This window comes from Polaribacter glomeratus (assembly GCF_002954665.1).
GTDB classification, from domain to species: domain Bacteria; phylum Bacteroidota; class Bacteroidia; order Flavobacteriales; family Flavobacteriaceae; genus Polaribacter; species Polaribacter glomeratus.
The window spans coordinates 1,068,376-1,118,480 of record NZ_MSCM01000001.1 but is presented as its reverse complement, the minus strand read 5'-3'; the positions used below and the strand labels follow the sequence as shown (position 1 = coordinate 1,118,480).

Here is a 50,105-nt window from a genome sequence, read left to right as displayed (position 1 = left end):
AAGATTCCTTTAGAGTCAGAAAAGACTTCTAAAGCAGAAGAAGAATCAGGTCCATTAGTACCTATACCAACTTGTGCAAATTGGCTCTTTGAAAGCAAGAGCATAAACAGGGTAATAAAAAATTTTAAAATAATTTTCATAGCTAAAGTTTTGAGACAATTTTTTTTGAATTGTTGTTGTTAAATAATATAGTAATAAAAATATTTGATTAAAAATAATCATAGAGATTAGCAGTATCCAATTAGTTTTAATTGCTTGCTTTAAAAAGTGTTTTAAAAGTCTAAAAATAAACTAAATAGAAACAAGTAACTAGTACAGCAAAGATAGTATTACTATATCAATATCAAACTATCCTTTTTGCTTTATGTTTAGTATAAATTAACTCGATGTGACAGCGTTGTTAGTAATTACGTTTGTTGTCAGTTCAAGTGATTTTGATTTATTATTGAAATTATATCGGCATCTCGATACAATCCCGTCCAAAAACGGGATTACTCGATGTGACAATGTTGTTAATAATTACGTTTGTTCTCAGTTCGAGTGATTTTGATTTATTATTGAAATTGTATCGGCATCTCGATACAATCCCGTCCAAAAACGGGATTACTCGATGTGACAATGTTGTTTGTAATTACGTTTGTTCTCAGTTCGAGTGATTTTGATTTATTATTGAAATTGTATCGGCATCTCGATACAATCCCGCCCAAAAACGGTATTACTCGATGTGACATCGTTGTTAATAATTACGTTTGTTGTCAGTTCGAGTGATTTCGATTTTTCATCGAAATTGTATCGGCATCTCGATACAATCCCGCACAAAAACGGGATCACCCAATGAGACATTGTTACTATTCTCTAAAAGTTGTTGGTTTAGATAAGTACCCTTTTTATTAAAATGATTTTTTTTCTATTGCTGAAGTAATTGCAGCATATCATCAAAAACTTGTTTCTGCATGTCGCGATCTTTTTGCGTTACAGTATCTCGGCCATCCAAGCGCGTAAAAACATGTAAATTAGAATCAATCATTTCGACTTCAATAGCAGAACCATCCTGTTTTTTTAATCCTTTGTAAATTAAAACGGCACTCACTGCATCAGCAGTATCATCCTTTATAGATTTGTACACTTTCATTTGCGTACCTAAAGGCAATCGATATCCGTTCTGAAGATTTTTACGAACTTTATCAATTAAATCCATTAACTCGTTTAACGTTTCTTGAGGTCTAAAATGGTAATAATAATTTTCTTCTGTCGCTGTGTTTGTAGATTCAAAATAACCTAACATGGGTCCAACAAAGCCAATAAGTGTTAATAATTTATCTGCAGGAATCACAATAGGATCAATTAAAAAAATGTTTTTCATTCCATTGTCTGTGATTGCACCTTTTTGAATTAAATCTAATACCAATGGACAAGCCGTGGACGAACCAGCAAAGTTGATATTTGTATATCCTTTTGCAATAAGCGCATTGTACTCTGTCATAATTGGTTCTTGCCAGTCTCGCCATGTAGATTTTTTAAATTCTTCATACGTACGACCATGACCACCTAAAAGTACTTGAGAAATTAAAATATCGGCATTTGCATTGCTGTAAGTTCTAAATTCATCCCATTCGAAAGTAGCGGCAGAATACCCGTGAACGGCAATAATAACTGGCATATTTTTTTGAATTGCACTTGGATTGTCGATAGCTTTTGAAACCAAGTATTGCGCTGGATTGTATAAAGATGCATCAAAAATTTGATCGCCGTCTAACATCGTTGCATTGTCAATTTCTGGATTACTAGAACAACAAGTAAACAGTAGAGAACAAATTAAAATGAATTTAAAATTTAGATATGTAGTGCTCATGTTATTTTTTATTTAGAATAGTATAGAAAATACTCATTTGATAATATATTGGATATAAAGTGCCAGGTCCTTGATCGCCAGAGCCTGATGTAAAATTATAACCAGCACTTAAATGAAACGTAATAGGTGCTTTTAGTCTATAAGAGATACCTGCATCTAACGAAAAAAGCAACGCTGTGTTTGGCAATTCATCAAAAATATCAGATTCATAATCTGCATAAAAAAAACCGGTATTGATGCGCGTAAAAGGTTGTAATTTTTTTTGATCACGAAAAAAGTATCCAAAATTGACTACATAATTGTCTTGCTTTATGGCATTTGTACCCATTGCACTTCCTAATCTCGAGGTTACATAGCTAAAACCCAAATGAAGTTTGTTATTAATAATTTTTGGACTGGTAAAGTCTGCCGCAAATCCATTTTCCCAATACAATTTTTGAGTTTTTTGAACTCGAATACCTACTTTTAACTCTCCAAGCCAATCATTAGCAGTGTCTGTAGTTTGTGCCTGTGAGCAGAGCGAAGCATACATTAAAAAGAATGCGAATAGAAGTTTTTTAGTCATTTAGGTAGTAAGGTTTGTTGGATTCTTTGTTTGTGTTTGTCTTTTAATTTGTTAAATATAAGCTATGTACTTAGTTGCTTAAAATAAATTCTATGAAAATAAAAGTTTTTTAAAACATTGATAGCTCGTTTTAAAGGTTTAGTTTTTGGCGTAATTACTAAGAAACCATTTTTATAAGCACACATCCTCAGTAACTTTACTTTCTAAAGTATCGAAATCATACAGCTTTTTATCTAATAAATGCGACGGAAAAACATTCTGCAAAGCATTCATCATAATTGCATTTCTGTTCGGGAATTCAGTTTCCCAATCAGTAATCATTTGCTTTACATTGTTGCGTTGTAAATTTTCTTGAGAACCACATAAATTACAAGGAATAATAGGGAAGTCCATAAAATCTGCATAAGTCTCAATATCACTTTCTTTGCAAAAAGCCAAAGGTCTTAACACCACTAAATCGCCTGCATCATTTTTAAATTTAGGCGGCATGGTTTCTAGTTTGCCAGAAAAAAAGAAGTTTAAGAAGAAAGTTTCTAAAATATCGTTTCTATGATGTCCCAAAGCCAACTTGTTACAGCCTAAATCTTTGGCAGCTTCATACAAAGTGCCTCTTCGTAAACGCGAACACAAACTACAAGTAGTTTTGCCTTCGGGCGTTTTTTCCATAACAATTTTGTAGGTATTCTTTTCTATGATTTTATAATCTACACCAAGTTTTGTTAAGTAGGTAGGCAAGACTTCCACAGGAAAACCAGGTTGTTTTTGATCTAAATTTACAGCAATAATATCAAACGAAATAGGCGCTACTTTTTTGAAATACAGCAGCATATCTAGCATTGCATAACTATCTTTTCCGCCAGATAGGCAGACCATAATTTTATCACCATCTGCAATCATACTATATTGCTGAATGGCTTCCGCCACAGAACGCTGTAATTTCTTTGTAACTTGTTTTAGGTCTTCCATGGTTGCAAAAATAATATTTCATTTGTCAAGTTTGGTATTTATAATTGTAAAAAATAACAAGATGAAATTTTGTTTTCTACTAATTTTAAACAAATGTTAAGAAATTGATAAATATTCTAATTTCTACTAATTTTTATAAAGTTGAATTGGTTATTCTTAAATAAAATTCAGATATTTGCAACAAGAAATAAAAACATGAGCTTTATTCAATTTCATCATCATCATTTTTACAATTGCACACAAGCGATTTAAAGATGTATTGAATAAATTCAACATATTAATAAACCCGTTTGAGCAAATCAAGCGGGTTTTTTAATTTTAAACCCTATTTGTTCAGGCACCAAACAAAACAAAAATGACTAATTTAAGAATTGCAGTACAAAAATCAGGAAGATTAAATGAAGATTCGATGAATCTTTTAAAAGACATCGGAATTTCTATAGACAACGGAATAGATCAATTAAAAGCATCCGCAAGAAACTTTCCTGTAGAAGTTTTTTATTTAAGAAATGGCGATATTCCTCAATATTTAAGAGACGGAGTAGTAGATGCAGCTATTATTGGTGAAAATGTTTTAATTGAAAAAGGAGGCGATTTAGAGTTTGTAGAGCGTTTGGGGTTTTCTAAATGTAAAGTTTCAATTGCAGTGCCTAAAGAATCTAACGCAAGTTGTTTAAAAGATTTAAACGGAATGCGAATTGCCACTTCATATCCCGAAACGGTTAAGAAATTTTTAAAAGAGCAAAATATAACAGCAGACTTACATATTATAAATGGTTCTGTAGAAATTGCACCAAATATTGGTTTGGCAGATGGTATTTGTGATATCGTTTCTAGCGGAAGTACTTTATTTAAAAATGGTTTAAAAGAGATTGAAGTTTTATTAAAATCAGAAGCAGTTTTAGCAATGTCTTCTAAGATTTCTGATGAAAGAAGAGCTATTTTGAAGACGATACAATTTAGAATTCAAGCTGTTTTAAAAGGTAGAGAATCTAAATATGTGCTATTAAATGCGCCAAATGATAAATTAGAAAGTATCTTAAAATTGTTGCCAGGTATGAGAAGTCCTACGGTTTTGCCATTGGCAGAAGAAGGTTGGAGCTCTGTGCACACTGTAATTACTAAAAATGCTTTTTGGGAAATTATAGACGAATTAAAAGCAAAAGGAGCAGAAGGTATTTTAGTATGTCCTATCGAAAAAATGGTGCTTTAAATAGGTTTTGATAAAATCTATTTAAAGCATACTGAACCTGTTTCAGTATATAAAAATTAAAATATTTATTTGGGCGTTTTAACGGGCTTTTCGCACTCGCTTTTTTTCTGAAAAAGAAAAAAGAGCTCAAACAAATGCTACAATCCCTAACGCGAATGTAAGTTTATAAAGAATAACTAGTATGAAAACAATTATAAATCCACTTAAAAAAGACTGGAAAACAATATTACAAAGACCTACAAAAACGGTCGATGATATTGAAAATACCGTTAATCAAATCTTTGACGACGTTAAAAGAAATGGTGACGTAGCGATCAATAAATACACACAACTATTTGATGGTGTTTCTTTAGAAAGCAACTTGGTTTCTTCGGATGAAATAGATGAAGCCGTTTTGTTAGTTTCTGAGGAACTGAAAGCGGCAATTAAATTAGCAAAAGAGAATGTTACGAACTTTCATGTAGCACAAAAAACAGAAAAAGTAAGTATAGAAACTACTAAAGGTGTTTTTTGTTGGCAAGAAAAAAGACCAATTCAGAAAGTTGGTTTGTACATTCCTGGCGGAACAGCACCTTTATTTTCAACAGTTTTAATGTTGGCAGTTCCTGCGCAAATTGCAGGTTGTAAAGAAATAGTTTTGTGCTCACCACCAAATAAAGAAGGCAAAATACACCCAGCAATTTTATACACTGCGCAATTATGTGGTGTTACAAAAATTATTAAAGTAGGCGGTATTCAGGCTATTGCTGGTTTCACCTTTGGTACAGAAAGTATTCCGCAAGTATATAAAATATTTGGCCCTGGAAACCAGTTTGTAACCGTTGCAAAACAATTGGCAACTAAATATGGTGTTGCCATTGATATGCCAGCAGGCCCAAGTGAATTGTTGGTAGTTGCAGACGATTCTGCAAACGCAAGTTATGTAGCATCCGATTTATTAAGTCAGGCAGAACATGGAGCAGACAGTCAAGTTATTTTGGTATCAACATCCAAAGAATTAATTCAAAAAGTATCCGAAGAAATAGAAAAACAAATTTTAGTTCTGCCAAGAGTAGAAATTGCGCAAAAAGCAATTCACAATTCGAAATCTATTTTTGTAGAAACGGATGCAATTGCGTTGGAATTAATTAACGAATACGGTCCTGAACACTTTATTGTGTGTACAAATGACAATGATTTTTATATTGACAATATAGAAAATGCAGGCTCTGTTTTTATTGGCAATTATACGCCAGAAAGTGCAGGCGATTATGCATCAGGAACCAATCATACGTTACCAACAAACGGATTTAGCAAAGCGTATTCTGGTGTTAATTTAGATAGTTTTACCAAAAGTATTACATTTCAAAAGATAACAAAAGAAGGGATAAAAACAATCGGAAATGCAATTGAATTAATGGCAGCAGCAGAAGGTTTGCAAGCGCATAAAAATGCAGTTTCTATTCGTTTAAAAGATTTGGATTAATCACTATAAATTGTCAGTTCGAGTGATTCCGATTTTTCATCGGAATTGTATCGAGAACAAATGAAAACAATGAAAACAAATTTTAACATCAACAACCTAATTAGAGAAAATATTAAATCTCTAAAACCCTATTCGTCTGCAAGAGATGAATACAAAGACGCAACTACGGCCGAAATGATTTTCTTAGATGCGAATGAAAATCCGTTTGAAAATGGTGTAAACAGGTATCCAGATCCGCAACAAAACGATGTAAAAGATGTTTTATCAAAAATTAAAAATATTGATAAAAAGAACATCCTTTTAGGAAATGGAAGTGACGAAGTTTTAGATTTAATTTTTAGAGCTTTTTGCGAACCAAAAGAAGACAATGTACTTACGTTGCCACCAACGTACGGAATGTACTCTGTTTTGGCGAATTTGAATAATATCGAAAACAGAAAAGTTTTATTAAATACTGATTTTCAGCCAGAAGTAGCTGCTATTTTAAATGAGGTCGATGCAAATTCGAAAATTTTATTTTTATGCTCGCCAAACAATCCTTCGGGAAATAGTTTTACAACAGAAAAAGTAGAATATTTATTGACTAATTTTAAAGGCTTAGTAGTTATTGATGAAGCGTATATCGATTTTTCTGAACAAGAAAGTTGGTTAAAAAGAATGGAAGAATTCCCGAATTTAGTCATCACTCAAACGCTTTCAAAAGCTTATGGACTAGCAGGAATTCGTTTAGGAGTTTGCTATGCATCCGCAGAAATAATTCAAGTTTTAAACAATATTAAACCGCCTTATAACATAAATCAATTAACGCAATTAAGAGCAATTAACAGACTTCAAAATTTAGAGGAAGTTAAAAATGAAATTTCGCAATTGATTAGTGAAAGAAATTATCTTAAAAAGGAACTAGAAAAAGGGTTCTATTTTATTGAAAAAGTGTACCCAACAGATAGTAATTTTTTACTGATTAAAGTGGATGATGCGGCAAAACGTTACAAGCAATTAATTGAATATGGTGTTGTAATTAGAAACCGTACAAATGAACCTTTGTGCGAAAATTGTCTGAGAATTAGTGTGGGTATTTCCGAGGAAAATCAAAAGTTAATTAGAACATTAAAGGCGATTCAATAACACAATATAAAGATCTCACAGGTTTTTAAAACCTGTGAGGTCTAGAAAAAACAGGAATCATGAAAAAAGTATTATTTATAGACAGAGATGGCACTTTAGTCTTAGAGCCGCCAGTAGATTATCAATTAGATAGTTTAGAAAAGTTAGAATTTTATCCGAAAGTATTTCAATACATGGCAAAAATTGCCTCAGAATTGGACTACGAATTGGTGATGGTTACGAATCAAGATGGATTAGGAACCGCTTCTTTTCCTGAAGATACTTTTTGGCCAGCACAACATAAAGTAATGACTGCTTTTGAAAAAGAAGGTGTTGTTTTTACGGATGTTTATATTGATAAAACATTTCCGCATGAAAATGCTGAAACTAGAAAACCAAGAACAGGCTTGTTAACCAAGTATTTTTCTGAAGAATATGATTTAGAAAATTCTTTTGTTTTAGGCGATCGAATCACAGATATGGAGTTGGCTAAGAATCTAGGAGCAAAAGGTATTTATTTATCCGAAGATCCAGAATTAGGAGCTGATGAAATAGAAACTTCAAAACAAGAAATTTTAGATTGTATTGCTTTAACAAGTACCGATTGGGCTCAAATTTATGAGTTTTTAAAGTTAAAAGATCGAGTTGCAGAAATTACAAGAAACACGAATGAAACAAAGATTTACATCAAAGTAAATTTAGACGGTTCTGGTAAAAATGATATTCATACAGGATTATCTTTTTTCGACCATATGTTAGATCAAATTGGCAGACACGGAAATATGGATTTAACCATAAAAGTAGATGGTGATTTAGAAGTTGATGAGCACCATACGATCGAAGATACCATGATTGCTTTTGGCGAGTTGTTTAACAAAGCGCTCGGAAATAAATTAGGCATTGAACGTTACGGTTTTTGTTTGCCAATGGATGATTGTTTAGCGCAAGTTGCCGTAGATTTTGGCGGTAGAAATTGGCTAGAATGGGACGCTGACTTTAAACGAGAAAAAATAGGCGATATGCCAACAGAAATGTTTTATCATTTGTTTAAATCGTTTACAGACGGTGCAAAATGCAATTTAAATATTAAAGCAGAAGGAACAAACGAGCATCATAAAATAGAAGGTATTTTTAAAGCTTTTGCAAAAGCAATGAAAATGGCAGTGAAAAGAGATGCAAATAAGATGTTTTTACCAAGCACAAAAGGAGTGTTATAGAGTAAAAAGTTAGATAGTAGAAGTAAAATGATAGTTAGAATTTAACTTTTACTATTTTATATCTAATATTATAAAGTAAAAAGTTAAATAGTAGAAGTACAAAGTAAATAGATAGTTTAAATTTAACTTCTACTATTATATATCGAATATTTAATATGAAATTAGTAATTATAAATTACGGAGCAGGAAACATTAAAAGCATTCAATTTGCCTTTAAACGTTTGGGTGTTGATGCTATTTTATCAAATAATATTGATGAAATTAGAGCTGCGGATAAAGTGATTTTTCCGGGAGTTGGAGAAGCAAGCACAGCCATGAAGATGTTGCAAGAAAGCGGATTGGATAAAGTAATTCCGACACTAAAACAGCCTGTTTTGGGTATTTGTTTAGGAATGCAATTAATGTGCAATTCATCCGAAGAAGGCAACACAAAAGGATTAGGGATATTTAATGTGGAGGTAAAGAAGTTTACAAAAGCAGTAAAAGTGCCGCAAATGGGTTGGAATGTTATTTATGATTTAAAATCAGACTTATTTACCGGAATTAAAGAAAAAGAATTTATGTATTTAGTACATAGTTTTTATGCAGAAAATTGTGAGGAAGCAATTGCAACCACAGATTATGAAATTGAATACGCTTCTGCTTTGCAAAAAGATAATTTTTATGGAGTGCAATTTCATCCAGAGAAGAGCGGCGTTGAAGGAAGTAAGATTTTGGAGAATTTTTTGAAGTTATAAGTTTGATATTAAATATTAAAAGTAAAATGATATAAAATATTACAAGTTAGATAAAAAAAGTTAAAAGTTGTGAAGAATCAAATAATATTTAGAACTAAAACATTTGCTTTAGATTGTTGGAGATTCTGTTTTAAAGTTCCCAAATCTAGAGAATATAATGCTTTTGTAAATCAATTAATTAGAAGTTCTAGTTCAGTTGGTGCAAATTATAGAGCTTCTCAAAGAGCTAAATCTACTGCCGATTTTATTAATAAATTAAAAATTGTTGAAGAGGAAGCTGATGAAAGTGTCTATTGGTTAGAAATTTTTGAAGAAGTGATTCCCGAACATAATGAAGAAATTTTAAAATTGAAAAAAGAAGGTTCTGAACTTTTGGCAATAATTGTAGCTTCAATTAATACAGCAAAAAGAAATCAAAAAAAATAATGTTAAAAGTTAGATATTCAATATAGGAGTTAGAAAGTTTTTAAGTTAAGAACTTCCTTTTTTTTACTTTTAATATATTAACTTCTTATATTTAATATTTAGAAAATGAGAATAATACCAGCCATAGACATTATAGACGGAAAATGTGTTCGTTTAACAAAAGGCGATTACAGTACCAAGAAAATCTATAATGAAAATCCGTTAGAAGTTGCCAAAGAATTTGAAGCTGCAGGTATCGAATACTTGCATGTGGTAGATTTAGATGGAGCGAAAGCAAGTGAGATTATCAATTATAAAGTATTAGAACAAATTGCTTCTAAAACGAATTTAAAAATCGATTTTGGTGGTGGTTTAAAATCTGATAAGGATTTAGAAATAGCATTTAATTCGGGCGCAAATCAGGTTACTGGTGGAAGTATAGCGGTTAAAAACAGTGCCATTTTTGAAAGTTGGATTGAAAAATACGGTTCAGACAAAATTATTTTAGGAGCTGATTTTTATCCGGATACATCAGGAGGAAAGATTGCAACAAATGGCTGGCAAGAAGAAAGCATTTTAGAGTTAATTCCGTTTATTTCTGAGTATCAGCAAAAAGGAATTCAGTATGTAATTTGCACAGATATTTCTAAAGACGGAATGTTACAAGGACCAAGTTTTGAGATGTATAAACAAATTTTATCCGAAGTAAATAACCTAAAATTAATCGCTTCGGGAGGAATTTCTACCTTTGATGAAATCCCTAAACTAGCAGCGTTAGGTTGCGAAGGTGTTATTATAGGAAAAGCGATTTATGAAAATAGAATTAGCTTAAAACAATTAGAAAAATTTATTATAAATAACTAAATGTCAATGCGATGAAAGAAGCAATCTGTTAATTAAAATAGAGATTGCTTCTTTCATCGCAATGACAAAGACATAAAAAATGTTAACAAAAAGAATAATACCTTGTTTAGATATTAAAAACGGAAGAACTGTAAAAGGTATTAATTTCGTTAATTTAATTGATGCTGGCGATCCTGTGGTTTTAGCAAAACAATATGCAGATTTAGGTGCAGACGAATTGGTTTTTTTAGATATTTCTGCCACTTTAGAGGGTAGAAAAACCATGTTAGATATGGTTTTAAAAGTTGCCGAACAGGTAAATATACCTTTTACGGTTGGTGGCGGAATCTCTTCTGTTGAAGATGTTGATGCGCTTTTAAAATGTGGTGCTGATAAAGTTTCGATAAATTCATCCGCAGTAAAAAGACCCGATTTGGTAAACGAATTAGCAGATAAATTTGGGAGCCAATGTGTGGTGGTTGCGATCGATGCAAAACAAATTAACGGCGAATGGTTTGTGCATTTAGCAGGAGGAACGATTCCTACCGAATTAAATTTATTTGATTGGGCAAAAGAAGTAGAAAAACGTGGCGCAGGAGAAATTTTGTTTACTTCTATGAATAATGACGGAACAAAAGCTGGTTTTGCAAATGAAGCGTTGGCTAAATTATCATCAGAATTAAATATACCCATTATTGCTTCTGGTGGCGCGGGAACGGTGCAGCATTTTATAGACACTTTTACAATAGGAAAATCGGATGCAGCGCTGGCAGCAAGTGTTTTTCACTTTGGGGAAATTCCGATTTTAGAGTTAAAGCAAGAATTAAAAGCGAATAATATTCCGGTTCGTATTTAAAAAATAGCTTTTGGTTTATGGTTGTTGGAACTAAGAGCCAAAATCATTAATTAAATAGCTATAATATCACTTTGAGTGATTTTTAGCAACAAAAAATTAATAAATTAGTAGTGTAAAGTTCTAGATGCAATTGCGCAAAAAAAAACGGAACAACTCGAACTAACATAAAATATAGCAAACTTTATTATTGTTTGACTTTAGTGATAAATAAGTAAGACATGAACGTGTTAGAAATTAAAAAGTACGAAGATAAATACCACGAACAATTTAAGAAGATATCTTTAGATTGGTTGCATCAGCATCATTTATACGAAAAAGGAGATGACGATTTGTTAGACAATCCTCAAAAGTATTTAGATCAAGGAAGTTTTATTTTCTTAGCACATTTTAATACTGAAGTTGTTGGAACGATAAGTTTAGTTCCCGTTGATACTGAAACGTTTGAAATATTAAAATTAGGCGTTGTAGACGGATTTAAAGGTTTAGGAATCGGAAGAAAATTGATGCAGATTTGTATTGATATTAGCATTGAAAAAGGCATAAAAAGAATAACATTAGAATCTAGCAGTAAATTAGAAAGTGCTTTAAAATTGTACGAAAAACTAGGTTTTAATCATATAGAAGTAGTAGATACTCATTTTGAATCTGCTGACGTAAAAATGGAGTTAAAATTAAGATAATGAATATAGATTTCAGTAAAAATAGAGACGGATTAGTGCCTGCTGTAATTCAGGATGCCACAACAAAAAATGTATTGATGTTGGGGTATATGAATCAAGAAGCATTCACAAAAACAGAAGAATCAAAATTAGTTACTTTTTTTTCAAGAACTAAAAATAGACTTTGGACCAAAGGTGAAGAAAGCGGAAATGTGTTGCATTTAGTAAGCATGAAGCTAGACTGTGACAACGATACGTTATTGATTCAAGTAAACCCAAATGGACCAACATGTCATAAAGGAACTGATACTTGTTGGGAAGAAGAAAATAAACAGAATTATGGTTTCTTTTCAACCTTAGAAAGTGTTATTACAGAAAGAGTTGCTAATAAAGACACTCAAAAATCGTATGTGGCGAGTCTTTTTGAAAAGGGAATTAATAAAATTGCTCAGAAAGTAGGCGAGGAGGCTGTTGAAACCGTTATTGAAGCAATGGATAATAATGACGAATTATTTTTATATGAATCAGCAGATTTGTTATTTCATTATTTAATGTTACTACAGGCAAAAGGCTTTACGTTAAAAGATATTGAGGCTGAATTAAAAGGCAGACATAAATAAAAAAGCTGCAACATAATGCGTTACAGCTTTACTCTAATTTTAAAATAGAAAGTTTAATCGTGTATTAGAGAAGCACGTTCACTTTTAAACTTTTTTAAATATTTTTTGAGGCAATAATTGCCAAAGTTTGCGCAATCCAATCAGTATCAAAAGCTAGTTTTTTTTCTGGAGAAACACCTTTGCTTTCGTATTTTAAGTATTTATTAAAATTCATATCTGTGGGTGTTATCGTAAAATTACCAGAAGGAGAATTGTAGCTTCTTCCATAATTTATACCATAAGCGATTACGCCAAAAGTAGTTTGCCCCAAATGTTTGGCGTTTTTTATTTTTTTAAGTTTTACTGTAAATTGCTCGCTGTTACTAACTGTAAAACAATTAGTTAAAATGTAAATATTTTTATTTTTTAAGAGTTTTAAAAAGGAATCAGAATACTTTTTGTTTCCGCCGCCGTTGCTTCTTAAATCAACAATAATATTTTTAGCAGTTAGTTTGTCCTTGGTGTTTTTAAAGAACTCAAGATGCTTTTTCTTTTTGCTATTGCTAAAGTTTCCAAAATATAAATATTGCGTATTGTCATTTAATTGTTTGAACTCTAATTCAGTCTGATTTTCTTTTGGCAACTCAAAATTAAAAGTATTTCCTACTTTTTTATAGCTCCATATTCTTCCGTTTTCAAAGGTTAAACTTTTTACAAATCGTGGTGTTTTGGTATCTAAATGATACTGATATACATTGTATTTTTCAGTATTAATATGCGTTGCATAAAAACTGATTTCGCCAATTTCCCAGTTATTTAAATTGTTTTCTAGAACCACACCAATTAAATCCTTTTTATTGGTATCATAATAAATTCCGATTTTCTGATTGTCTTTATAATTGTAAATTCCTTCTAAATCATTTATTGATTTATTGGATAATTCTTCTTTTAGTTTGGCAATATCTCGCGTTGTTTTTGGATGATTTTTGTAAAGAGCAGTCAATTTAAAACTAGCTAATTTAGCTTTATCCTTTAAAATACTTTCTGATAAAAATTTAGAATTTATGGATAAACTCGCATGTGCATCATTTACTAATAGTAGTTGTTTTAATAGCAATTGATAACAGTTTTCAATAGCAATTGGTGCTGTCATTTCTTTAGATAAAGATTGATACATCGTATTAAATGCTATTAATTTTTCTCCTTTAATTTGTCTCTTATAAGAAGGCATTTTCTTCATTTTTGCTACTACAAAATCTAAATCTGTTTTACAGTTACAAGTTTCAACTTGTGCAAATGCTGAATTGCTTAAGAATAGGAAAAAAATTAGAATTGTCGTTAAATTTTTCATGAGTTGGTAATTTTATATGATGAAACTTTCTGAGACAAAATTAGAAAAATATAAACATAAAACTCTTTGATAATAACTGTTTGGGGCGAAATGTAGTTATATTGTGGTAGAATTCAATACAGTTTTTACATCCTTTTGATAGGTTCTAGAAACGGGCACTTCTATGTGGTGAGATAACAACACAAAGAGTTTGCTATTTGCTGTTTTCCATTGAGAAAAGTGAAACGGATTAATCAAATAAGAGCGATGTGTTCTCAATAATTGAGGAAACTCATCTGCAAGCACAGACAATTTATTTCTGATTAAACTCTTCTTTAACTCCGTTCCGGATAGATAAAATACTTCCACATAATTATCCGAAGATTGTATGCAAACAACATCCTTAAAAAACAATCGCAAACCTTCGTAATTGCCTTCGCCTTTAATTTCTATTTTTTGCGCTTCTGTTTGTTTGATCTTGTATTTTCCAAAAGCAAACCTTCCAAAAATAATAATTGGTAAAATGGTAGAAAAAGCAGGGATTAAGACAGTTTTTAAGTGATACCATAAAGTATATGGGTTTTGTTCACCAAGAACGATTACATACAAATAAAAGATTCTTGCAATAACAATACTTACTAAAATGAATATCAGAAAGAATAGGATTTCGGATTTTACAAACCAATTTTGATCATTTTTTTTATGTATATAATTCTGAATTGGTAAAAACACCAAGTAACAAAAAGCACCTAATAGGCCATATAGTGGCAAATAAATTAGTTTTTCTGATTTCTGAAATTCAGAAACATCTAAAGGTTCTGTAAAATATAGGAAAACAAAAATCCAAATAGCCAAGCCAAAAGCAATTATAAAATGATGTTTTAAAGAAGGATCAAAAGGATATTTTTTATTCAACAATTACAGAATATTTAATGATTTCATCAAATATAAAACAATTATAAATTTTATTAAACAGAAAATATAAAGAGTACTTTTACAGCAACTAATACAACTCAATTGAAAAATTCTAAAGCACTTATAATCATCGCCTTTATTGCTATTTATGTAATTTGGGGTTCTACCTATTTATTTAATAAAATTGCAGTAACAGAATTATCACCTTTTTTCTTAGCTTCTATTCGTTTTTTAACGGCTGGTTTTCTAATATTAATTATTGCAAAGGTGCTTAAAAAATCGTTAGTTATTACAAAAAAGCAATTGTTAAACTCTTTAATATCAGGGTTTTTATTTCTGGTTTATGGTAACGGCGTTTTTGTTTGGGCTTTAAAATATGTAGATTCTGGTTTTGCGTCACTTTTAGCATCAACCCAACCGCTTTTTGTATTGTTATTATTGCGTTTAATAGATCAAAAACAAATGCAAAAAAAATCGATAATTGGGGTTTTATTAGGTGTATTTGGAATGTATTTATTGGTAAGTCAATCAGAAATTGCAGTTTCTGAAGAAAGTCTTTTAGGAATCTTTATGATGTTTACCTGTGTTTTAAGCTGGAGTTATGGTAGTGTGTTTGTTTCTAAAGCAGATTTACCAAAAAACTTTTTTGTAAGTACTGGTTATCAAATGATTATAGCAGGTATAATGTTGACTATTGCAAGTTTAGGTTTTAATGAAGAATGGATTGCGCCAACATTATGGAGTCCTAAAGTAGTAGGTTCTATGTTTTTTCTGATCACCTTTGGTAGTATTCTTGCTTTTACATCATTCAATTATTTACTAAAAGTAGTATCACCAGAAAAAGTATCAACATCTGCCTATGTAAATCCTATAATTGCCATGTTTTTGGGCTGGTATTTTTTAGAGGAAGAATTTACAGCACAATCTATTGTAGCGTCTGTAGTTTTATTAACAGGGGTTTATTTTATTACTTCGAGAAAGAGACAAGTTTAATTAAAAAGAATTATTTTTAGGCAGTAATTTTTACAAAATTATGAATGAAAAACGCTAATAAATTTTCTTTTGTTAATCCTAAAAGAACTCCTTTTTATTACGGTTATGTAGTTTTAGGAATTGGTAGTGTTGGTATTTTAGCAAGTATACCTGGGCAAACAGTTGGCGTTTCCGTTTTTACAGATCCTGTAAAAGATGCTCTGGGTTTAACCAGAAATCAATTTAGCAATGCCTATATGATTGGTACTTTAATTAGTGCTTTTTTTGTATCGAAAGCGGGTGTTTTATTTGATAAATATGGAGCACGTTTTGTTGCTTTTTTCGCTGCTTTTTTATTAGGAGTTTCTTTATTAATGTTTTCTATTTCTGTTAAAATTAGTACTTTTTTTAAATCCATATTTTATACCGATTCTTGGCTTGTTCCTTTTCTAATTATTACATTTTTGTTTTTTTGTATCCGCTTTTGCGGACAAGGAGTTTTAACAATGTCGTCTAGAAATATGATTATGATGTGGTTTGATAAAAATCGAGGAAAAATGAATTCTATAAGTAGTATTACAGTTTCTCTGGGTTTTTCTTGTTCACCAATTTTAATCAATAAATTAATTGATACTAATGGTTGGCAGATGAGCTGGCAAATATTAGCTATTTGTTTATTTATATTCAGCTTTTTTATAATTCAATTTTATAGAAATAAACCAGAAGATTTTGATTTAGTTCCCGATGGGTTTCAAAAAAAAAGTAATAAGGAAAAAGAAAAAGAACAAAATTTCACTTTAGCAGAAGCAAAAAAAACACGTACTTTTTGGATGTTTGGCCTCACATTAGCATTTAATAGTTTTTTTATTACAGGTTTTACATTTCATATTGTTTCTATTTTTGCAGGTCAAGAGTACACAAAAACAGCAGCAATTGCTGTGTTTTTACCAATTTCTGTAATTGCCATTTTTGTTTCTACTTTATGCAATATTTTAAGTGATTATATAAATCATAAAATTTATTTATACATGATGCTGGTGAGCGGGGTTTTAGCTTCTTTGGGGTTATTACTACTGTCGAATTCAATTGGAGTCTATTTATTAATTATAGGTTTAGGTTTATTTGGAGGTTTATTTGCTGTTGTAAATGCAGTTTCTTGGCCTCGTTTTTATGGCAGAAAATACTTGGGTTCAATTACAGGTAAAGTAATGAGCTTTTTAGTAATTGCGAGTGCAATAGCACCTAGTTTGTTTAGTTATTGTTTTTCATTTTTTAATTCTTACAGCTTTATAAGTTACTTAACAATTCCGTTTTTATTATTTTTAATAGTAGCCTCTTTTAAGGTTAAAGCTACATAAATAAGTTTGACTTGATATTATTATTACATTTTTTAAAATAATTAGAAGTAAATTTTACGATAAATGTAATTAAATAAAAAGGTTCACATTTTTTTTAAATTAATCATATCATATGTAAAAAAAAATTATTATTTTGAGCAAAGTATTTTATATTTACTAAAAAATTTAAAATTTGAAAGACACTAATAAACTACCGCTATTTTCTACTTATGAATTCAACCCAAAGCTTTATGACGAGTTATTTAACGAGAATAATGAGGTAAGAGAAATATATAAAACTCTTTACGATTTATTTAGTAGTTATTCCGTTGAAGAATATAATCGTTTAAATGCGCAGGCAAAAGCGTCATTTTTCAACTTAGGAATTACTTTTCAAGTGTATGGTGAAAAAGAAGTGAAGGAACAAATTTTTCCTTTCGATTTATTTCCAAGAATTATTAATAATAAAGAATGGACTACCATCGAAAAAGGAGTTTTACAAAGAAGTAAAGCCTTAAATCTTTTTCTTTGGGATTTATACCATGACCAAAAAATAATAAAACAAGGTATTGTTCCTATAGATCTAATAAATTCATCTGTAAATTTTTTACCACAAATGAAAGGTTTAGATCCGCCAGAAGGTATTTACAACCATATTTCTGGTACAGATTTAATAAAACACTCAGACGGTAATTATTATGTTTTAGAAGACAACATTAGGTGTCCTTCTGGGGTAAGTTATGTTGTTGGTAATAGAAACGCAGTAAAACACTCTCTTTTTGGTGTTTTTAATCAATACAACGCACACACAGTTGTAGATTATGGTTCTAAATTATTAGAAACTATGGAATCTGTTAAACCAAAAGGTGTTGATGCACCAGTTTGCGTTATTATAACTCCTGGAGTTTATAATTCTGCTTATTACGAGCATTCATTTCTTGCAAAACAAATGGGTGTTGTTTTAGTTGAAGGAAGAGATCTGTTTGTAGAAAATGATTTTGTGTACATGAGAACCATTTATGGCCCAGAAAAAGTAGACGTAATCTATAGAAGAGTAGATGATTTATTTATAGATCCATTAGTCTTTAGAAAAGATTCTATGCTAGGTGTTCCTGGTTTATTTTCTGTATATCAAAAAGGAAATGTTACTTTAATAAACGCACCAGGAACTGGAGTTGCAGATGATAAAGCGGTGTATACTTACATGCCACAAATTATTAAGTATTACCTTGATGAAGAACCTATTTTAAACAATGTACATACCTATCATTGCAGTAGAAAAGATGAATTAAGCTATGTTTTAGAAAATATAGATAAATTAGTTGTTAAACCTGTTGATGAATCTGGTGGATACGGTATTTCTATTGGAAACAGATTAACTAAAGAAGAAATTGAAGCTGTTAAGAAAACCATTATAGCAGAACCAAGAAAATATATAGCACAGCCTATTATGTCTTTATCAACGCATCCAACATATATTGAAGGAAGTGAGTCTTTTGAGTCTAGACACGTAGATTTAAGAACTTTTACTTTGTTAGGGAAAGATATCGACTTTGTATTAAAAGGAGGTCTTACAAGAGTTGCGCTTAAAAAAGGAAATTTAATAGTAAATTCATCTCAAGGTGGAGGCTCAAAAGATACTTGGGTTTTAAAAAAATAAAAATTATATGTTAGCAAGAGTAGCCAATAATCTTTTTTGGATGGGAAGATATATAGAACGTACAGAGCATTTGGCTCGTTTTTTAAGCGTTAATTATTTTACATCTTTAGATGCACCCGATGAATTATCAAGATCTAGACAGTTTGTTTTAAGATCTACAATGTACATGTCTGCCAATGAAATCATTGATTCCGATAAAATTTTAGATGAAGAAGATGTTTTGTTTAATGTAGGTTTAAATGTAGACAAACCGTACTCGATATTAAACGCATTTACAAATGCACACGAAAATGCAAGAAGCTCTAGAGATTTAATTTCTACAGAATTATTTGAATGTATTAACAGAATTAATCATACTATAAAAGGATATCCAGCAGATAAATTTGTAAAAAGTGGTTTACATGATTTTACTTCTTTGGTGATACAGTCAGCATCAGAAATTAGAAGTAAAATAAAAAGCACACTTCTGCATGATGAAGTATATGCAATTATTATGCTTGGTATATATATAGAAAGAGCATTACAGGTTTCTAGAATTATAAATTCAAAATTAAGTGATGCAGCTGCCGCAAAAGTAATTCATGGCGATGCTTCGGATGGGAGTTATCAGTGGGCAACTTTATTAAAATGTGTTTCTTCGTATGATATGATGCGTAGATTTTATAAAAAAACGCCTGTAAGAGAATCTACGTTAGAGTTTTTAATTCTAAACTCTAAATGTCCAAGATCGATAAAAAACTGTTTGTCTCAAATTAATAAATACATCAACATTATTTCTATTAATAAATACGCTGCAAATGATTCAGCAGCATTTTTAATTGGTAAAATGAAAGCTGATTTTGACTATAAATTGATGACGGATATCGATGAAAATTTAGAAGTATTTACTGGCGAATTAATTGAAAAATTAATTTTAATTGCAGAAAAATTAGAAAGTAATTATTTTAATATTTCTGACGTAGCTGTTGTAAAAAAACAAACTCAGAAACAATTACAAAAATAAGAACTGTATTAGTAAAATAGTATGTGCATTTTGAAAACAATTTTAAAATGCACATTTTTTTTGTTTAAGATTGAGATTGACTCTGAGTTTGATGCGCTTTTGCAGGTCTTAAATCTACAGCAACATCCATAGTACTGCTTCCTGTGCTATAAATAACTCCTTTTAAAGGAGGTACATCATAATAATCACGACCATAAGCAACTACAATGTGTTGGTTTTTGGGTATTTGATTATTTGTAGGGTCAAAATCTATCCAACCATACTGAGGTATAAAAACAGAAAACCAAGCGTGTGATGCATCCGTTCCTATCAATTTTTCTTTTCCTGGAGGTGGTAAAGTTTCTATATAACCACTTACGTACCTTGCAGGTAAACCCATAGAACGCACGCAGGCGATTGCTATTTGTGCAAAATCTTGACAAACTCCTTTTTTCTCTTTCATTACCTCTTTTAAAGGAGTTGCAATGGTTGAAAAACTAGGATCAAAATCAAAATCAGTAAAAATTCGTTCCATTAACTCGTAAGAAGCATCAAATAAAGACCTTTCTGGTTTAAAAGATTTTGCAGCATAAGCCAAAATTTCTGGACTAATATCAGAAATTAAAGGTGATAATAGCGCAAACTGTCTGGCTTCAACGGTTTCTGGATCCACTTCTTTTAAAAGTTTTAATGCTTTTTCAATGGTTATTTTTTTTCCTTCTACAGCATTTTTACTTTCTATTTGTAAATTATAATCCCTAGAAACTTTACTTCTAGCAATTACAATTAGTTCTTTATGATTTTGTTGTATTGAAAAACGAGTAACTGTATTTCCAAAAAAATCGAGTCTTTCAGAAATATCAGTAGGAGTAGGAGTAATTTCTAAATTATATTCTAACAACTCTTGACCTTTAAAACTTCTTGGTTTTAAGGTAGTAATGTTATGACAAAAAGAGGCTCCATTTTCATAACTATATTTTGTTTTATGCCAAAGATCAAAAATCATATTAATTTGCAATTTTTCTATCCATCAACTGTTTTTGTTGTTGAGAATGATTAAAATAAGTATCTGAAATTGATAAAGAAGTGGTATGCAATAAATCACTTAAATCAGACAACAACGTATCTAATTTTTTACGCATATTAGAGTTTTTATCAATTTCTAACATTTCTTCGATAGGTACACTTTGTATTTTTAAAAGCACAGTCTCTATGTTTTCTTGACATTGAGTTAATTCGGTTTTCGAATTTGTATTTGGTAATCTATCAATATCTTTTTTAATTCTTTGTATTTGGTACATTAAAGATCTCGAATACTCTGTGTCTAAAAGCAATAAATTAATTACATTTTCAATGCTTAAGTAAGAACTATAACTATGTCTATAAATATTTAAACTTTCATGACTATTTAAAAGCGATTCTAAAATCTGATATTCTAAATCTTCATCATAATTTACAATAATTAAAGATCTAAATTTCTCGATAGTCATTGATGCTTGCTCTATTTGTAAACCAAGAAAATAGAGTAACAGTCCATGTCTTACTAAAATACTTTCTTCAGTAAGTGCCATAAATGCTATTAATCGCGTAATCATTTTATCAAAAAAAGCAGAGAGGGAAACCATTGTATATTCCTCTTCTTCTTTCACCTTTTTTAACTGTTTTTGAATTGCATCAAAAACGCGCCACATATCTTTAGACCATAAGTTTCTTAAAGAATAATAAGAAATTGTAAAACTTTGCAACGATTGTGCAAAACTTCCAATTTTTCTTGAATCTAATGCCACACCCGTAATTTCTTTTAACGGATTTCTTAAAGCTTCTTCTTCATTTTCGCCTGTAAAACCAGGGAAAGTTGATGTGATGTTTGTAATGGATTGAAATAATATTTTTAAACTTTCTGATTCAGATTTTCTGTCATTATGAAACTGTACATGCATCATTTGGTTTAAAACCATTCTTAAATACCTTGCAGTAAATAAGGTTCTTCCTAAATATCTACCAGACCAAAATAAATTTTCTGCGGTATTACTAGGCACATCATTAATGCTTAGTGTTTGATTAGAAATTGTTTTATTCCAAGAATAATTTTGTAAATAATTTTGACTGTCGTCACTTATAATCCAAAAATCTTTACTTGTTCCGCCTCGCTGGTTAGATACAAATAACTCTTCGCGATCTGCAGCAACTCTTACCAAACCACCTGGCATTACACTATAACTATCTTCTTTTGCTATAGAAAATGTACGGCACAAAATCTTACGAGGCTCCAGATGTTCTTTTATAAAATTAGGAGCAGTTGAAAATGATATTTTTTCTTGAGCAACAAAATTTGTTGGATTTTCTAATATCTCATCGGTTAACTTTTTAAGTTCTTCTTTATCTAAAAACTCGCAGAAATAGATATTTTCTCTATTAGATCTGTCAATTCTTTTTACAACATACGAAGTTAAATCGCTTAAAACATGTTTTCTTTCTTTTTCTTGTCCGCACCACCAAGAGGCAATTTGAGGTAGAATTAGTTCTTCATTTAAAAAATACTTACAAATGTTTTCCATAAATGGGATAAGTGCAGGATTTTCTAAGACACCACTACCAATAGGATTTACGATGGCAACATTTTGTAAACGCACCGCTTCTAACAAACCAGCAACACCTAAATAAGAATCTTCTCTTAATTCTAAAGGATCCATAAAAACATCGTCTACACGTCTTAAAATAACATCAACTTGTTTTAATCCTTTTAAAGATTTTAACCAAACTTTACCTTTTCTAACCACTAAATCATTCCCTTTTACTAAAGGATATCCTAAGAAAGACGACAAATAAGAATGCTCAAAATAGGTTTCATTTAAAGGGCCTGGTGTTAATATAACAACCATTGGGTTTTCTACATTTGATGGTGCAACATTTAATAACAACTGATTAAAATCATTAAAAAAACTTGAAGGTTGTTTTACATTAATATCGTCAAATATTTCTGGGATAGATTTACTGATAGAAAAGCGGTTTTCTAAAGCATATCCCATACCAGAAGGTGCTTGTGTTCTGTCGTTTACAACCCACATTCTTCCATCTGGCCCTCTCGCTAAATCTACCGCATGTATTAAAAGTTGCTTAGAGGTTTTATATGCTATTTGATCGCAAGAACGTAAAAAACCTCGATGCGCATAAATTACTTCGGGCGGAATAATTCCGTTTTTAAGCAATTCACGTTTACCGTATAAATCTTTTAAAATAAGATTAAGAATTTCTGACCGTTGCTGAATTCCTTTTTCAACAACGTCCCATTCTTTTTGATGAATTATAAACGGAACAATATTTAAATTCCAAGGTCTGTTTAATCCTTTAGGATCATTGTAAACATTATAGGTAACTCCGTTTTCTGCTAAAAGCCAATCAATATCTGCTTGTTTAGAAGCTAATTTTTCAGGACCAATTTTTAATAAATTATCTAATAATTCCTTCCAATCAGACTTTATATCCATTTTAGAAGTTAATAATTCGTCGTATTTACTTTTGTTCTTAAAATAATCTTTAATAATCGACTTTGTGTCTGTCTTCATAAAATGTAGGATGTTGAATCCTTATTTTTTTCTTAAATCTAATGTGTAAGGAAATTCGAAATTAACCGGTAATTCTTTAAATTTAAATCGCTTAGAACTTGTGTTTTCTTCTACAGTTCTGTTTGCATTTTCAGAATTTGGGTTAATATTTTCTACAGGATTTATTTCACCTTGCGTATGTCCAAATTCCCAAAAACGATTAATTCGTCTTGATTCTGCTTCGTAACTATTTACAGGATATTCATCATAAGATCTTCCTCCTGGATGTGCAACAAAATACGTGCAACCACCAATAGAGCGTTTATTCCAAGTATCGACAATATCAAAGACAAGCGGTGTATCTACTGCAATTGTTGGGTGTAGGGCAGAATACGGATCCCATGCTTTATATCTAACTCCGGCAACATATTCACCCTTAACTCCCGTACTTCTTAATTGTACTTTTACACCATTACAGCTTAATACGAAGCGTTCTTCGGTAAAATTAGTAACTTTTACCTGTAATCTTTCTAAAGAAGAATCTACATATCTAGCAGTTCCACCACCAGTCATTTCTTCTCCTAAAACATTCCAAGGTTCTATACCAGCTCTTAATTCTAAATGGATATTATTAATTTCGACCATCCCATGAAGTGGAAATCTAAATTCAAAAAATGGATCAAACCAATCTTCTTTAAATTCATAACCAGCTCTGTTTAATTGATCAACTATATCTTTAATATCTTCTCTTACATAATGTTCTATTAAAAATTTATCATGTAATTCGGTTCCCCAACGCACTAAATTGTGTTCGTAAGGTTTTTTCCAGAACCAAGCTACTAAAGTTCTTACCAATAGCATTTGAACTAAACTCATCTGTGGATGAGGAGGCATGTCAAAACCACGTAATTCTAAAATACCTAATCTACCGGTAGAAGAATCTGGCGAATACAATTTATCAATACAAAATTCTGCTCTGTGTGTATTGCCTGTTAAATCTGTTAATAAATGTCTAAACAATCTGTCTGTTAGCCAAAAAGGAACTTCTCCGTCTTTAGGAATTTGACTAAATGCTATTTCTAACTCGTATAAATTTTCTAAACGAGCTTCATCAATTCTTGGTGCTTGACTCGTTGGACCAACAAAAGAACCAGAAAATAAATAGGTTAAACCTGGGTGATGTTGCCAAAAAGTTAACAAACTTCTTAGTAAACTTGGTTTTCGCAAAAGCGGACTGTCTTTAGGGCTTGTGCCTCCTAAGGTAACATGATTTCCTCCACCAGTTCCTGTATGTTTACCATCTAACATAAACTTTTCAGTACCTAATCTAGACAGTTTTGCTTGCTCGTAAAAGGTAAATGTGTTTTTACACAAATCTTCCCAATTAGAAACAGGATGCACATTTACTTCAATTACACCAGGGTCTGGGGTAATTTTCATAGATTCTAATCTGTTATCTTTTGGTGGATCATATCCCTCCATAATAACAGGAATATTTAATTCTCTTGCAGTAAATTCTATGGCTGCAATTAAATCTAAAAAGGTTTCAGCAGATTCTAAAGGTGGTAAAAATAAGTATAATTTGTCTTCTCTAATTTCTGCACAAATTGCTGTACGCACAAAGTAATTCGGTGCGTTCGGCTCTAAACCGTAGTCAAGAAATTCTTGATATCTTTCTTTAACTATATTTTTAAAACTCGGTAAACGTTTCTTTTTAGAAAAAAGATCTGGCTCGTAAATAGGAAATATTTCGTGCTCTGGTTTTGACATCAAAGAATTTAATGGCAATCTTAATCCCATTGGCGAATTACCTGCAGTTAAAAATATATGTTGTCTTCTAAAAGTCCATTCGCTTGTAAACCATTTTCCTTCCGTTTTATTTAACGGCATCAAGTATCCAATAGGGTTTGACGTTCCGTTTTCATAAATATCATGCAGTTTTTTACGCGCTAAAGAGCCGTCTTTATCTGTTGCAGGATTAATATCAATAGGTAAATTTCCTTGTTCCCATAAATGATAAAAAGGATCTTCGAAAGCAGGTTGTATATGTTGTGTTGAAACTCTTAAATATTTAGACAGTGTTTCTAAAAAAAGCTTGTCGGCATTTTGAGGTACAATTGGGTTTTCTGCATAAGAAGATAAATACTTTTTATCATACCAAATTGGTCTGCCATCTTTACGCCAACAAATTTCTATTTGCCATCTTGGTAAAGGCTCACCAGGATACCATTTACCTTGTGCATGATGCAAAACGGCACCGTTTCCAAATTTATCATATAAACGCTTTGCTAAATCGCCCGCTAATCTTCTTTTATTTGGCCCGTCTGCAGCAGTATTCCATTCTGGAGACTCTAAATCATCAATAGAAACGAAGGTTGGTTCGCCACCCATTGTTAATCGAACATCTCGTTTTTGCAGTTGTTTTTCTACTTTAGTTCCTAGTTTGTAAATTTCATCCCATTGCTCTTCAACATAAGGTTTTGTAACTCTTGGCGATTCAAAAATTCTAGTTACTTTGTTTTCAAAGAAGAATTCTGTCTCACATTTATCTGTCATTCCAGAAACAGGAGCAGCACTTTCGAAAGAAGGAGTACACGCCAAAGGAATATGGCCTTCACCAGCTAAAAGGCCCGAAGTTGAATCAAAACCAATCCAACCTGCACCAGGCAAGTATACTTCTGCCCATGCATGTAAATCTGTAAAATCTTCTTCAGGACCAGATGGGCCGTCTAATGATTTTTCATCTGATTTTAATTGCACTAAATACCCTGATACAAAACGTGCACCAAAACCTAAATGGCGCAAAGTTTGCACAAATAACCAAGCATAATCTCTACAAGAACCATTTTTTTGATCTAGTGTTTGTTCACAGCTTTGTACACCAGGATCCATTCTAATATTATAATTTAAAAACTCATATATTTTCTGATTGATATCAATTAAAAAATAAATAGTTTTTCTTGGCGAAAGGTCTATTGTCTTTATAAAATCTGCTAGGAGTTTGCCTTTATCAGTTATTTCTAAATAAGGCTGAAGCTCTTTTTTAGTAGTTTCTGTGTATACAAAGGGATATTCTTCTGCGTATTCTTCAATAAAGAAATCAAAAGGATTTATGGTTTTTAAATCAGCAATAATTTCGACATCAATAGAGAGTTCATCTGTTTTATCAGGGAAAACTAAACGTGCAACATAGTTACCAAAAGGATCTTGTTGCCAATTAAAAAACTGATTTTCAGGAGTTATTTTAATAGAATAAGACTCTATCGGTGTTCTAGAATGTGGTGCTGGTCGTAATCTAAAAATATGAGGAGATAATGATACTTTACGATCATATTTATAGGTTGTTTTGTGTGATATTACAATTTTTAAAGCCATATATTATATTGTTTTGCAAGTTGCAAAGTAAATTTCTGTTACTCTTTTTTGAATTAAATCAAATAAAATGCGTGCAAATTTAGGTAATTTATCGTCTAAATTTAGCGTAAAATTTGATAAAAAAAACAGCTAATGTATTTATTAAGCAATGATTTTAATAATTATAAATTTACTAATAATTAACTAAAAAATATTCATTAATTCTATTAAAATTAAAGTCTTTGATTATAGATTATATAATAATTTGAATCGTATGCTATAAATTCAATAAATATTTTAGCAAATGCCTGTTAGAGCAATGTTGGCTGTTTTATGAATTTTAATAAAATCGAAAACTAATATTTTAATTAAATTTAAAAAATCAAATCAAATTTAAATTAACAACTTAAATATATCTAATAAAATTAGCGGTTCATCTATAAAAAAGAACCATTGATATAATCATATTGTATTTTAATCTAATTTTTTTCTTGGTAAGTAATTAAGATTTTAAATTTACAATAAAAAACAACATATCATGAATCAGACAAACCTATCAGAAAAGCACATTACAGTCTTAAAAGCTCTTGAAAACGAACATTTAACAAGTTCTCAGATTATGAAAAAAGTTGAAAATATTTCATTAATATTAGTTCTATATACCATTATGGATGAGCTAGAAGGTATGGGTATTTTAAAAAGTTATACAAAAAAGAAAAAGAAATTTCACTATACATGTTAAGAATTTAAAATTCTTGTACTAATGAGATGCGTTATAATTATACTTTTAAAAAGTACAATTATAACGTTTTTTTTATGCTCAAATTTTAGGTATAAATATGTAAAAAAAATAGTTTGGAAAGATTTTTTATTGGCAACAACCTCTCAACATTAATCAAACTTATTTTTAAATAAATAACCACTTATCTTTAATAAGTAGCATTTGATATAAATATAAAGTTGTTTTATCTAATACTTTTAATATAAATACTTAAACACATTAAATTTACAATAAAAACAACATATCATGAATCAGACAAACCTATCAGAAAAGCACATTACAGTTTTAAAAGCTCTTGAAAACGAACATCTAACAAGTTCTCAGATTATGAAAAAAGTTGAAAATATTTCATTAATATTAGTTCTATATACTATTATGGATGAGCTAGAAGGTATGGGTATTTTGAAAAGTTACACAAAAAAGAAAAAGAAATTTCACTATACATGCTAAGAATTTAAAATTCTTGTATTAAAGAGATGCGTTGTAATTGTACTTTTAAAAGTATAATTACAACGTTTTTTTTGTTTTAGAAATTTAAAAAAAAATAAAAAGATGTAAATACTGCTTTATTTTTTTAAAATTATATAATTAAAGCTAGTATTTAAAAAATTTTACATCTCATCAGCACAAAAGTACGTTTTCGTATGATGTAAATCTGCTTTGAGCTAATTGGCTATTTTATCATAAGTAAACACTTTATATTTATACTGTAAACCCCAAATATTATGAATCAGATACAATTAACAAGTAATCAAATACAGTTATAAGAGATTTTGAAAACCAGCATTTAACTAGTTCAAATTTTAAAAGAAAGTTAATAATGTTAGTTTAACAGTAGTTGTACATATTGTTAAATATGAATTAAAGGTTTTAGGTATTTAAAAAAGTTACACAAAAAAGAGAAAGTAATTTTACGATACTTGTTAAATATTTTTGTCTTAAAAATTTTAGCAACTTATTTAGCAATAATAAATCTATTTAAGTTGATTTTTCTAATCAAAGATAAAAACAATACACCAATTAAGCTATATTTGCTATTAAGTTTCCTCCCTAAATTATATATTAAAATTAAAGCTATTTGAATTTTTATAATTTATGATTTTACGTTTATTAAATTTAATTATCTCCAACTTAATTATCTTTTTTCTGTTTATAAATACTGCTTTTTTTTACGGACAAGGCGCTGATGAATCCGAATTTAATTCTCACTATAAGGCATCAATAGAATTAAATAAATTAAGTCTTTTTTCTGAAAGTATTACAGAACTAGAAATGGCAATAGCCATTGTTTCAGGGAATAATTGGAGGGAAAAATATTTAGAATCTTCTATTTTTTTGGGTGAAATGATGCGTAGAACTGGCGATCAAAAAAAAGGTTTAGAAGTCCTTGAAAAATTATCCGATTCAAAAAAATATCCAAAACTACACGTTCGAAAATTAGGCAGAATGGCTGCTTTATATGCAGAAGTGGGTAAGTATCCAGGAAGATCACCTAAAGACTCTTTAACTAAATACTTGAAAATAGCGTTAAATATTGCGAAAAAAAATAAATTCTACAAAGAAGAAGCCAGTCTGTGTAATGAGTTGGGTTATTTTAAGTTGCATAATGAAAATATAGAAGCCGCTAAACCCTATTTATTAAGATCTGCAAAGCTTTTTAAAGAGTTAAATGATGAGAATAATTATGTAGTTGTAATGTGTCATGTATTATACGTAAATATTTTAGAAGGCAATTTAAAAATTGCAGACACAATTATTAAAGAGTTATTAGATTTAGTAGATACTAATAATTGGTACGGAACTGAGCAAACTTTATATAAAAATATCGCAAATAGGTATTTAATTATAAATGATTCTATTTCTTATTATAAATGGGCATTCAAAGAAAAAGAAGCAGCCGAACAGCTTGCTTTAGAAAGAAGTAATCAAGAAATGTCTTATTACCGAGTTAAATACGATACCGAAAAATTTAAAATTAAAGTAATAGAGGCAGCGCAAAAATCTAAAGCACAAAAGAATATTTTTTATATTATTTTTTCTTTTATGATTATTTTCTTCGTGCTAAGTATAATTGTTGCGAGACTCTTTTTGAAGAAAAAAAAATTAGCTCAAAGTTTTGAAAGAAGCAATGAAAAATATCAAATGTTGATGGTGGAAAGTAACCATAGAATTAAAAATAATTTACAAATGATTATTTCATTAGTAGATTATTCTTTTGATCAAGCAAATACATCAGAAAAAAAAATATTGAATAAGATTTCAGGAAAAATTCAGACAATTGGTGTTTTACACAAACATTTTTTTGTTGATATTTATAATGACTTTGTTGATATTGCTGTATATTTTGATGAAATTATAAGGTTGTACAGCAAAATGAATTCTGATATTTTATTTATCGAAAAAAATATTTGTAGCGTAAAAATTAACAGTGAACGCATTGTTTATTTTGGTTTAATTTTAAATGAGCTTTTGGCAAATACTATGGAACACAATTTGTCAGAAATAAAAAATGTAAACATAATTGTAAGGTCTCAGGCTAACGGGTTTATATTTGAATATTGCGACAATTCTTTTCATGACAAATCTTTTGCAGATGGCAAAGGTAGTCTCTTATTAAATCAATTAATAAAAAGAATCAAAGGGTTAAATTATCAACTAGATAAAGAAACTGGTAATCATAAATTTGAGTTCAAAAATGTTATCTAATATCGTAATTATTGAAGATGAATTATTTGTGGTAATGCATCTTAGTAAATTAATTAAATCCCTTGGCTATAAAATAGTTGGTACCTATCATAGTGCAGAAGATTTTTTAGACGAAACAGACTGGAATTTCGATTTAGCTTTAATCGATATTTTTTTAGCGGGTAAATTAACAGGAATAGACGCCGCAAAAGTTCTTACAAAAAAACAGAAACCATTTATTTTTTTAACAGCAAATCAAGATACAAAAACCATTAATAAAGCAGCTAAATTAGCGCCAGAGGCTTATTTAAGTAAGCCTTTTCAAGTTGCAGAAATAGAAGCCGCTTTAACAATTTTTAAATTAAAGAAAAACCCTTCAATCTTATATTCTTTTTATATTTTTTTAACAGATAACATTTACACAACTTTTCCTTTAACTTTGAGAGAGGTAGATGTTTTAAAATCATTAGTGGTCGACCCTTCTAACGCTGTTATTGCAGAAAAGTTATTTATATCTGAAAATACAGTAAAATCACATTCAAGAAATCTGTGTAAAAAGTTTAACGTTTTAAGTAAAGCGGAGCTTATTAAAACAATAAAAAATATATTTAAATAACTAAATACAATTAATTACTCTAAAAATTAATTATATTTTTAGTTGAATAACCTATTGTAAATGAGTTTTTAAAAAAGTATTTATTGATTTTTGACTGCTTGCTAAATCGTAAATAATAGAAAATAATAAGGTCATACATATTATTTTCTTATTTTTATGCTCTCAATTTAAAATCACGAATGAAAAAATATAAAATAGCAGTAATTCAGTTAAATTTAAACGATGTAGCCAAAAACAACTTAGAGAAATGTTTGCATTGGGTTAAAAAAGCTGCAGAAAAAGGAGCAGAAGTTATTAGTTTACCAGAATTGTATAGCAGTCATTATTTCTGTCAAAGCGAAGATGTAGATAATTTTGCGCTAGCAGAACCTCTTTATAGTACTTCTTTTAAAGCTTTTAGCGCTTTAGCTAAAGAACTTGGTGTAGTAATTATAGTTCCTTTTTTCGAAAAAAGAATGGCTGGTATTTATCATAATAGTGCTTATATTATTGATACGGATGGCACAGAAGCTGGCTTATACAGAAAAATGCACATTCCGGATGATCCCCATTTTTACGAGAAATTCTATTTTACTCCTGGTGATTTAGGCTTTATAAACTCACCAACAAAAAAAGGAAATATTGGTACGTTAATTTGTTGGGATCAATGGTATCCAGAAGCTGCAAGACTTACTGCTTTAAAAGGTTCTGAAGTTCTATTTTATCCTACAGCAATTGGTTGGCATCCGCAAGAAAAAGAGCAATATGGTGTAAATCAATACAACGCTTGGATGAATGTAATGAAAGGGCATGCCGTGGCAAACGGAATATATGTTGCTGCTGCAAACAGAATTGGTTTAGAAAAATATTTACCAGATACAGCCGGAATCGAATTTTGGGGAGCATCTTTTATTGCTGGCCCACAAGGAGAAATTCTAGCACAAGCATCTCATGATAAAGAAGAAATATTAATTGCCGAAGTAGATTTAGATTTACAAGAAAATGTGCGTCAAAATTGGCCATTTTTTAGAGATAGACGAATTGATGCATTTGGAGACATCACTAAAAGAGCCATAGACTAATGAGAAGATTTCCAGCAGAATGGGAAGACCAACAAGGTATCTTACTTTGTTTTCCTGATAATGGTAACGATTGGCCAGGAAAATACAGCGCTGTGCAGTGGGCTTTTATAGAATTTATAAAAAAAGTTTCTTTATATGAAGACGTTTTTTTAGTTGTTGCTAATGAAAAATTAAAAGACAAGGTTACAGAAATGATGTTGCAGGCTAACATCAACCTTAAAAATGTAACTTTTATTCTACAAAAAACCAACAGAAGTTGGATGCGAGATTCTGGACCAATTATTGTAAAAAACAACAATAAAAGAGAAGCATTACAATTTAAGTTTAATGGATGGGCAAAATATGCAAATCATCAATTAGATAAAAATGTTCCAAAAAAAGTTGCAGACATTTTAAACATCGCGTTAACGCAAGTTACATACAAAGGAAAACCAGTAGTGATGGAAGGTGGTGCTTTAGATGTTAATGGAAAAGGTACTTTAATTACTACAGAAGAATGCTTACTGCACCCAACGATTCAGGTAAGAAATCAAGGTTTTACCAAAAAAGATTACGAAGCTGTTTTTAAAGAATATTTAGGAATTACAAATATTATTTGGTTAGGAAACGGTGTTATTGGTGACGATACGCACGGTCACATTGACGATTTATGTAGGTTTGTGAACGAAAATACCGTAGTTACTGTTATTGAAACCGATAAAAAAAGTGCGAACTACAAACCTTTGCAAGACAATTTAAAAATATTACAAAATGCAACTTTAGAAAATGGTGAAAAATTAAATATAGTTTCGTTACCAATGCCTAAAGAAATTGTTTTCGAAGAATTAAGCTTACCAGCTAGTTATGCTAATTTTCTAATTTTAAACAAGTGTGTTTTAGTACCTACTTTTAATGATGTAAATGATAGAGTTGCTTTAAATATTCTTGCGGATTGTTTTCCTGATAGAGAAATTATAGGTATTAATGCAATCGATTTAATTTGGGGTTTTGGTACGTTGCATTGTTTAAGTCAGCAAATACCAGCTAAAAATTAGTTTTAAATTTTTAAATAACCTTGATTCTACTATTTGTATGGTTCTTGTATGGGTTTTTAATTTTTAAACTATTTTATTAATCGCTAGTTTTGATAAAATTAAATTTATTTTATAAAAATTAATTACAAATTAGCAATTACCTGTTTTTTTATGTCTGTACAATTCTATAGTCAACAAATGCCACTTGATTTTACAGATTCTGTAGATACCTTTATAACTTTTGATGGTAGTGGTTTTTCAACAAGAAACGATCCAAAAGATGCTAGTAATAACGTTGGTCAATTTTTTAACAATGGTTCAAATGCTAGTCAAGGTTTTTATATTGATGTTGCTGTTAATTTAGATATACAACAAAAAATAACCTTAGCATTTTATTCTTTTGACCCAAATCCTCATAATATACTTTTAAAATTAGAAAGTGCTACGAATACAAATGTTCAAGTAAAAGAAACATTTACAGTTCCTTCGCCTTCTAATTGGAAAACAATTAGCTTCGATTTTTCTAATGCTAAAAATAGTGCGGATGGTACAAATGTAAACGCAACAGGTATTTATACTAGACTGTTTTTAATTATTGATGATGCTTCTACAACTCCTGGAACTTATTTAATAGATGACATAACAGATGGCACAGCACCAACAGACCCAAATGCGTTAGATGTTCTGTATACAGATTTGGTTTGGTCTGATGAGTTTGATGGAAATGGAGCTGTTGATAGCAATAAATGGTTTCCTCAAACAATAGGTCCAAATGGAGGTAGATGGTATAACGGCGAATTGCAACATTATACAGATCGTACAGAAAATGCAAATGTTTCTAACGGATATTTAAATATTGTTGCTAAAAAAGAAAATTTTACTCAAAATGGAGTTGCTTTAAATTATACATCTGCAAGATTAAATTCTAAATACGCATTTACACACGGTAGAGTAGATGTGCGTGCAAAACTTCCTTTTGGAGACGGAACTTGGCCTGCAATTTGGACTTTAGGTAAAAACGTAAACGAACAAGGAGCTTATTGGTTTCAAGAAGGTTTTGGAACTACAAATTGGCCAGCATGTGGCGAAATTGATATTATGGAGCACGGTTTACATGCAACAAATGAAGTTTCGAGCGCTTTGCACACACCTTCTAGTTCTGGTAATACAATGAATACGTCTACAATTGCCCTTGCAAATGTGGCAGAAAATTTTCATGTATATTCTATGAATTGGTCTCCAAATCAAATTACATTTATGATCGATGGTGTTGGTTATTACACCTATAAAGTATCTATAAAAAATGACAATACCTGGCCTTTTGATAAAGAGCAGTTTCTATTATTAAACATTGCAATGGGAGGTTTTTCTGGCACACCAGATGCTAATTTTACAGAAAGTAGTATGGTTATAGATTATGTAAAAATATATCAAAATAATCCTTTAAGCATTGCAGATGTATTTGCTGATAAGTTTGCTGTTTACCCGAATCCTTCTTCAGACTTTGTTACGATTAGAACAAACGAAATCATCGAGAAAGTTATGCTATACAATACTTTAGGACAGATAGTTATCGATAAAAATACCGCTACAAAACAATTAAATGTAAAGAATTTAAAGGCTGGTTTGTATTTGTTGAAAATTTATGCAAATGAAAGAATAGTTTCAAAGAAAATTGTAATTAGTAAATAAAAATCATCTTTCGTTATTATTATTATTATAGTAAAAAACAAAAGACACAAGCAAGACAAATAAAAAAATAATTTATAGAGCTTACTAGGGTAAACCTTCTCTTAAAAACAAATGAGCATAAAAAAAGCTGATAAGAAATTAAAGAATCTTATCAGCTTTTTTTTAATATGAAATCTTAATAATTATTTTTTAACCTTAATTGGCTTTAACTGAATAAACCCAAAAGCATTTAACACTCTTATAATTAAATAAGTAACATCAACTTCGTGCCATTTTACTCCAAAATTTGCGCTGCTAGCATGTTTATGATGATTGTTGTGATATCCTTCTCCCATCATTAAAAAATCAAAAGGAAGTAAGTTTTTACTAGTGTTTTTCATTTTAAAATTTGCATACCCATAAATATGTGCAAACCAGTTAATGATAACTCCATGAATTGGCGCCATTAAGAAAGTTATTGGTAATAACAACCATTGCCACCATGCAGTTACAAAAAAGGCAAAGAATAAAACATAACCGGTAATCCAAAGTATGCGAGAAAGTTTTGAACCAGCAAATGCATCAAAAGATTTCCATTGTGGCACATTTTTAGTAAAACGTTCATCAACTGCAATGCGTTGTGTATTAATATCCTGATAAATATTTTTTGTTTTCCACATCATTGCAAACATATTTGGGTCGTGAGATGGAGAGTGAGGATCTTGTTCTGTGTCTGTGTAGGCATGATGCATTCTGTGCATAATTCCGTAACCATAAGCACTTAAATAACTAGAACCCTGAAAAATCCAAGTGAGAATAAAAGTAATTTTTTCCATGGTTTTCGACATTGTAAACACTTGATGTGCTGCATATCGATGTAAAAAGAAAGATTGAAAAAACAAGCCTCCATACCATAGCGCTAAAACAAAAATAATGATAACCATACGTTTTTTATGCAAAGATAATTTGATGTTAGCTTGCAAACAATGAACCTAAATCAATTAAATACGTTTTCTTATTCTACTTAAAGCTTGTGCAGTTACCCCAATATAAGAACTAATGTACTTTAAAGGGATTACTTGTAAAAGTTCTGGTCGCTCTTTAAATAATCTTAAGTACCGCTCTTCGGCTGTTAAGTTTAAAAGGTTTTGTTCTCTTTTAGATTTAATTAAAAATAAACGTTCTGCAGTTAATCGGCCAATTAAATTACCCATTTGCGTCGTTTTATAAACCTCCTGCAAATCTGCATAAGTTATACTTAAAATGGTGGTTTCTGTAAGTGCTTGCAGTTGATATGCAGAAGGTTTCTGAGTTAAAAAAGAATCATATGCACTAATAAATTGATTTTTAAAACTAAAGCCAAAGGTTGTTTCTTTGTCTGGATCTTCGTTTGGGATAAATAAACGCACAACACCAGACTCAATGAAAGAAATATGATTTTCAATTTCATTTATTTTTAAAAAAATATCTTTTTTCGGAATTATTCTACGTTGCAATTTGGAGTCAAAAAAATCCCAATCAAATTTTGATATCGTTGCTATTTGATCTAAATAAGCTTTTATCTGTTCCAAATCTTTTTCTTATAAATAATTCAATCAAATATACGGATTCAAAAAGCCTTTAATGGTGTTAAAATCAATATAAAATGGTGCTTTTTTTAAAATATTTTTATTTTAAATGTACAAGAATCATTTGTTCATTTACCAAGAACCTTATTAGTACCTTTGCCAAAAATTTATTTGATGTCAAAATCGTTTTCAGAGTTAGGTATTCACAAACAATTGCAAGATAGTTTAGCTAAATTAAAAATTTCTGTTCCTACAGATATTCAAACAAAAACCATTCCTGTTGTATTAAACCAAAAAGAAGATTTGGTTGTTTTAGCAAAAACAGGAACGGGTAAAACTGCTGCTTTTGGATTGCCTTTACTACAATTAGTTGATTTAGAAAACACTCAAATTCAGACACTAATATTGGCGCCAACGAGAGAATTAGGACATCAGATTTATGATAATTTAGTTTCTTATTCAACCGAAATTCCAGAAATATCTATTGCTTCTATTTGTGGCGGAATACCTATCAAACCTCAAATAGAACGCTTAAAATCAACTACGCATATTGTAATTGCAACTCCGGGTCGTTTAGTAGATTTGGTAAAACGTGATGCCATCAATATAAAAGAAATTAAGTATTTTGTTTTAGATGAAGCCGATGAAATGGTTACTGCTTTAAAAGAAGAAGTTGATGCAATTATAAAAGAAATTCCGAAATCAAGAAGAACGTTGTTGTTTACGGCTACAATGCCAGGAACTATTAAACAATTGGTTCAAAATTACATGGCTAAACAGGTAGTTCATATTGAGGCGGATATGGGAACTGTTGGTCATCAAGGAATTGATCATCAATATGTGGTGGTAAAACCGATTGAGAAATTAGAGGTTTTACTTCATTTTTTAAGTTCTAAAGATGGTAAACGCGGAATTATATTTTGTAAAACCAAAGCGGCTGTTAATAAACTAGCAAAAAATCTAGCTATTAATAAATTCTCTTCTGGGGCAATTCACGGTAGTTTAACCCAAGGTATTCGCGATCGAATTATGGGGCAATTTAGAGAAGGCAACATCAATATTTTAGTAGCTACAGATTTAGCAGCTCGTGGAATTGATGTAAAAGAAATAGAATATGTGGTAAATTATCATTTGCCAGATACGTATGATACGTATGTGCACAGAAGTGGTCGTACAGCAAGAGCGGGAGCAAAGGGACTTTCTTTAAGTATTATTCAAGATGATGAAGTGCAAGATATTCCTGAATTTGAAAAAGTATTAGGCATTCAATTTCATCAATTTAAAAAAGCCGACTCACAAAGTATTGAAGAAAATAATGGTTTATTGTGGGCTAAAAAAATATTTAAAACGAAACCGAATCATGATGTTTCACAAGATTTTAAAGCACAAATAAAAACAATATTTCATCACTTAACGAAAGAGGAATTAGTTGATAAAATATTAGCAAATTACTTAGCTCAAGTAGCTTCTACAAAAACAAAACCAGAAGCACCTAAAAAGAAAAAAAAGAAATAACGTAATTTAATAATCAATCATAAAGTTATCAATATCTGTTTAAGCCACGTTTGGAATGATGGATAATATATACTGATTTACGTAAAATAGAACAAAATAATTATGGCAAATAACATTAAAAACCAAGAGGATATATTAGCAAAATTAAATATTACTGCTTTAAATCCGATGCAAGAAGAGGCTGTTACTGTAATAGAAACAACTGTAAATACTATTTTATTATCACCAACAGGAACGGGTAAAACACTTGCTTTTTGCTTGCCATTGATTGATTCTTTAGATCCAGAATCAAATGAAATTCAGGCTTTAATATTAGTGCCATCCAGAGAATTAGCGATACAAATTGAACAAGTTATCCGCACAATGGGTTCTGGTTATAAAGTAAATGCAGTCTATGGTGGTAGACCAATGTCTAAAGATAAAATTGAATTAAAACATATTCCTGCAATTTTAATAGGAACTCCAGGAAGAATAGCAGATCATTTTGCTAATGAACGTTTCTCTAAAAACTTTATCAAGACATTGGTTTTAGATGAGTTTGATAAGTCTTTAGAAGTAGGTTTTGAATATGAAATGAGAGGAATTATTAATCAATTGCCTGCTTTAAATAAGCGCATCTTAACTTCTGCTACTCAAGGTGTTGAAGTTCCTGATTTTGTAAAATTAGACAAACCAACAATCATCAATTATTTAAAAGAAAAAAGAACATCGCAATTAGCTATTAAAACAGTAATAGCTCCTGAAAAAAATAAATTAACAACCTTGTTGGATTTAATACACCATATTGGTAATGAACCAGGAATTGTGTTTTGTAATTTAAAAGACAGTATCGAAAAAGTAAGTGCTTCTTTAGATCGTAGTAAAATTAGCCATGCTTGTTTTTCTGGAGGAATGGAGCAAAAAGATAGAGAGCGTGCTTTAATTAAATTTAGAAACGGAACTTGTCAATTATTAATTGCGACCGATTTAGCTTCTAGAGGTATTGATATTGTTGAAATTAAATATATTATTCATTTTGAATTGCCGCAACACGAAGAAGATTTTATCCATAGAAACGGAAGAACGGCAAGAATAAATGAAAAAGGAACGGCTTATATTTTAAAATGGGAAAAAGAAACTTCGCCCGATTTTATTAAAAATACAAAAGCAGAAAATATTTCTAAAAAAGCGAAACTAGAACCACAATATTGGGAAACCTTATTTATTTCTGGTGGTAGAAAAGATAAAATTTCTAAAGGTGATATTGCTGGTTTATTTATAAAACAAGGCGGATTAACCAAAGAGCAATTAGGAACGATTGAATTAAAACCTGATTGTGCGTTTGTTGCAATTCCGTTAGAATTTGCGGATAGTTTGGTAGAAAAACTAAATAATACGCGTTTAAAAAAGAAAAAAGTTCGAGTTACTTTAACGTAGTAGCTGTTTTTTTTAATAGATTTTTTTTACGTGCAATAATTAAATAATACCCTTTTATCAAACGTAAAAATTAAGAACAGTTGTTCATAAAACAAAATATTTTAATATTAGAAATTATTAGAGTCATATTAGTATTAATTAATTAGAGAATCGAACTGCACAGAGAGAATTTAATTTAAGTGCATTTCTTGCCGTTAAAGTAAAATCCAAATCATCAATTCATTTTTAGAGCCTAAATAAAAATGGTAAAAAAAGCGAAAATAATGAAACACCTTTTTGAGCATAAAACACATCAAGTTTTACCTTTTAATAAGTTTATTATAAGGCTAACAAAATACTTTCTTTTTTCTAGTTTTTTAATTGCATTTTCTTTAGCAATAGGCACAGTTGGGTATTATTACTTTGCACATATTTCATGGATTGATTCTTTTTACAATGCCTCTTTAATTTTAACAGGAATGGGACCTGTAAATGAAATGCCCACAGATAGTGCTAAACTATTTGCTTCATTTTATGCTTTATTTAGCGGTATTGCTTTTTTAAGCACTGTAGCCGTTATTTTTGCGCCGATTGCCCACAGATTATTACACATTTTACACATAAATGAAGATGAAAACTAATACACCAAAAATAATAATTATTGGCGCTGGTTTTGGCGGCTTGTCTCTTGCAAAGACGCTAAAAAATCAAAATGCCGATATACTTTTAATTGATCAAAATAATTATCATAATTTTCAACCCTTAATGTATCAAATTGCCACAGGTGGTTTAGAACCTGACAGCATTGCATACCCAATAAGACGAATTTTTAGAGGTTATAAAAATGTAACTTTTAGAATGGCTAAAGTAAATGCTGTAAATACGGTTAAGAATGAAATAGATACTTCTATTGGATTATTTCAGTTTGATTACTTAATTATTGCAACAGGTAGCGAAACTAATTATTTTAACTTTGAGGATGTTAAAGATAATTTACTAACTTTAAAATCAATTCCGGATGCTTTAAATCTTAGAAGTTTTATTTTTCAAAATTTAGAAAAGGCACTAATCAATCAAAATAACCAGTCTCTTGAAGAAATATTAAATATTGCAATTGTAGGTGGAGGACCAGCTGGAATTGAACTTGCAGGAGCATTAGCAGAAATGAAAAGCCATGTAATTCCTAAAGATTTTCCTGATTTAGATATTTCAAAGATGCAAATAAATCTTTATGAAGCTTCACCAAAACTATTATCAGTTATGTCTGAAAATGCTTCTCTTAAAAGTTATGAATATCTTAAAGGACTTGGAATTAATGTAAATTTAAACGCAAAAGTTGTAAGTTATGATGGAACTTATTTAAAATTAGCTGATGAAAGCTCTTTTAAAACTGACACGGTAATTTGGACTGCAGGTGTTAAAGGAAGTACGCTTAATGGATTGCCACAAGATGCTATTTTAGGAAATAGAATAGTAATTAATGAATACAACCAAGTTATAAATACCAGCTCAATTTTTGCAATTGGTGATGTTGCTAGTTATGCCTCAAAAGAAAACCCGAAAGGATTACCAATGTTGGCGCCAGTTGCGCAGCAACATGGTGAGCATTTAGCAAAAAATATTATCAATTTAATACATAAAAAACCATTGAAACCTTTTGTGTATAAAGACAAAGGAACTATGGCAACAATAGGAAGAGGAAAGGCTGTTGTAGATTTACCAAATTGGAAATTTCATGGAACTTTTGCTTGGTTAGTTTGGATGTTTATTCACATTATGTCATTGGTAGGTTTTAGAAATAAAGCGGTTGCTTTTTTAGATTGGATGAACAATTATTTTACTTATGATAGACCTTTAGGGTTAATTATAAGACCATACAAAAGAAAATAAATGCATCTTTTAGTTTCCTATATTTTACTTTTTTTAGGTATTTTCTTTGAAGGAGAATTAATTTTATTATCCGCAGTAATAGCTGCACATCAGGGTTTATTAAATATTTGGATGGTAATTTTAATTGCAATTTTTTCTACCATTTTATCGGATATTATTTATTTTAATGTTGGCAAATACAAAGCTAAAAAATGGCTAACTAACAGTAAATATGCCGCTAAATATGAAGTTGTACAGCAAAAATTATTAAAGAATAGAACAAAGATGTTACTCTCTTATAGATTCTTATATGGAATGCGAATAATTACCCCAATTGTTCTTGGATCACAAGAAATATCGATTAGTAAGTTTTTAAAATACAGTATTTTAAGTACTATTATCTGGTGTTTTGTAATTGTTGGCCTTGGCTATGTTTTTGGTGAATTAATTATAAACAACTTAAAACATATCGAAAAAATAGAATACTATTTCATTGGCAGCTTAATTGCTATAACTGTAGGGTTTTTAATTTTTAAAATGGTTAAGCGAAAAGAATGAAAAAGAAAACAATCATTAAAATTATTATCTTAGTAATCGCTCTTTTACTCACAAATTATTTATTTGCATAACTAATAATAAAGCATATGATGAAAGATGTAACACATACATTGTTCCAAGAAACTAGTTTGTTGATTCATGCTATAGTAATAGCAACAATTACATTTGTTTTTTATTTTGTTGTTAATAAATCAATAAATAAATTTATTAAAAAGCACGCCAATCAGGAAGAATTTGATGCAACAAACTATCGATTTTTACAGCGTGCACTGAGTTTACTAATCGTTTTAATTGGGCTAAGTTTTATTATATTTTTAGTACCTAGTTTAAGACATATTGCAACCACCATTTTAGCGGGAGCTGGAGTAATTGTGGCTGTTATTGGTTTTGCTTCTCAGCAAGTATTAGCGAATATAATTAGCGGAATAATGATTGTAATTACTAAACCATATCGATTAAAAGACACGATTTCATTAAGAAATATTGAAGGTAAAGTAGAAGATATTACTTTACGCCATACCGTGATTAAAAACTATGAAAACAAAAGAATCATCGTTCCTAATTCGGTTATGAATAGTGAAGTTATTGTAAATTCAAACTTTGCAGATGATATTTGTTGCGAATGGGTAGAAATCGGAATTGCTTTTACTGCAAACATAAAACACGCCAAAGCAATAATGAAAGAAGAAATTATTAAAAACCCACTCTTTATAGACCATAGAAATGCAAAACAAATAGAAAAATTAGCTGAAATTGTGCCTGTTAGAGTAATCACAATTGGCGATTTTTCTGTTACATTAAGAGCATGGACTTGGGCTGCGAATCCTGGTGACGCTTTTATTCTTGGTTGCGAATTAAAAGAAAGTATTAAAGATCGATTTGAAAAAGAAGGTATAGAAATGCCATATCCTTACACAAATATAATTCAAAGGAAACTAGATTAAGACCACTATTTAACTAAACTCATTTGATAAAATGAGCCATCAAAAACAACTTTTTTGATAAAAATAAAAGCTTCTTTAAAATCTTCTGATGGTAAATTTAAAATGTTATGACCTTTGTTTTTGTATCCATAAAACATAAAACTTTTGTGAAGACTTTCTAGTTTTTCAACTATTTTTTTTGATCCATCCATTACAAAATATCCTTTATCTAATGGAGAGCAAGAACGGTGTGCACCTTGATAATAAGGTATTACTTTATCTTCTGTACCATGATAAAATACACTTGGTACTGCATTTAATTTGTTAATTACATTGCTATTTAAAATTGCGCCAGAAATAGAAATTATTCCTGCAATAGAAATGTTTTTATACCTCTTAGAACGTTTGCCTAATAACTGTTTATTGTAAGCAATATTTAATAACGTTTCTGCGCCAGCACTTGTGCCAAATAAAATAATCTTTTTAGTATCAATTTTAAAGTTGCCTCTTAAAATATATGATATTGCTTCTAATACATCTTCTTCTGCATTAGTATATATTTTTAAAGCTTCAGTAAAAGGTAAATCACAATTAAAAATGGTCTGTTTATCTAAAAGTCTATAATCTACAGATGCTACTACGTAGCCTTTTTTTGCAATTCCGTTTGCTAAAGATATAAGCGATTTATCATTTCTTGCGCCTGATTTAAAGCCTCCACCGTGAATAATAATAAACAAAGGTCTTTTTTTAAAATCATCATTAACTGGTTGGTAAAGATCAAATTTTAAGGTATCTAAATTCTTTAAGGCATAATTGTATGTTTTTGAACTAACTTCATTAAAAACAGCATCAACATATCTGGTTTGAGAATAAGTTAAAAGACAATTTAAAATTAAAATCAATAGTAGTATCTTGTAACGCATTATTATTTTATAGCTTTAAAATAGAATTGATAAAAGCAGCAAAGTTAAACTAAAATATGAAGTCTATATCATGAAAACATTTATCAGCTCTATATCAAATAGAGAATATCAAGAATCAGAAAAAGTAGTAGGTAAAAGCATTAGAAAATCAATATTTGATATCATTCTAATCGAATTTCCTGATTTTAATTTAAAAAGTATCATTTCTATTTCTGAATTAAATCAATATAGACAAAAATATATTGCTCAATATTTATTAAATGAAGTTGGAGAGTTAAGTAATTTAGAAGAAGATGTACTAAAAACCCTTCAAAACCAAGAAACACTAACTGCTAAAATGACGACTGAAGCAGATAGTTCTAAGTTTACTTTGGGTCAGCGTTTAGCTGATAAAATTGCGTCTTTTGGAGGTAGTTGGAAATTTATTATTATTTTCGGAGTTTTTATACTTATTTGGATATTTTCAAACATCGTGTTTTTGGTCAACAAAGGTTTTGATCCGTATCCTTTTATCCTATTAAATCTTATTTTATCTTGTTTAGCCGCTCTCCAGGCGCCTGTAATTATGATGAGTCAAAATAGACAAGAAGAAAAAGACAGAGATCGTGCAAAGCAAGATTACATGGTAAATCTTAAATCTGAACTAGAAATAAGAATGCTACACGAAAAAATTGACCATTTAATTATTCATCAGCAACAAGAATTGTTAAACATTCAGCAAGTTCAGGTAGAAATGATGGAAGATATTATGAAACAACTAAGTGCAAAAAAATAATTCAAATACAATCGGTTTAGTCCTTTCTGGTGGCGGCGCAAGAGCATATGCTCATATTGGTGTTTTACATGCATTAAATGAATATGGCATATACCCAACGCATATCTCTGGTGCAAGTGCTGGTGCTTTAGTTGGTGTTTTGTATTGCCACGGATATACTCCTTTAGAAATAGTAGCACTCTCAAAAACAGATGAATTTTTAAAGATTTTTAAAATTGGTTTAATCAACAGAGAACTAACAGAAATGACCCGATTAAAGTCCTTTTTAGACAAACATATTCAAGACGATTTTAAATATCTAAAAGTGCCATTATACGTTTCTGTTACCAATTTAAATCTTGGGAATTACGAAATTAAATCTTCGGGTATATTAATTGATGTTATTGCGGCTTCTTGTGCAATTCCCATCTTATTTAAACCTGTAAAAATTAATGACTATTTATATGTTGATGGCGGTTTGCTAAACAATTTACCTGTAGAACCTTTATTAGAAACTACAGATAAAATAATTGGTGTAAGTATTAATGAACACGAATTTAAAGACACAATAAGAGGTCGTTTAAAAATTACAGAACGCTGTTTACAATTAGCCGTTTGGAATACCACGCAAGAAAGAATTCATAAATGTGATGTTTCTATTCTGATTGATAAGCATTTTAAATACAATATGTTTTCTATTCATAAATCTCAAGAATTGTTTGATATTGGGTACGCAACGACTATTGAAAAAATGGATGCTATTTTGCAAGGGATAAGTTAAATTCAACTGTATAAATTTTTATACAAGTTCAAAAAAATATTTTAGCACTTTTAGCGTCCTAGTTAATTAACAATATTTAAAATCAAACAAATTATTTTTTTTAGCTAAAACGGCATAAATAGTCACTGTGTTTTATTGATTAACATTACTAAAATAAACCATTAATTGATTAATGTGTAATTCGCATCCGTAAGTGCTTGTAAATAAACATATTAAATTAAAAAATAATCTTAAATCGACCAGCTTTTATTTTTCATAGAAATTAAAAAAGTTGTAAAACTGCAAATTATATAAAACTTCACTTAACTTACTTTTGCAATCATAAAAGTTAAGATTTCTTTTTGTAGAAAGGTTTGTTTCTTTGGTTCTAGTTTTGGTGCAGTTTAAAAATAAAAAAAAACTAGATTTCTTATAATAAACTAAGAATCAAATGATTTAAAAAAAATCAAATAAAAGTAGGTAATAAGAAAGTAATTCAAGTTCTTTCAAGTCTCAAATTTCGCAATATATGGATAACTTACTAACATTCTCGATTACCGTATTTACAGGGTTTTTTGCCATAACCAATCCAATATCAAACATGACTGTTTTTGTTTCGTTGACACAAGGATTAGACAAAAAAACAAAAAGAGCTATTAATAAAAAATCAAATCTAATTGCGTTTGTAATTGTTACCGTATTTATTCTATTAGGTAAATATATTTTTGAATTATTTAACATTAGTATTCCTGCATTTAAAATAACAGGAGGTATTTTAATCTTTTTTATTGGTTTTGAAATGTTACAGTCAAAACAATCTAATATGAAAAGTATTGATAATGTAGATGTTGATGAAGATATTGCGGTATCGCCATTGGCTATTCCTATTTTAGCAGGACCAGGAACCATTGTAACTGCTATGAATTTTGTATCTAATGCCGCTCCAATACAAATATTCTTGGTAATTGCTATTTTTGGATCTATGAGTTTACTAACTTATTTTACTTTTAGATTAAGCGATCTTATCGTTAAAACTGTTGGTAATAATGTGATCTCCGTAATCGGGAAAATTATGGGTTTAATTATTGCAATAATAGGTACAGGTATGATTATACAAGGAATTAAGATTACTTTTAAATTATTGTCTTAATCCTTTTTTTAATCGATCTATTTTAATTGTGGTAACAATTTAAGAAATAGGAAGCGGTACAGCGTTTATGACATGTAAGAATATTGACTCTAAATACTACCATCAACAAAAAAAAGGTTGTCTGAACAGACAACCTTTTTTTTATAAACTAAATCGCTAGTTATTTTAAACTTGCTAATAATTTTTCTGCAACTAACTCAGAAGAAGCAGGATTCTGACCTGTAATTAAATTACCGTCTTGAATAGCATACGCCGCCCAATCTTCTTTTTTAGAATAGATTCCGCCATTTTTACTTAACATATCTTCCACTAAAAAAGGAACGATGTCTGTAAGACCAACAGCAGCTTCTTCTGTATTTGTAAATCCGGTTACTTTTTTACCTTTTACTAAAGGTGTTCCATCTGCATTTTTTACGCTTTGCAAAGCAGCTGGTGCGTGACATACAAAAGCAATTGGTTTTGACTGACTATTAAACTTTTCGATTAAAGCAATCGACGTTTTATCAGTTGCTAAATCCCATAAAGGTCCGTGTCCTCCTGGATAAAATACAGCATCAAAATCATCAGGATTCATATCTGATAATTTGTGTGTATTAGCAATTTTAGCTTTTGCATCTGTATCTTTATTAAAACGATCTGTATCTGCTGTTGAAGCATCCGGAGTATCACTACTTGGATCTATTGGTGCAGCGCCACCTTTTGGAGTTGCAATTGTAATCGTTGCTCCTTTATCTAATAAAGAATAATATGGATTTGCGAATTCTTCTACCCAAAATCCTGTTTTTTTTCCTGTATCTCCTAATTGATCATGAGATGTTACTACAAATAATATGTTCATTTTTTTACTTTTTAAAATTGTTGTTATTTCTTCTGAAACGTTTTCAGAAGGTACTTCTGTTTTATTATTTTTACAACTTGAAGCTGTAATAATTGTAAGTGCTAAAAGGATTGATTTTGCTACTTTCATATTTTTGCTTAATACGCCATTTTTACAATTTTCTCAACTTTATCTGGTGATAACGATTGATGTTCACCTAAACCTAACCAACCACGATCTGTAAAACGCTGTGCTATTTTTTCGGCTGTTCCTTCATAATCTTTTGTGTAATCAGATAATTTTGTATCGATGCCTAGTTCATGGAAAAAAGCAACTGTTTTTTCGATTGCGGCGTATGCTTTGTCATCCGTATTTCCATCAGTACTATTCCAAACACGTTCTGCATATTGCGCTAATTTTTCTTTTTTAGCTTCAAAATTGAACTTGTAATGGCTTGGCGCAATTACCGCTAAAGTACGTGCGTGATCAATACCAAATAAAGCTGTTAACTCATGGCCCATTGCGTGAACTGCCCAATCTGTTGGCACTCCTTTCTGAATTAATCCATTTAAAGCCATTGTACAACTCCACATAAAGTTAGAAGCCGCTTTATAATCTGTTGGATCTTTTAAAACTTTAGGAGCAACCTCAATAATGGTTTGTAAAATACTTTCTGCAAAACGATCTTGTAATAAAGCTTCTGTTGGATACGTCATATATTGCTCTAAAACATGCGTAAAAGCATCCATTAATCCGTTTGCCAATTGACGCTGCGGAATAGAAGCAATCACTTGCGGATCTAAGATAGAAAACACAGGAAACAACCCTGGACCGCCCATTGCTAATTTCTCTTTGGTTTCTTTTCTTGTAATTACTGCACCAGAATTCATTTCAGAACCTGTTGCTGGCAATGTTAAAACCGTTCCAAAAGGCATTCCTTTTTCGGTTCTAATATTTTTTGATAAAATATCCCAAGGTGTATCACCCTCAAATAGAGCTGCTGATGACAAAAATTTTGTTCCGTCTATTACAGAACCTCCACCAACGGCTAATAAATAGGTTATTTTCTCGTCTTTAATTACCTTTAAAGCATCCATTAAAACAGCATACTCAGGATTTGCAGGAATACCGCCAAATTCAACAATATCAACTTTCGCTAATGCTTTTTTTACTTGGTCGTAAATTCCGTTTTTCTTGATACTTCCGCCACCATATAATAGTAAAACTTTGGCATCTTTAGGAATTTCATTTTCTAATTTCTTAATAGAATCCTTTCCAAATATTATTTTAGTCGGATTTTTAAATTCAAAATTGTTCATCTTCTTTTCTTTTTAATCGGTTTACTTAAAACGTATTACTATTCAATTACGGTCACTAATTCTGCCATAGGTTTTCTAACTTTTACCAAGTTTACCAACCAATCTTTATCTTCTTGTCTGTAACCTATTGGTAATAAAACAGCGCTACGCAATCCTTTTTCTCGCAATCCTAAAATTTTATCAACTGCATTTGCATCAAAACCTTCTAACGGAGTAGTATCTACGCCTTCATAAGCTGCTGCAATAATTGCTTGAGAAAAAGCAATGTATGCTTGTTTAGCAGCATGATTAAAGTTTTCTTCGGCATCTTTTTGAGGATACGAGCCTAATAACATTTGGCGGTAGTTTTCCCAACCTTCATTTTTAAAGCCACGAATTTCGTTTGTTAAATCGAACATGTGGTTAATTCTATCTTCTGTATACGTGTCCCAAGCAGCAAAAACGAGCAAGTGAGAACAGTCTGTAATTACAGATTGATTCCACGCAACTGGTTTAATCTCTTCTTTAATAGCTTGATTTTTAATTACAAAAATCTCGAAAGGTTGCAATCCGCTTGATGTTGGCGCTAAACGTGCAGCTTCTAAAATACGTTCTATTTTATCTTCTGATACTTTTTTACCATTCATTGCTTTTGCAGCGTATCTCCAGTTTAATTTGTCTAATAATTCCATTTAATTAATTTTATTTTAGTACTTTTTTGATAGTTTTAATATTTCATTTGAAGTAATAATGACTTCGGCATTTGTTTTCTTATTTGCTAAATAATACATTGCTTTCGCAATATTTTCTGCATCTATTGTTTTGTATTGTTTTAAATTTCCGATAAGTAAAGGTTGTATAAGTTTAAAAACGACCAACGCTATTTTTTCACCTATTCTTTGTTCTTTTCGATCTCCGCCAATTAAAGAAGGTCTTAAAATAAAGGTGTTTGTTATGCCTTGTTTTAAGACAGCATGTTCCATTTCACCTTTTGTTTTATTGTAGAACACATTACTATTTTTATTGGCACCCATTGAAGAAATTACCAAAAATGTTTTAATATTATTCTCTTTAGCTAGTTTTGCAGCACTTGCAGGGATCCCATAATCTATTTGCTTGTAACGTTTTTTATCTGGTGTTTTTTTTGCGGTAGTACCAATGCAGCAAAACACTTCATCCGCAGTAAAATCTACTTTAAATTTCTCTAATTCTAGCAAATCGCCTATAAATTGGGTTACTTTATTTGGCAGTCCTTCGATTTTAGAACGCGAAAACAGTTTTATACTTTGGTAACTTGTATCTTCAATTAATTTATGAAGTAAAATATTTCCTGTTAAACCAGATGCTCCTAATAATATAGCGGTCTTTTTCATGTTATTTACAAACTTTTATACTGTTCCAAGCCGATTGATAGGCTTCTTCTAAATGTGTTTTGTCTAAAGTAAAGGCTCCGCGTTTTTGCGACATCATTAAAAATGACAACGGATTAATTGCATATGCATATAAAAGATAATCGGACATTGGTTTTACAATTCCTTCTTTTTTACCACGAGCCCAAAGGTCGAGTAGTGGTTGCAAATGTTTGATTCCTTCTTGTCTGCTGGCTTCATCAATAATTGGTGTATTATCACATTGCGCTAAAAACATGGCGTTTTCACACTCATTAAGTTTAAAATCTGCAATTCGATTCCAAATCAATTCAAAACCAGCCTCAACAGGCATTGTTGCTTTATAAGTTTCAAAAGCGTATTTTGTATATGCTGCTTTTACATTTATGTAAGTTTGATTTACCAAATCTTGTTTATTCTCAAAATACAAATAAATAGTAGCGGGAGAAACGTTCGCCATTTTAGCAATTTTACTCATTGGTGTAGCGTGGAAACCGTTGTTGTTTACCAACTCTATTGTTGCTTTTACAAGTGCATTCCGTTTATCGATACTTTTTTGAAGTTTTGCCATATTGCTTTTATTCTGATGCAAATATATATCAAAAATGAACGTTCATTCTTTTTTAGTGATAGAGATTTAAACATCCCAAATAAGAAAAATTGATAGTGCTCTAAATGAACACTGGAATAATTCTATTAAAACACGAATATATGTTCAGCAGGCACTACATATTTAAAAAGTAGACAGAATGCCTTTGTAGCAATTAGAAAATAGATTTTAATT

The 50,105-nt window shown here is 30.3% G+C and carries 46 protein-coding genes; 30 read left to right on the top strand and 16 right to left on the bottom strand.

Annotated elements, in window-relative coordinates:
• Positions 1-907: 907 nt before the first annotated feature.
• From BTO16_RS04765 to ttcA, 3 genes are all read right to left on the bottom strand, one after another.
• The gene (locus BTO16_RS04765; protein ID WP_105020492.1) at positions 908-1,852 is read right to left on the bottom strand and encodes an alpha/beta hydrolase; all 945 of its coding nucleotides are present in this window, start codon (positions 1,850-1,852) and stop codon (positions 908-910) included.
• 1 nt (position 1,853) lies between these two features.
• Positions 1,854-2,417 carry a hypothetical protein gene (locus BTO16_RS04760; RefSeq protein WP_146105341.1) on the bottom strand — a complete coding sequence of 188 codons (564 nt, stop codon included), beginning with the start codon at positions 2,415-2,417 and terminating at the stop codon, positions 1,854-1,856.
• 171 nt (positions 2,418-2,588) lie between these two features.
• Complete coding sequence (ttcA, locus tag BTO16_RS04755) at positions 2,589-3,383, bottom strand: tRNA 2-thiocytidine(32) synthetase TtcA (protein ID WP_105020490.1); 795 nt, start codon at positions 3,381-3,383, stop codon at positions 2,589-2,591.
• A 355-nt stretch (positions 3,384-3,738) separates the two neighbouring features.
• On the opposite strand from ttcA, the gene hisG reads away from it, so the two are divergent.
• The 10 genes from hisG (at position 3,739) to hisIE (ending at position 12,502) form a co-directional block, all read left to right on the top strand.
• On the top strand, positions 3,739-4,596 hold the full coding sequence (gene hisG, locus BTO16_RS04750; protein WP_105020489.1) for an ATP phosphoribosyltransferase: 858 nt from the start codon (positions 3,739-3,741) through the stop codon (positions 4,594-4,596).
• 181 nt (positions 4,597-4,777) lie between these two features.
• Positions 4,778-6,061: a histidinol dehydrogenase gene (gene hisD, locus BTO16_RS04745; protein ID WP_105020488.1), complete on the top strand. Its 1,284-nt coding sequence runs from the start codon at positions 4,778-4,780 to the stop codon at positions 6,059-6,061.
• Positions 6,062-6,130: 69 nt separating this feature from the next.
• Entirely contained in the window at positions 6,131-7,186 is a 1,056-nt protein-coding gene (gene hisC, locus BTO16_RS04740) for a histidinol-phosphate transaminase (protein WP_105021511.1), read from the top strand.
• 59 nt (positions 7,187-7,245) lie between these two features.
• Positions 7,246-8,382, top strand: coding sequence for a bifunctional histidinol-phosphatase/imidazoleglycerol-phosphate dehydratase HisB (hisB, locus tag BTO16_RS04735; RefSeq protein WP_105020487.1), 1,137 nt, complete (start codon positions 7,246-7,248; stop codon positions 8,380-8,382).
• A 155-nt stretch (positions 8,383-8,537) separates the two neighbouring features.
• Complete coding sequence (gene hisH / locus BTO16_RS04730; RefSeq protein WP_105020486.1) at positions 8,538-9,119, top strand: imidazole glycerol phosphate synthase subunit HisH; 582 nt, start codon at positions 8,538-8,540, stop codon at positions 9,117-9,119.
• 69 nt (positions 9,120-9,188) lie between these two features.
• Positions 9,189-9,545, top strand: coding sequence for a four helix bundle protein (locus tag BTO16_RS04725; RefSeq protein WP_105020485.1), 357 nt, complete (start codon positions 9,189-9,191; stop codon positions 9,543-9,545).
• Positions 9,546-9,650: 105 nt separating this feature from the next.
• Positions 9,651-10,388, top strand: coding sequence for a 1-(5-phosphoribosyl)-5-[(5-phosphoribosylamino)methylideneamino]imidazole-4-carboxamide isomerase (hisA, locus tag BTO16_RS04720; protein ID WP_105020484.1), 738 nt, complete (start codon positions 9,651-9,653; stop codon positions 10,386-10,388).
• Positions 10,389-10,467: 79 nt separating this feature from the next.
• The gene (gene hisF / locus BTO16_RS04715) at positions 10,468-11,223 is read left to right on the top strand and encodes an imidazole glycerol phosphate synthase subunit HisF (RefSeq protein WP_105020483.1); all 756 of its coding nucleotides are present in this window, start codon (positions 10,468-10,470) and stop codon (positions 11,221-11,223) included.
• A gap of 218 nt (positions 11,224-11,441) precedes the next feature.
• Positions 11,442-11,903: a GNAT family N-acetyltransferase gene (locus BTO16_RS04710; RefSeq protein WP_105020482.1), complete on the top strand. Its 462-nt coding sequence runs from the start codon at positions 11,442-11,444 to the stop codon at positions 11,901-11,903.
• On the top strand, positions 11,903-12,502 hold the full coding sequence (hisIE, locus tag BTO16_RS04705) for a bifunctional phosphoribosyl-AMP cyclohydrolase/phosphoribosyl-ATP diphosphatase HisIE (RefSeq protein WP_105020481.1): 600 nt from the start codon (positions 11,903-11,905) through the stop codon (positions 12,500-12,502). The genes BTO16_RS04710 and hisIE overlap by 1 nt, the downstream gene beginning before the upstream one ends.
• A 94-nt stretch (positions 12,503-12,596) precedes the next feature.
• On the opposite strand, the gene BTO16_RS04700 is transcribed toward hisIE, so the two are convergent.
• Positions 12,597-13,832, bottom strand: coding sequence for a S41 family peptidase (locus BTO16_RS04700; protein WP_105020480.1), 1,236 nt, complete (start codon positions 13,830-13,832; stop codon positions 12,597-12,599).
• A gap of 96 nt (positions 13,833-13,928) precedes the next feature.
• Positions 13,929-14,726 (bottom strand): LytTR family DNA-binding domain-containing protein, encoded by a 798-nt coding sequence (locus tag BTO16_RS04695; RefSeq protein ID WP_245891980.1) that lies wholly within the window; start codon positions 14,724-14,726, stop codon positions 13,929-13,931.
• Between the two features lie 102 nt (positions 14,727-14,828).
• Here BTO16_RS04695 and BTO16_RS04690 point away from each other — a divergent pair, with 102 nt between their 5' ends.
• From BTO16_RS04690 to BTO16_RS04675, 4 genes are all read left to right on the top strand, one after another.
• Positions 14,829-15,719, top strand: a complete 891-nt coding sequence (locus BTO16_RS04690) for a DMT family transporter (RefSeq protein ID WP_105020478.1) — start codon at positions 14,829-14,831, stop codon at positions 15,717-15,719.
• Between the two features lie 44 nt (positions 15,720-15,763).
• Positions 15,764-17,056 (top strand): MFS transporter, encoded by a 1,293-nt coding sequence (locus BTO16_RS04685; RefSeq protein ID WP_105020477.1) that lies wholly within the window; start codon positions 15,764-15,766, stop codon positions 17,054-17,056.
• Between the two features lie 172 nt (positions 17,057-17,228).
• Positions 17,229-18,695, top strand: a complete 1,467-nt coding sequence (locus BTO16_RS04680; RefSeq protein WP_105020476.1) for a circularly permuted type 2 ATP-grasp protein — start codon at positions 17,229-17,231, stop codon at positions 18,693-18,695.
• 7 nt (positions 18,696-18,702) lie between these two features.
• Positions 18,703-19,698, top strand: a complete 996-nt coding sequence (locus BTO16_RS04675) for an alpha-E domain-containing protein (RefSeq protein ID WP_105020475.1) — start codon at positions 18,703-18,705, stop codon at positions 19,696-19,698.
• Between the two features lie 64 nt (positions 19,699-19,762).
• Here BTO16_RS04675 and BTO16_RS04670 read toward each other — a convergent pair whose 3' ends face one another.
• From BTO16_RS04670 to BTO16_RS04660, 3 genes are read right to left on the bottom strand one after another with little or no spacing between them, the layout of a single operon-like run.
• A complete protein-coding gene (locus tag BTO16_RS04670; RefSeq protein WP_105020474.1) occupies positions 19,763-20,683 on the bottom strand; it encodes a transglutaminase family protein in 921 nt (306 codons plus the stop codon).
• A 1-nt stretch (position 20,684) separates the two neighbouring features.
• Positions 20,685-23,243, bottom strand: coding sequence for a circularly permuted type 2 ATP-grasp protein (locus BTO16_RS04665; protein ID WP_105020473.1), 2,559 nt, complete (start codon positions 23,241-23,243; stop codon positions 20,685-20,687).
• A 21-nt stretch (positions 23,244-23,264) separates the two neighbouring features.
• On the bottom strand, positions 23,265-26,597 hold the full coding sequence (locus tag BTO16_RS04660; protein ID WP_105020472.1) for a transglutaminase family protein: 3,333 nt from the start codon (positions 26,595-26,597) through the stop codon (positions 23,265-23,267).
• Between the two features lie 517 nt (positions 26,598-27,114).
• Here BTO16_RS04660 and BTO16_RS04655 point away from each other — a divergent pair.
• From BTO16_RS04655 to BTO16_RS04625, 7 genes are all read left to right on the top strand, one after another.
• Positions 27,115-27,318 carry a hypothetical protein gene (locus BTO16_RS04655; RefSeq protein WP_105020471.1) on the top strand — a complete coding sequence of 68 codons (204 nt, stop codon included), beginning with the start codon at positions 27,115-27,117 and terminating at the stop codon, positions 27,316-27,318.
• A 285-nt stretch (positions 27,319-27,603) separates the two neighbouring features.
• Positions 27,604-27,807: a hypothetical protein gene (locus tag BTO16_RS04650; protein ID WP_105020471.1), complete on the top strand. Its 204-nt coding sequence runs from the start codon at positions 27,604-27,606 to the stop codon at positions 27,805-27,807.
• A gap of 645 nt (positions 27,808-28,452) precedes the next feature.
• Positions 28,453-30,063 (top strand): histidine kinase dimerization/phosphoacceptor domain -containing protein, encoded by a 1,611-nt coding sequence (locus BTO16_RS04645; protein WP_105020470.1) that lies wholly within the window; start codon positions 28,453-28,455, stop codon positions 30,061-30,063.
• Positions 30,053-30,658 (top strand): response regulator transcription factor, encoded by a 606-nt coding sequence (locus tag BTO16_RS04640; RefSeq protein WP_105020469.1) that lies wholly within the window; start codon positions 30,053-30,055, stop codon positions 30,656-30,658. Before BTO16_RS04645 ends, BTO16_RS04640 begins: the two co-directional genes overlap by 11 nt.
• 179 nt (positions 30,659-30,837) lie before the next feature.
• Positions 30,838-31,719, top strand: a complete 882-nt coding sequence (locus tag BTO16_RS04635) for a carbon-nitrogen hydrolase (protein ID WP_105020468.1) — start codon at positions 30,838-30,840, stop codon at positions 31,717-31,719.
• Positions 31,719-32,753, top strand: coding sequence for an agmatine deiminase family protein (locus BTO16_RS04630; RefSeq protein WP_105020467.1), 1,035 nt, complete (start codon positions 31,719-31,721; stop codon positions 32,751-32,753). The genes BTO16_RS04635 and BTO16_RS04630 overlap by 1 nt, the downstream gene beginning before the upstream one ends.
• A 150-nt stretch (positions 32,754-32,903) precedes the next feature.
• Positions 32,904-34,424, top strand: coding sequence for a family 16 glycosylhydrolase (locus tag BTO16_RS04625; RefSeq protein WP_245891978.1), 1,521 nt, complete (start codon positions 32,904-32,906; stop codon positions 34,422-34,424).
• 182 nt (positions 34,425-34,606) lie between these two features.
• Here BTO16_RS04625 and BTO16_RS04620 read toward each other — a convergent pair whose 3' ends face one another.
• Positions 34,607-35,347 (bottom strand): acyl-CoA desaturase, encoded by a 741-nt coding sequence (locus BTO16_RS04620; RefSeq protein ID WP_105020465.1) that lies wholly within the window; start codon positions 35,345-35,347, stop codon positions 34,607-34,609.
• Between the two features lie 57 nt (positions 35,348-35,404).
• Complete coding sequence (locus tag BTO16_RS04615) at positions 35,405-35,974, bottom strand: Crp/Fnr family transcriptional regulator (RefSeq protein WP_105020464.1); 570 nt, start codon at positions 35,972-35,974, stop codon at positions 35,405-35,407.
• A gap of 171 nt (positions 35,975-36,145) precedes the next feature.
• Between BTO16_RS04615 and BTO16_RS04610 the strand changes: the two genes are divergently transcribed.
• The 6 genes from BTO16_RS04610 (at position 36,146) to BTO16_RS04585 (ending at position 42,252) form a co-directional block, all read left to right on the top strand.
• Positions 36,146-37,486, top strand: a complete 1,341-nt coding sequence (locus BTO16_RS04610; RefSeq protein ID WP_105020463.1) for a DEAD/DEAH box helicase — start codon at positions 36,146-36,148, stop codon at positions 37,484-37,486.
• Between the two features lie 102 nt (positions 37,487-37,588).
• Positions 37,589-38,902 carry a DEAD/DEAH box helicase gene (locus BTO16_RS04605; RefSeq protein ID WP_105020462.1) on the top strand — a complete coding sequence of 438 codons (1,314 nt, stop codon included), beginning with the start codon at positions 37,589-37,591 and terminating at the stop codon, positions 38,900-38,902.
• A 263-nt stretch (positions 38,903-39,165) separates the two neighbouring features.
• On the top strand, positions 39,166-39,522 hold the full coding sequence (locus tag BTO16_RS04600) for a hypothetical protein (RefSeq protein ID WP_105021510.1): 357 nt from the start codon (positions 39,166-39,168) through the stop codon (positions 39,520-39,522).
• Entirely contained in the window at positions 39,512-40,771 is a 1,260-nt protein-coding gene (locus BTO16_RS04595; RefSeq protein WP_407675512.1) for an NAD(P)/FAD-dependent oxidoreductase, read from the top strand. Before BTO16_RS04600 ends, BTO16_RS04595 begins: the two co-directional genes overlap by 11 nt.
• Entirely contained in the window at positions 40,772-41,308 is a 537-nt protein-coding gene (locus BTO16_RS04590) for a DedA family protein (protein ID WP_105020460.1), read from the top strand.
• An 86-nt stretch (positions 41,309-41,394) separates the two neighbouring features.
• On the top strand, positions 41,395-42,252 hold the full coding sequence (locus BTO16_RS04585; protein WP_105020459.1) for a mechanosensitive ion channel family protein: 858 nt from the start codon (positions 41,395-41,397) through the stop codon (positions 42,250-42,252).
• A 5-nt stretch (positions 42,253-42,257) separates the two neighbouring features.
• Here the strand turns inward: BTO16_RS04585 and BTO16_RS04580 are convergent, their stop codons facing one another.
• Positions 42,258-43,154 carry an alpha/beta hydrolase fold domain-containing protein gene (locus BTO16_RS04580; protein WP_105020458.1) on the bottom strand — a complete coding sequence of 299 codons (897 nt, stop codon included), beginning with the start codon at positions 43,152-43,154 and terminating at the stop codon, positions 42,258-42,260.
• Between the two features lie 70 nt (positions 43,155-43,224).
• Here BTO16_RS04580 and BTO16_RS04575 point away from each other — a divergent pair, with 70 nt between their 5' ends.
• From BTO16_RS04575 to BTO16_RS04565, 3 genes are all read left to right on the top strand, one after another.
• Positions 43,225-43,929, top strand: coding sequence for a DUF1003 domain-containing protein (locus BTO16_RS04575; RefSeq protein ID WP_105020457.1), 705 nt, complete (start codon positions 43,225-43,227; stop codon positions 43,927-43,929).
• A complete protein-coding gene (locus tag BTO16_RS04570) occupies positions 43,916-44,689 on the top strand; it encodes a patatin-like phospholipase family protein (RefSeq protein WP_105020456.1) in 774 nt (257 codons plus the stop codon). The genes BTO16_RS04575 and BTO16_RS04570 overlap by 14 nt, the downstream gene beginning before the upstream one ends.
• Positions 44,690-45,197: 508 nt before the next feature.
• A complete protein-coding gene (locus BTO16_RS04565) occupies positions 45,198-45,818 on the top strand; it encodes a MarC family protein (RefSeq protein ID WP_105020455.1) in 621 nt (206 codons plus the stop codon).
• Positions 45,819-45,978: 160 nt separating this feature from the next.
• Here BTO16_RS04565 and BTO16_RS04560 read toward each other — a convergent pair whose 3' ends face one another.
• From BTO16_RS04560 to BTO16_RS04540, 5 genes are read right to left on the bottom strand one after another with little or no spacing between them, the layout of a single operon-like run.
• Positions 45,979-46,785, bottom strand: coding sequence for a type 1 glutamine amidotransferase domain-containing protein (locus tag BTO16_RS04560; RefSeq protein WP_211298197.1), 807 nt, complete (start codon positions 46,783-46,785; stop codon positions 45,979-45,981).
• A gap of 8 nt (positions 46,786-46,793) precedes the next feature.
• On the bottom strand, positions 46,794-47,954 hold the full coding sequence (locus BTO16_RS04555) for an iron-containing alcohol dehydrogenase (RefSeq protein WP_105020454.1): 1,161 nt from the start codon (positions 47,952-47,954) through the stop codon (positions 46,794-46,796).
• Positions 47,955-47,992: 38 nt separating this feature from the next.
• Positions 47,993-48,625: an NAD(P)H-dependent oxidoreductase gene (locus tag BTO16_RS04550; protein ID WP_105020453.1), complete on the bottom strand. Its 633-nt coding sequence runs from the start codon at positions 48,623-48,625 to the stop codon at positions 47,993-47,995.
• A gap of 15 nt (positions 48,626-48,640) precedes the next feature.
• Positions 48,641-49,306: an NAD(P)H-binding protein gene (locus BTO16_RS04545; protein WP_105020452.1), complete on the bottom strand. Its 666-nt coding sequence runs from the start codon at positions 49,304-49,306 to the stop codon at positions 48,641-48,643.
• A gap of 1 nt (position 49,307) precedes the next feature.
• Positions 49,308-49,892 (bottom strand): TetR/AcrR family transcriptional regulator, encoded by a 585-nt coding sequence (locus BTO16_RS04540; RefSeq protein ID WP_105020451.1) that lies wholly within the window; start codon positions 49,890-49,892, stop codon positions 49,308-49,310.
• Between the last annotated feature and the right edge of the window lie 213 nt (positions 49,893-50,105).

What these genes read in the sequence shown, in the direction of transcription:
- BTO16_RS04550 (WP_105020453.1), bottom strand. Translation starts at nt 48,625, where the DNA reads ATGGAATTATTAGACAAATTAAACTGGAGATACGCTGCAAAAGCAATG.
- BTO16_RS04630 (WP_105020467.1), top strand. Translation starts at nt 31,719, where the DNA reads ATGAGAAGATTTCCAGCAGAATGGGAAGACCAACAAGGTATCTTACTT.
- BTO16_RS04540 (WP_105020451.1), bottom strand. Translation starts at nt 49,892, where the DNA reads ATGGCAAAACTTCAAAAAAGTATCGATAAACGGAATGCACTTGTAAAA.
- BTO16_RS04675 (WP_105020475.1), top strand. Translation starts at nt 18,703, where the DNA reads ATGTTAGCAAGAGTAGCCAATAATCTTTTTTGGATGGGAAGATATATA.
- BTO16_RS04575 (WP_105020457.1), top strand. Translation starts at nt 43,225, where the DNA reads ATGAAAACATTTATCAGCTCTATATCAAATAGAGAATATCAAGAATCA.
- hisA (WP_105020484.1), top strand. Translation starts at nt 9,651, where the DNA reads ATGAGAATAATACCAGCCATAGACATTATAGACGGAAAATGTGTTCGT.
- BTO16_RS04600 (WP_105021510.1), top strand. Translation starts at nt 39,166, where the DNA reads ATGAAACACCTTTTTGAGCATAAAACACATCAAGTTTTACCTTTTAAT.
- BTO16_RS04765 (WP_105020492.1), bottom strand. Translation starts at nt 1,852, where the DNA reads ATGAGCACTACATATCTAAATTTTAAATTCATTTTAATTTGTTCTCTA.
- BTO16_RS04645 (WP_105020470.1), top strand. Translation starts at nt 28,453, where the DNA reads ATGATTTTACGTTTATTAAATTTAATTATCTCCAACTTAATTATCTTT.
- hisC (WP_105021511.1), top strand. Translation starts at nt 6,131, where the DNA reads ATGAAAACAAATTTTAACATCAACAACCTAATTAGAGAAAATATTAAA.
- ttcA (WP_105020490.1), bottom strand. Translation starts at nt 3,383, where the DNA reads ATGGAAGACCTAAAACAAGTTACAAAGAAATTACAGCGTTCTGTGGCG.
- BTO16_RS04655 (WP_105020471.1), top strand. Translation starts at nt 27,115, where the DNA reads ATGAATCAGACAAACCTATCAGAAAAGCACATTACAGTCTTAAAAGCT.
- BTO16_RS04595 (WP_407675512.1), top strand. Translation starts at nt 39,512, where the DNA reads ATGAAAACTAATACACCAAAAATAATAATTATTGGCGCTGGTTTTGGC.
- BTO16_RS04670 (WP_105020474.1), bottom strand. Translation starts at nt 20,683, where the DNA reads ATGATTTTTGATCTTTGGCATAAAACAAAATATAGTTATGAAAATGGA.
- BTO16_RS04760 (WP_146105341.1), bottom strand. Translation starts at nt 2,417, where the DNA reads ATGACTAAAAAACTTCTATTCGCATTCTTTTTAATGTATGCTTCGCTC.
- BTO16_RS04685 (WP_105020477.1), top strand. Translation starts at nt 15,764, where the DNA reads ATGAAAAACGCTAATAAATTTTCTTTTGTTAATCCTAAAAGAACTCCT.
- BTO16_RS04640 (WP_105020469.1), top strand. Translation starts at nt 30,053, where the DNA reads ATGTTATCTAATATCGTAATTATTGAAGATGAATTATTTGTGGTAATG.
- hisG (WP_105020489.1), top strand. Translation starts at nt 3,739, where the DNA reads ATGACTAATTTAAGAATTGCAGTACAAAAATCAGGAAGATTAAATGAA.
- hisH (WP_105020486.1), top strand. Translation starts at nt 8,538, where the DNA reads ATGAAATTAGTAATTATAAATTACGGAGCAGGAAACATTAAAAGCATT.
- hisF (WP_105020483.1), top strand. Translation starts at nt 10,468, where the DNA reads ATGTTAACAAAAAGAATAATACCTTGTTTAGATATTAAAAACGGAAGA.
- BTO16_RS04710 (WP_105020482.1), top strand. Translation starts at nt 11,442, where the DNA reads ATGAACGTGTTAGAAATTAAAAAGTACGAAGATAAATACCACGAACAA.
- BTO16_RS04665 (WP_105020473.1), bottom strand. Translation starts at nt 23,243, where the DNA reads ATGAAGACAGACACAAAGTCGATTATTAAAGATTATTTTAAGAACAAA.
- BTO16_RS04585 (WP_105020459.1), top strand. Translation starts at nt 41,395, where the DNA reads ATGATGAAAGATGTAACACATACATTGTTCCAAGAAACTAGTTTGTTG.
- BTO16_RS04580 (WP_105020458.1), bottom strand. Translation starts at nt 43,154, where the DNA reads ATGCGTTACAAGATACTACTATTGATTTTAATTTTAAATTGTCTTTTA.
- BTO16_RS04660 (WP_105020472.1), bottom strand. Translation starts at nt 26,597, where the DNA reads ATGGCTTTAAAAATTGTAATATCACACAAAACAACCTATAAATATGAT.
- BTO16_RS04560 (WP_211298197.1), bottom strand. Translation starts at nt 46,785, where the DNA reads ATGAAAGTAGCAAAATCAATCCTTTTAGCACTTACAATTATTACAGCT.
- BTO16_RS04650 (WP_105020471.1), top strand. Translation starts at nt 27,604, where the DNA reads ATGAATCAGACAAACCTATCAGAAAAGCACATTACAGTTTTAAAAGCT.
- BTO16_RS04590 (WP_105020460.1), top strand. Translation starts at nt 40,772, where the DNA reads ATGCATCTTTTAGTTTCCTATATTTTACTTTTTTTAGGTATTTTCTTT.
- hisB (WP_105020487.1), top strand. Translation starts at nt 7,246, where the DNA reads ATGAAAAAAGTATTATTTATAGACAGAGATGGCACTTTAGTCTTAGAG.
- BTO16_RS04625 (WP_245891978.1), top strand. Translation starts at nt 32,904, where the DNA reads ATGTCTGTACAATTCTATAGTCAACAAATGCCACTTGATTTTACAGAT.
- hisIE (WP_105020481.1), top strand. Translation starts at nt 11,903, where the DNA reads ATGAATATAGATTTCAGTAAAAATAGAGACGGATTAGTGCCTGCTGTA.
- BTO16_RS04635 (WP_105020468.1), top strand. Translation starts at nt 30,838, where the DNA reads ATGAAAAAATATAAAATAGCAGTAATTCAGTTAAATTTAAACGATGTA.
- BTO16_RS04545 (WP_105020452.1), bottom strand. Translation starts at nt 49,306, where the DNA reads ATGAAAAAGACCGCTATATTATTAGGAGCATCTGGTTTAACAGGAAAT.
- BTO16_RS04700 (WP_105020480.1), bottom strand. Translation starts at nt 13,832, where the DNA reads ATGAAAAATTTAACGACAATTCTAATTTTTTTCCTATTCTTAAGCAAT.
- hisD (WP_105020488.1), top strand. Translation starts at nt 4,778, where the DNA reads ATGAAAACAATTATAAATCCACTTAAAAAAGACTGGAAAACAATATTA.
- BTO16_RS04555 (WP_105020454.1), bottom strand. Translation starts at nt 47,954, where the DNA reads ATGAACAATTTTGAATTTAAAAATCCGACTAAAATAATATTTGGAAAG.
- BTO16_RS04605 (WP_105020462.1), top strand. Translation starts at nt 37,589, where the DNA reads ATGGCAAATAACATTAAAAACCAAGAGGATATATTAGCAAAATTAAAT.
- BTO16_RS04565 (WP_105020455.1), top strand. Translation starts at nt 45,198, where the DNA reads ATGGATAACTTACTAACATTCTCGATTACCGTATTTACAGGGTTTTTT.
- BTO16_RS04610 (WP_105020463.1), top strand. Translation starts at nt 36,146, where the DNA reads ATGTCAAAATCGTTTTCAGAGTTAGGTATTCACAAACAATTGCAAGAT.
- BTO16_RS04620 (WP_105020465.1), bottom strand. Translation starts at nt 35,347, where the DNA reads ATGGTTATCATTATTTTTGTTTTAGCGCTATGGTATGGAGGCTTGTTT.